This is a genomic window from Acidipila sp. EB88, from assembly GCF_003858395.1.
In the GTDB taxonomy this organism is placed as follows: domain Bacteria; phylum Acidobacteriota; class Terriglobia; order Terriglobales; family Acidobacteriaceae; genus EB88.
The window spans coordinates 634386-692056 of record NZ_QWEV01000005.1 but is presented as its reverse complement, the minus strand read 5'-3'; the positions used below and the strand labels follow the sequence as shown (position 1 = coordinate 692056).

The window sequence follows — 57671 nt, the reverse complement described above, 5'->3', positions numbered from 1 at the left end:
ATCAGCGACTGGTGATCGGTGGTGACGCCGGTGTCTGTCTCGAGCGTGGTGATGCCCTGGTCCATGCCGGATTCGAAGGAGGGCAGAGTGTTTTCAGGGCGCAGGCCTCGGCCGCCGCGGTGTGCCTGCGCGTCGAAGCGGTCGAGGTAGGCGAGCTCCGCGGCGTTGCCGGCGGCGCGTGCGCGTGCCGCACGCAGCTCGGTCATGAGCAGGTCAGGCCGGTCGCTGATGAGGCCGTCGACGTGTTTGTCGATCAGCTCGCGCATCCTGGCGGGATCGTTCACCGTCCAGGGCACGACCAGGACGCCGAGGGCGCGCATCTGCTGCATCTGCACCGGCGCGTTCTCGCCGAGCACGGTGGCCTGCTCGGGCGAGAGCGCGGGTGTGAAGCGGTCGTGGTGCTGTTTCGCGTGGTCCGCGGCTTTGGACATGAGGCTTACGAAGGCGGAGGCAGGATCGGTCATCGTGGCGGCAGCGGCTCCGGCGACGGCGAGGATGGCGGCGGCTCCAATGATGAGCTTGGGCGCGAGGGCGGATCGGGTGCGGGGACCGGAAGGCATGCCTGATGATCTAACGGGTTGTGCTACAGGGGTGTGAACGCCCCGGGGGCGAAGATGAACGTGGGAGGCGCCCACCAGGGTTGGCGGGTGTGTGTCTCGTCGATGTTTGGTGGGCATGGTTGCTTAAGGCTGCTTAACGCTGCTTAACGCTGCTCGCCCGAGAAGGGCCGGAAGCGCACCGACACCGCAATGCCGATGGGGTCGGTGCCGTAGATGGGGCGGAGCACGCCGGGCACGCCGTAGGTGGTGAACTGTGCGCCCAGTGCGGTGCGGAGATGCGGGAGCGCGAGGTGGGCGCGGTCGAGAAAACCGTCGAGATCGCGGTCGTAGCCGAAGGTGTAGGCCTGCACGTGGCCGATGGGCTGCTCGGTGAACCCGGGCGGTAAAGGGTGCGGGCCGTTGAGCAGTTCATTGGAGCGGCCGGCGTTTTCGATGCGGGTGTAGGCGTAGTTGGCGGTGTGGAAGCGCAGGGTGGATTCGAAAAGGTAGCTGTTTTCCTTGGAGTCGTCGGCGAGCGAACGGGTGCGGCCCCACAGCACCGTGCTCGCGAGATTGCCATTGTGGAAGGGCTGGTTGTACATGATGGAGGCGGTGGTGCGTCCCTGGTTCTCCGTGGGAAACAGGGCTTCCGGGCTCGCGATGCGCGCGTAAGACACCTGCCCGCTGAGGTTCTGCGTGGGCTGCAGGGTGAGGCGGGTGGACCATGAGTCGACGGCGCCAACCTGCAGGTTCCAGCGGTTTTCGTTGGGCTCGCGGCCATGGAAGCCGCTCGCCTCCACCCGGGCGATGCCGTGCGTGAGGCCGACGGTAACGACGTCGTTGGCGATGTGGGTGGAGTCTTCCTGGTGGTGGCCGAGGCTGCCGACCGGATCTTCAAGGGCCGACGCGCGGTGGGGGTAGGCGGTGGGACCAATGGCGGGGTCGCCCATGGGCGCGGCGTAGAAGGAAAGCAGGGTATGTGGGCCGAGCTCCCAGTCGTAGAGGGCGGCGAGCTCCATGAAGAAGTTGTGCGGGTGCTGGCCGTCGACGATGGGGTTGTTGAAGGCGGTCTCGCCCTGCTGGAAGAGCAGCGGGTACTGGCGGCCTGTGATGGTGGCGGGCTCGAGCGAGAACATGGCGCGCAGGGTGAGCTGGCCGGGGCCGAGGCGGCGCTCCGCCATGGGCATGAGCCAGTTAGTGGAGAAGAGCTTGTCGCCGCCGCGCGGACTGGACTGCTGCAGGTCGGTGATGAAGACGTTGCCGTGCACCATGCCCATCCATGGGCCATGCATCGCCATGAGCATGGGGACCGGGGTGGAGTTGGGCTCGGCGGAGGTGCCGGAGGTGGCGTGGTGTTCAATCTCCGCAAGAAAGGTGTGCGGGTCCATGTTCTGCATCATCTGCTGCATGCCGGGGGCCATGTTCGCAGTCATGCCGGCCGTGGGCGCGGCAGCCGGCTTTGCCACGGATGGCGGGCACATGGTCATGCCAGGCATGCTCTCAACGCATGGACGGGGCGTGCTTTGCGCGTGGGCCGGCGCGGCCAGGCAGAGCAGCAGGGCAAGGGGACGGGGATTGCACATGCACATGCCTCATACGTCGGCGGCCAAGGACCGCGCGGCAGAGTCCGGGAAACACAAATCGTCAGGAGTGCCTGCCTGCTGCGAGCAGCAGTCAGGCGCAGACAGCGGACGCGGACCTGCCTAGATGCGAAGGCTGAGCCTGGGGGCGAGGTGGGCAGACTCGCCGGGTGGCAGGCGGAGCACGGCGGCGTTGCCCCGGCCGGCGGGGTGGAGCATTGCAGTGTCGCCAGGCATGCGCCGGGGCGTGTCGGTGTGGAGCGGAAAAGGACGCACGGGGAGGGCTGCTGCTGTGAGCTTGCAGCCACGGTTGCAGGGCCCCATGCCCGGTTGATCGTGGGCCGGCATCGCGGCGGCCGCGTAGGCTGACGCTGCCGCGCAGCCGGTGCAGAGGCTGCAGGATCGGGATGGCGGGAGCGCTGAGGAAGCGGAGCGCGGCATCATGGCATGCATGGCGCAACAGGGCTTCGCGAGGGTGCACTCCTGCGACCAGCCGGGTCGCTGCCATAAGGAAAGCAGGGTAAGCAGCGTCAGCAGCCAGGTGCACAGGCGCGTTGCTCGGGTGGCTGGCATGCTTTGCTCCTCCTTCTCCCCAGAGATGCGTGGCCCGGCCTGGTGGAGCCTGAGCCGGCAGGCTGGTGTCAGGGTGGTCGCCGGGTGGTCGCCGGTGGTTCCAATGGTCCCAGTGGCGTGCTCGCTGCTCCTGGGATGCGAGGCGCAACGCAGGAGCTTTCCCTGATGAAAACACAAGGGACGCCCGGGCACCGTGAGGCGGGCAGCCGCCCAGGTTTTCGCAGTGCTGCCGCCTGGATTTATGCTGAGCCCGCTCGTCGGAAAGAACGCTGCGGTGTAGGCTTGGGCTGCGATATTTCGCTATCTCGCGCGGCACATTTCGGGCGAGCGGAGTTGAAAATCAAGGTGAATGAAGTCCAAACCGGACCCTGGTGCGTTCTATGCAAAGAGAGACGATAGAGCAGGACCGGAACGCCGACGATTGCGCGCTTCTCGGACGGATTCGAGAAGGGGACGAGCAGGCGATGGTCCTGCTGTTCGATCGGCACGCATCGGTCGTGTACGCGGTCGCCTTGCGGGTGCTGAGCGATCCTTCCGGAGCAGAGGATGTGATGCAGGAGGTATTCCTGCGCATCTGGCGAAAACCGCCAGCGGTGGAGACTGCGTCCCTTACGGGAACGCTGGCCGGATGGTTTGCGGTGCTGGCAAGAAACCGGGCGATCGACCTGCTGCGACGGAAGCGTCCGTCCGAGTCGACCGAAGACGTGGTGCTGCTGTCGCCGGTGAACGTGGAGTCAGAGTCGGAGCACAACCTGCTGCTGCAGCGGGCGAGGACGTTGATTGGCGCGTTGCCGGAGGAGCAGCAGACTGTTTTGCAGCTGGCGTACTTCGACGGGCTAAGTCATACAGAAATAGCGGAGCGGCTGCAAAGCCCTCTGGGCACGATTAAAACCAGGCTGAGGCGTGCCGTGCTGACGCTGAGAAAGGCGGCACAGGCATGAACAACGATCCACACATTCCGATTGAAGATCTTGCACTGTTCAGCATGTCGCTGCTCGGTAGCGAGGAAGTTGCCGTGGTGCAGGAGCACCTGGAGGGTTGCGCCCTGTGTCTGGGTGAGTTGAGCCAGCTGCGGGAGTCGCTCGCGCTGTACGCATTGTCGGTGCCCCCGGTGGCGCTGCCCGCAGGCGCGCGGGACCGGTTTGTGGCAGCCATGGAAGCAGGGCCGGCAGCGAGCCGGGTCCAGGCTGGGCATCCGGGTGTAGCGACGGCGCACCAGCGCGCACAGTCTGACGGGGTCGGTACCACTGCAGGCAGCGGCCAGCGCCTTGCGTTTGCCGAGGCCGGGTCGGCATCAAGCATGCCAACGGATCATGCAGCAGCAACTTCGCCGACCGAGGCCAGGATTGCTCCGGCTGTGCCCGTCGGCAAGGCAAGAGTCCTGCCCTGGGTGGCGTGGGCAGGCTGGGCTGCGGCCGCGGCGATGCTGGTGGTGGCCACGGGGCTGAAGCAGGACCGGGATGCCCTGCGCGGAGCGTTGACGGCGGAGAACGCGCAGTTTGCGCGGATTGAAGCGGATGCGGCCCGGGCAGAACACGTGCTGCATGCGTTGTCGGACCCTTCAGCCGTGCGGGTAAACCTCGCGCTGCCCAAGGCACCGGCGGCACCGGGGGCGCGTGCAACCTATGAGCCAAGAAGCGGGACGCTGCTGTTGCAGGCGAGCAACATGGCACCACTACCGGGCGCCAGGGTGTACGAGCTGTGGCTGATCCCCGCGGACGGGGGCAAGCCCCTGCCGGCCGGCACGTTTGCGCCGGATGCGCATGGCAACGCCAGCCTCCTGATGCCCCGGCTGGCAAGTGGCGCGGGTGTGAAAGCCTTCGGGATCACGATTGAGCCAGTGGGCGGTTCCGCCACACCCACTATGCCCATCGTGCTCGCGGGTGCACCGGCCTGAGCTACGACATTTCCAGGTAACACTCGTCAAGAGAAATTTCCGGATTATCAGATTACCGAAGTGAAGAAGGCGGCCCATCAAAGTCGCCCTTCTTCTACACAATCCGTGGCATCCGATGGCATGGTTTCTACGTTGCATAAATAACGGCGCGTAGCAATTGTGCTCGTTTGAGAGAAGGCCATGGACACAGCGAATCTGATATTGCGGAATAAAGTATCGCGACGGAAGTTTATTACCGGCGTGAGTGCGGGTATGGGAGCGACGGCTGCGGTCGCGTTCGCATCGGGCTGCGGCAGTGATGACAGCTCCAACGCGACGACCACCGCTGCTCCTACTACCACGGCAGCGCCTAACGCAGAAGCGACAGACATCGCGATTCTGAATTTCGCGCTGAACCTGGAGTACCTGGAAGCAGAGTTTTACCTGCGTGCCGTGACGGGCGCCGGTCTTGCCGCTGCCGACATTGGCACCGCGCCGGGCGCAGTGACCGGTGGGACCACGGCCGTGCCGTTCCAGACGCCTTCCATCCAGGAATACGCAGTGGAGATCGCCGGTCACGAGCAGCTGCACGTGCAGGAGTTGCGCGCTACGATCACCGCGCTTGGCGGCACCCCTGCGGACCGTCCCGCGATCGATCTGCAGGCTTCCTTCATCGCGGCTGCCACGGCTGCGGGCGTTGCTAATGCGTCGTCGTTCAATCCGTTTGCGGATGAGAACAGCTTCCTGCTGGGCGCTTTCATCTTCGAGGACGTGGGCGTCACGGCCTACAACGGCGCGGCCCCGCTGATCACCAACAAAACGGCCGTGTTGCCGGCAGCCGGCGGCATTGTCGCGGTCGAGGCGTATCACGCAGGCCTGGTGCGTTCGCTGATCGTGGCGTTAGGCGGAGCCACTCTCACGGCTGCTGACCAGATCTCGGCTTTGCGCGGCGCGGCGAGTTCAGTAGCCACGGGCGCATTGAGCGCCGAGGTCGCACCCTCTTCGAGCACGCTGGTGCCGGCAGACCCGAACACCTCGGTTGGCTACGCGCGTACCACGGACCAGGTCCTGCACATTGTGTACCTGGGAGCCACCGCGGGCGTTGTGACCAAGGGCGGCTTCTATCCCAACGGCATGACCGGCACGATTGTCGCGTCCGCTTCCTAAGAACTGTTGCATACGCTTACAGGAGTAGTTATGGAACACATTGAAGACATGCAGCAAGCAGAGGAATCAAGCATCAGCAGCCGACGCAAAGCCCTGGTGATGGGTGGTGCGGCGCTGGCCGGCCTTGCCCTTTCGCGTGGCGCCCGCGCGCAGGCAGCCGCCGCGACCTCGGACCCCGCCATTCTTAACTTCGCACTGAACCTCGAATTTCTCGAGGCGCAGTTCTACACTTACGCGACCACGGGCGCGAGCATCACCGCCTCTGGCGGCGTGATCACCAGCGGCGCTGGTGCCGCTGGTGGTTCGGTCAACATCAAGGCGAACCCCATGGTGCCCTTCACCGCGGGTGGCCCGATCCAGGCGTTCGCCATGGAGACGGCCAAGGAAGAGCGCAACCATGTGGCTTTCCTGCAGAGCGCGCTGAACGCCAGTGGTGCAAATGCCGCGGTGCAGATGCCCAACATCGACCTGATGACCAGCTTCGCTACGCTGGGCGGTCTGATCGGAGTTCCTAACTTCGACCCATTTGCCAGCGAAGCGGACTTCCTGTTCGGCGCGTACATCTTCGAGGACGTGGGTGTGTCTGCTTACCTCGGGGCGGCGCCGTCGATCGCGAGCTCGGCGTATCTTTCCGCAGCACTGGGGATCCACGCGGTCGAGGCGTACCACGCAGGCATCGTTCGCACGCTGATCTTCACGGGCGGTGCAACCGGGCAAGCACTTTCAGGGACGATCGCAGCCCTGCGCCAGTCACTGAGCAACCCGCAAACGCCGGGCAAGACCACGTCGAACTTCGACACGGGTGTGACGACTTACGCAGTCGCAGCCGTGGGCGGCCAGACGGGCTCGACTGTTGTGGACGTGGACCCATCGACGGCGATCGTCGTGGGCCGCACCACGACCGAGGTGCTCAACATCGTGTACGGCGGTTCAGCATCCACGCCGGGGCTGTTCTTCCCACAAGGCATGAACGGAACGATCAAGTAGCCGATCGTTCCGCCACAGGTTTCACCGAAAGGCGCTGGGTTCCTGTCCAGCGCCTTCTTTTTTTGCCGCGGAGGCCGAGAACGCCCCGGCACCTTGATGCAGGCGCCATCGGACGGCCTTAGAATAGGCCACGATGGAAGCCAACGAAGTACAGGAACTGCACGAGCAGCATGAACACGCGCTAGAGGCCGAGCACGAAGCGGCTTCTGAGGCGCACGGCAAAAGCCTGCGGCCAGTGAGCTTTTCAATGAGCGTGCTGGCGGTGCTGGTCGCCGTGGTGACGGTGCTGGGGCACCGCACCCACACCGAGGCAGTGCTGATGCAGGCACGGGCCAGCGACCAATGGGGACTTTACCAGGCGAAAAAGATCCGGCAGAACGAAACACAGCTTGCGGTGGACCTGCTGGGTAGCGTGGCGCTGCGGGACAAGGCGGATGCTTCGGCCACGCTTGCGATGTACAAGGCGCACATGTCGAAGTGGGGCAGCGACCTGGACCACGAGCAGGAAGTCGCGCGAGGTTTCGAGGAGAAGGTCGAGGGGGCGGAAAAGAAGGCCACGCACTTTGACCTGAGCGAGGCACTGCTCGAGATCGGCCTGGTGATCACCTCGATTACGCTGCTGACGCGTTTGCGCACGTACTGGGTGATGGGCATGGTTTTTGGAGCGGTCGGCGTAGTGGTTGCTGCGATGGGGCTGCTCGCCCGCTGAGCAGCGTGTTGCAGCGGTTCGTGCGGCAAAGGGTCGCAAGGGTTCAAGGAGTAGTGAAGCGTGCAGAGTTGGAAAAAGGCGCTGAAGGTGCGCGGAGCAGTTGTGGCGCGGGCCGGCGTTGTGGCGCTGCTGGCGTCGATGTTGGGCTGGAGCGTTGGCGGTGCGCAGACTGCGTTGCCAGGGGGCGTTGCGGCGAGCGCCGTGATTGCGGTGGACCATGGACCGAACGCGCTGGTGCAGCAGGGCAAGCACTACGTGATCCTGGTGTCGCTTGACGGCTTTCGGTGGGACTACGCGACGAAGTACAAGGCAACGCACCTGCTCGCGATGGCGAAGGATGGGGCCAGCGCGCCCGAGGGGATGATTCCTTCGTATCCGTCGGTGACGTTTCCTAACCACTACACACTGGTGACCGGGCTGTACCCGGAGCATCACGGCATCGTGGCCATGGACTTCCTGAGCGAGGACCACGCCCGGCATTACCGCTACAGCGATTCAAAGACGAACGGCGATGGCAGCTGGTACGGCGGCACGCCGCTGTGGGTGCTGGCGGAGCAGCAGGGAATGCGGGCCGCGTGCTTCTTCTGGCCCGGCTCCGAAGCGGCGATCGATGGTGTGCGGCCTTCGTTTTACCTGCATTACGACGACAAGCTGCCTAACCCGGACCGCGTGGACCAGGTGCTTGCGTGGCTGAAGCTGCCCGAGGCGCAGCGACCCCATTTTGTGACGCTTTACTTTGCCGATGTGGACCATGCCGGGCACTCGTTCGGGCCGGATGCGCCCGAGACTGCGGCCGCGGTGAAGTCGCTCGACAGCATGATCGCCCGGCTGAGAACGGGGATTGCCGCGCTGCACCTGCCGGTCGACCTGGTGGTGGTGAGCGACCACGGCATGATCAAGACCGAAGGAGACTGGATCAACCTCAGCACGTATGCGGATGTTTCCGATCCGTCGCAGGTGCATACAGCGGGGTCGCTGCTATACCCGGAGAACGAGGCCGAGGCGCAGAAGCTGTACAGCGCACTCAAGATCGCGAACCCCGACTTCAAGGTGTACCGTCGCGCGGATGTGCCCAAGGAACTGCACTACAACAGCAATCCGCGCGAGGGCGACCCGGTGATCGTGCCGACCGCGCCGGTTGCGATTCGCGCCGCTGCGCCCGAGTCAGGCAAACCGGACCACGCGCCCAACGCCGGCTCGCACGGGTATGACCCGGCGCAGTTCAAGGAGATGCGTGCGATCTTCTTCGCTGAAGGCCCGGACGTGCGCGCAGGCATTGCCTTGAAGCCATTCGAGAATGTGAATGTGTACCCGTTTATTGCCGAGATACTGGGACTGGAAGCGCCACCGGTGGATGGCAGTGCGAACGTGCTGGCGCCGGCGTTGAAGCATTAGACAAGCCAAACCGCCTACGCGGCTCGCGGTCCCTTCGGGACGTGTAAATGCTAAGAACAAAGGCCTGAAGGCTCTCCGGAGAGGTTCACCCGGAGAGTTTTCAGGCACTCGCGTCTAAGGTGTATACGCCACGGAGTGGCCGCCTCCCGCGTAGGGGTTTCGCTAGACCGCTATGCCGCCGAGGTATGTGGCTTCGAGGGCGCCTGAGGCGGACAGGACGTTGAAGTCCGCGAAGCGCCCGATGGTCAGTGCGCCGATGGAGTCGGCGAAGCCTGCCATGTGGGCGGGGTTGCTGCTGGCGGCGCGGGCAGCCTGGGGGAGCGGCACGTTGGCGAACTGGGCGTAGTTGCGCACGCCGTTCTCGAGGGTGAGTGTGGAGCCAGCGAGGGTGTCGTCGCCGGTAACGGCGCGGCCTGCGGTGACGCGCACGTCGAGCTCGCCCAGCTTGTAGTTGCCGTCGGGCATGCCGGCGGCGGACATGGCGTCGGTGATCAGGATGGCGCGGTCGGCGGGCTTGGCACGCGCGAAGAGCTGCACCACGGCGGGGTCGACGTGGATGCCGTCGCAAACGAGCTCTGCGTAGAGTGCGTCCGAGGAGAGCACGGCGCCGAGCAGACCGGGTTCGCGGTGGTCGAGGCGGCGCATGGCGTTGAATGTGTGGGTGGCGGAGACGGCACCGGCGGCTATGGCGGCATGGGCGTCCGCGGACGAGCCGTCACTGTGGCCTATGGAAACGCGCACGCCCCGGCTCGTGGCATGAGTGATGAGCTCGAGCGCGCCGGGCAGCTCAGGGGCGACAGTCATGAGGCGCACGTGGCCCTCCGCAGCCTGCCACATGGCGTCGAAGAAGGCGATGGAGGGCGCGAGCAGATCGCGCGTGGGGTGAGCGCCGCGCTTGCTGTGCGAGAGAAACGGGCCTTCGAAATGGAGGCCGAGCGGACGGGCCTGGCCCGGGGCAGTCGGTGCGGCGAGCACCCTGGCAAGACCGGCGAGGCCGCGCAGGATCACGTCTTTCGGCGCGGTCATGGTGGTGGGCAGGTAGGCGCCAACGCCGTGTTTGGGCAGGAAGCGGTTCACGGTCTCGACGGCTTCGGCGGTGCCTTCCATGACGTCGTGCCCGCAGCAGCCGTGGATGTGCACGTCGAAGTAGGTGGGTGCGAGGGTGGCGCCGGGATAGTCGCGATGGAGGTCGGCCTGCGGGAGTTCGGCGGCATCGCGGCTGTGGATTGCGAGGATATGGCCGTCTTCGACAAGCAGGATCGGCTCGGGCAGCGTGCCGGTAGGGGTGACGAGATGTGCGGCGGTGATAAGGGTCTTCATGCGGTCCCTGCCATGATAAGTCGGCAGCGCCCTTGCGTGCGAGATGCCCGGTGCGTGGCCGTACCCGGTGAAAGGGAAGCACGTTTTAGACTGGGAGGATGACCACGAAGCGGATCGGCATTCATCTTTCCACGGCAGGCGGGGCGCACACCGCGGTGGAGCGGGCCAGGGCGGCGGGCGCGAACACGTTCCAGATTTTTACGTCAAGCCCCCGGACCTGGCGTGCGGCGCCGATTGCCGCGGACGTGGCGGCAAAGATGCGGGCGCTGCGAGCCGAGCATGACATTGGCCCGGCGGTGATCCACGCGAACTACCTGATCAACCTGGCTTCGCAGACAGAGGACGTGCTGGTGAAATCGTCCATCGCGTTTCGCGGCGAGGTGGAACGGGCACTGGCACTGGGGGCGGAGTTCCTGGTGCTGCACCCCGGCTCGTGGAAGGGATTGACGCGCGACGAGGGATTGCGGCGGGCGGCGCTGGGGATTGAGAAAGCGGTGGAAGGGCTGGACTTCGCGGAATCGAACTTTCACCTGCTGATCGAGAACACGGCTGGCTCGGAGCACTCGCTGGGCGGCTCGTTCGACCAGGTGGCGGAGATGGCGGAGCTGCTGCGCAGCCACCTGCCAGTGGGCGTGTGCCTCGATACGTGCCACACGCACGTGGCCGGGTACGACATCGTGAGCGAGACCGGCTGGGAGGAAACCGTCGCGGAGATCGAGCGGACGATCGGAGCCAGCAACGTCAAAGTATGGCACTGCAACGATGCCAAGGCGGCGCGCGGATCGAAGCTGGACCGGCACGAGCATATCGGCGAGGGCATGATCGGTGCAGGACCGTTTCGGCGGCTGCTGAACGACCCGCGCTTTGCGCACTGCGCTTTTGTGGCGGAGACGCCGGTGGATGAGCCGGGCGATATCGAAAAGAACGTACGCGCGCTGCAGGGACTGGCCGCGCTGGGCGGCAAAAAGTAGCCGAGTTTTGGTGGAAGCCTTTGCTTCGAGACCAGGGAGATCGCAGATGGAAGACGCAGCAAAGAATACGCACACAGCCGTGAGCGCGCAGGCAGAGACAGACGCGCGGGACGATCGCTACCAGCCGGCCACTATCGAAGCGAAGTGGGCGGAGCGCTGGGCCGCGGATCCCGACATGTACGCAGCGGAGCCGGCATCGAGCGGCAAGCCGAAGTATTACGTGCTGGAGATGCTGCCGTATCCTTCAGGCCAGCTGCACATGGGGCACGTGCGCAACTACGCCATTGGCGATGCGCTGGCGCGCTACAAGTGGATGCAGGGCTGCAACGTGCTGCACCCGATGGGCTGGGACGCGTTCGGTTTGCCGGCGGAGAATGCGGCGATCAAGAACAACACGCCGCCGCGCGAGTGGACCATCGGCAACATCGCATCGATGAAGCAGCAGATGCAGCGGCTCGGGCTGAGCTATGACTGGCGCAACGAGGTCACGACCTGCCTGCCGGATTATTACCGCTGGAACCAGTGGTTCTTTATCCGCATGTTTGAGCGTGGGCTGGCGTATCGCAAGCAGAGCAAGGTGAACTGGTGCCCGCAGTGCGCGACCGTGCTGGCCAATGAGCAGGTGGTGAACGGCTGCTGCTGGCGGCATGACGACCAGATAGTGGAGCTGCGCAACCTGGAGCAGTGGTTCTTTCGCACGACCGAGTACGCGCAGGAGCTGCTGGACGGGCTGGACCAGCTGCCCAACTGGCCAGACAAGGTGCGCACGATGCAGCGCAACTGGATCGGCCGGTCGGATGGCGCGGAGCTTGCGTTTGAGGTGGTGGCCGGCGAGCCGATGCAGGGCGATGCGGGCAAGGAGATCCTGCCGGCGAGCGGCGTCACGCTGACGGGCGATCGCATCACCGTATTTACCACGCGAATCGACACGATCTACGGCGCGACCAGCGTGCAGCTTGCACCGGAGCACCCGCTGGTGACGGGCTGGGCAGCCGGGGACCCGACGCTGCGAGAGCACGTGGACGGCATGCTGGAGCAGCAGAAGGCCGCACGCGAAGGCGGCGACCTGGCGGGGCTCGAAAAGCACGGCGCGTTTACCGGCCACTATGCGCAGAACCCGTTTACGGGCGAGCTGCTGCCGGTGTGGATCGCGAACTACATCCTGGCGGACTACGGCACGGGCGCCATTATGAGCGTGCCCGCGCACGACGAGCGCGACTGGGAGTTTGCGGGGAAGTATGGCCTGCCGGTGCGGCAGGTGGTGGAGGTGCCGGGTGCGGAGAACGCACTGCCGGTGCTGGGCGAGGAGGGCGCTGTGCTGGTGCACTCGGGCAAGTGGTCCGGGCTGGCCTGTGCCGAGGCGCGCGCGCAGTTGAGCGCGGAAGCGGCCGCGGGCGGCTACGGCAGGGCGACGATCACGTTTCGTTTGAAGGACTGGGGCGTGAGCCGGCAACGGTACTGGGGCACGCCGATCCCGATGCTGTACTGCGGTGACTGCGGCATTGTGCCGGTGCCCGACGACCAGTTGCCGGTGCTGCTGCCGGAGAATGTGGCGATCACGCAGCAGGGCGGCTCGCCGCTGGCGCAGGTGCCGGAGTTTGTGAACGCGACCTGCCCGAAGTGCGGCGGCCCGGCGCGGCGCGAGACCGACACCATGGACACGTTTGTGGACTCGAGCTGGTACTTCTATCGCTACACGAGCGCGAAGGACTCGACGGCTCCGTTCGACAAGGAAGCCGCAAAGTACTGGTTCCCGATCGACCAGTACATCGGCGGGGTGGAGCACGCGATCCTGCACCTGATCTACTCGCGGTTCTGGACCAAAGTGATGCGCGACCTCGGGCTGATCACGAATGCGGAGCCGGCGGAGCGGCTGTTTACGCAGGGCATGGTGATCAAGAACGGCGCCAAGATGTCGAAGTCCAAGGGCAACGTGGTGTCGCCGGACGAGATGATCGGGCGTTACGGCGCGGACGCGACGCGAATGTATGCGTTGTTCGCCGCGCCGCCGGATCGTGATCTGGAATGGCAGGAGGACGGGGTCGCGGGCGTTTCGCGGTTCCTGGCCAAGGTGTACCGGTTTGTGCAGCGGCACAGTGCGGCGGCGCTGGAAGCGGGTGACGCGGCATTGCCCGAGCAGCCGAACGCGGACGAGCAGGTGGTGCTGCGCAAGCTGCACCAGTGCATCCGCAAGATCACCGAGGACTTCAACGACCGGTGGCACTTCAACACGTGCATTGCGGCGATTATGGAGCTGCAGAATGTGCTGACGGGGGCGGATGAGCGATTTGCTTCCGGTGCGATTCGGCCAGAGGTGACGGCGCACGTGTTGCGGCGTGTGGTACTGCTGCTGGCGCCGTTTGCGCCCTACATGACGGCGGAGTTGTGGGCAGAGCTGGGTGAATCAGGCGGATTGCTGCGGACGCCGTGGCCCGCGTTTGACGAGGCACTGGCGAAGGCGAGCGAACTGGAGGTGCCGGTGCAGATCAATGGCAAGCTGCGGACCGTGATCAAACTGGCGGCGGATGCGGGCGAGCCGGCGATGCGCGAGGCGGCGCTGGGCGATGAGCGGGTGCTGGCCGCGATTGAGGGCAAGCAGGTGGTGAAGATGATCGTGGTGCCGGGCAAGCTGGTGAACCTGGTGGTGCGGTAGCACTCAGCTGTTCTGCCTGATGCAGGTGGGGTTTGAAGTGCGCGTGTCTCATGGCAGGCTTGTTGGTTGAGCGCGTATTTGCGAAGGGGCTGAGGGTTGAGTGCGGAAAAGACGGCGGGTATGAGCGTGCTTTCGGACGATCCTCAAGTGCCTATACGAGCGGTGGGCTCGCCTGTGCCAAGGGTGGCGGTGCTGGCGCCGCTGCGGGAGCGGCCGGGATTGCTGTTCGGTGAGCTCGCCTGGCGGTGGAGCTGCGGCGGCCTGCTGCTGCTGCTGGCCGGGTACCAGGGGTGGCGCATCGTGGAGGCGTGGCTGCCTTGGATCCGCGCGACCGGGTTGCTGTCGTTGTCTGGCGACAGCCTGCTTGAAGATCCATCGAGACTGACGACGGCATTTGCCGCAGCATCGGCGATCGTGATGCCGCCGATCGAGCATGCCGCGTGGGGACTGGGGCCGTTGGCGGTGTTTTGCTGGGTAGCGGCTTTCGCGTGGGGTCGTAGCGGGGTGCTGCGCAGCTACGACGTGCGGCTGCCGCGGCGACCCTGGCTGCTGGCTGCAGCCGAGGGCTCGCGGCTCGCGGTGATGCTGGCTGCCTCGGCGGTGTGGGGTGAGCTGGTGCAGCTCTCGTCTGCCGTGGCACTGCGCGGGAGCGCACCAAATGGCCTGTTGTACGGGGTGCTGGTGCTGGCGGCTACGGTGCTGGTGCTGGCGGGGTGGGGGCGCATTGCGCGCACCATCGAAGCTGCCATGGCGCTCGGACTGGTGGACTCGTTGGGGTTCTTGACAGCATTTCGAGCGGCCTGGCAGCTCCGGGGAAGTGCCATCTCGGCCGAGGTTGGCGCAACCCGAAAGGCTGCCGGTCGCCTGCGGCTCTGGCTTGTGGGCGCGGCCGTGGTGTTTACATTGCTGCCTGCTCCGTTCTCGACGGGCTGGCAACTAGTGGCGTGGTGGCTGCTGCTGTCGCTGGTGCTGCTGGCCGGAGCGGACGCGGTGCGACTCGGTGTGCTGTTTGCGCTGTTGGGCGCGACGCGGGCGCGACGGGCGGCGATGGGTGGGTCGAAGAGCTGAAGACACTTGCCGGCGCATGGCTCCATGCGGAGGCGGTGCCTTGCGCGCCTATCCCTTCAGGAGCGGAGGCACGGGTTGGTCAGGCTGCGAACACGGCTTCGAGGTAGACCGTCATAAGGGTTTGGAATTCGAGCTGAATGGGGATGCGCTCGGACGCGGCAGCGTCGGCATACAGGTGCATCATGCCGCGCACGATCTGCAGGAGGACGCCAGCCCGCAAATGGGCCGACTCCGCAGTGAGCGAGGGAACGCGGCGGCGCAGCGCATCCACAAGCGTCGCGCGGAATGCCCGCTTGGCGGCAGCGCTGCGGCGCAGGGGAACGGGCGCGGCCTGCAGTTGCAGGTATGAGGGGTTGGCCTGGATAAAGTCGAGAAAGCGGGCGAGGAACTGTTCCGAGAAGGCGGCGGCCGAGATTTCGGTGACCTGGTCGAAGAGAGGCTTCCAGTGCTGCTCAATGCGGCTCGCGTGGATGTCGAGCAAGGCCACGGCGAGCGTCTTCTTGTCAGGGAAGTAGCTGTACAGCGCGCCAATGGAGGAGCCTGCGCGCTCGGCGATGGCGGTCATCGTGGTGGCCTGGAAACCGACTTCGGCAAACAGGGCCTCACTCGCATCAAGAAAGGCGCGAACGCGACGGGCCGAGCGATCCTGTTGCGGGGCGCGCCGTGTCGGAGTTGACGGACGCGAGGGCATCCTCATATTCTAAGCACAGAAACGTGAGGCAATCCTCATGTTCGCAAGCCAAACCCAAGGAGCCTGCACGCATGAGTGACGCAACGAGCCCGGACCTCACGATCGACCCGAAAACCACCGCACTGGTGTTGATTGATCTGCAGAATGCCATCGTGAGTCGCGACGTCAAGCCGTACCCTGCGAGCGAGATCATGCAACAGGGACGCAGCCTGGCCGAAGCATTTCGCGCCAAGGGTGCGCCGGTGATCTACGTCCACGTGCTGATCGACAACTTTCTGCAATTACAAATCGACGAGCCCCTGCAGCTCCCCAAGGATCTGCCGCCTTCCATGAACGACATCGCCGACGGAGCCGGCATGCAGCCGGGCGACCTGCTGATTGCCAAGCGTCACTGGGGAGCTTTCGCGCAGACCAACCTGGAGCAGGAGTTGCGTACGCGCGGCGTTAAGACGGTGGTTCTGGCCGGCATCGCGACCAACCTGGGGGTGGAAAGCACGCTTCGCCAGGGCACCGGACTGGGCTTCTCGTTCGTCACGGTCGAAGACGCATGCTCGACGTTTACGCAGGAGATGCAGGACTTTGCGTTCAAGGTCATCTTTCCCCGGATCTCCAAGGTGCGCACGACCGCGCAGGTGCTGGCGGCGATCGGTTAGAAGCCAAAACCGCCTGCGCGGCTGGCGGTCCCTTCGGGACGTGTGTACCTGCAAGCCAAGGCCTCAAGGCTCCCAAGATGTTCTTGGGAAGCTTGAGGCCTTCGTTCGTAACAAGTACACGCCACGAAGTGGCGCCTCCCGCGCAGGGGGTCTTGCCGTTAGACTGGCAGTGTGGAAACCACCGCAAGCATTGCTTCTTCGATCGTCATTCTTGATTTCGGCTCGCAGTACACGCAGCTGATTGCACGCCGTATTCGCGAGTTGAACGTGTTCTCTGCCGTGCTGCCCTGCACGGCTTCGCTCGCCGAGATACAGGCTTTGAAACCGCGCGGCATCATTCTTTCGGGCGGTCCTTCGTCGGTGTACGACGCGGACGCGCCCAAGGCTGACCCCGCAGTCCTGCAGATGGGGCTGCCGGTGCTGGGCATCTGCTATGGGCTGCAGTTTATCGTGCATCACCTGGGTGGGCGGGTCGAGCCAGCGGCGCGGCGCGAGTATGGCGACGCCGAGGTGCAGATTCTCGATCCGGAGTCTGCCGTGTTTGCGGGGCTGCCGGCAATGCTGCGGGTGTGGATGTCGCATGGGGACGAGGCGCTGGAGTTGCCCACGGGCTTCCACGTGACGGCGAAAACGCCGACCTCGCTGGCGGGCATTGCCAATGCCGAGAAGCGGATCTGGGCAGTTCAGTTTCATCCCGAAGTGGCGCATACCAGGCAGGGCATGGAGCTGCTGCGGAACTTCGTGGAGGGGATCTGCAAAGTTGTGCCGGACTGGACGCCCGAGCACTTTATCACCGAGACAATCGAGACGATTCGCCGGCGCGTGGGGACGGGTCACGCGATCTGTGCGATCTCGGGTGGGGTGGACTCGTCAGTGGCGGCGGTGCTGGTGCACCGGGCCATCGGCGACCAGCTGACGTGCGTGTTTGTGGACAACGGCGTGCTGCGCAAGGGCGAGTTCGAAAAAGTGCAGCAGAACCTGCGCGGCAAGCTGGGGCTGAACCTCGTGGCGGTCGACGCGAAGGATCGCTTCCTGTCGAAACTGGCCGGGGTGAGCGATCCGGAGACCAAGCGCAAGGTGATCGGGCGCGAGTTCATCGAGGTGTTCGACGATGAAGCGGCGCGGATCCTGGCGGAGTCGGGCGATGCGAAGCCGGATGGCGTGGCGTGGCTGGTGCAGGGAACGCTGTACCCGGATGTGATCGAGTCGTCGTCGGTGAAGGGTCCGTCGATGACGATCAAGAGCCACCACAACGTAGGCGGGCTGCCGGAGACGATGAAGCTCAAGCTGATCGAGCCGCTGCGCGACCTGTTCAAGGACGAGGTGCGGCGCATTGGCCGGGAGCTGGGCATGCCCGAGGACATCCTGGGGCGGCAGCCGTTCCCGGGGCCGGGGCTGGCGGTGCGCATCCTCGGCGAGGTCACGGCGGAGCGCGTGGCGATCCTGCAGGAAGCCGACGAGATCGTTGTGGATGAGATCAAGGCTGCGGGGTTGTATCGCGAGATCTGGCAGTCGTTCGCCGTGTTGCTGCCGGTTAAGAGTGTGGGCGTGATGGGCGACCAGCGCACCTACGCGAACACCTGCGCGATTCGCGCGGTGCACTCGGAGGATGGCATGACGGCGGACTGGGTGCCGCTGCCGTACGAGCTGCTGGCGCGCATGTCGAGCCGGATCGTAGGCGAGGTGCGCGGGATCAATCGCGTGGTGTACGACATCACCTCGAAGCCGCCGGGCACGATCGAGTGGGAGTAAGCGCGAGGTAAACCGCCTGCGCGGCTTGCGGCCACTTCGTGGCGGACACTCGTTCAGAGCAGAGCCTCGAGATACCCTGGGTGACCGATTCCGGGGTGTCTTGAGGCTTTTGCTTTCGGGTATACCTGCCACGAAGTGGCCGCTTCCCGCGCAGGGGGTCTTACCTTGCTTCTGTGGCTCAACGCTGTTTTTCCGCGTGCGTGGTTCGTGCGGGAATCCGCTGCATCCAATGGCGGGATACGCGCTGGGGAAGCATGGCGCCGGGGAGAAGGAATCGATGGGTTTTCTAGAGGGTCGTGTTGCCGTGGTGACCGGAGCGGGTTCGGGGATCGGGCAGGCGATCGCAGTGCGCCTGGCCAAGGAAGGCGCGAAGGTCGTGGTGGACTATATCGGCAGCGACGAAGGCGCGAAGGAAACGCTCAGCAGCATTCATGCAGCGGGCGGCGAGGGCGTGATTTTCCAGGCGGATGTAACCGATCTGCAACAGGTACAGGCATTGATGGATGTGGCGCACAGCACGTACGGCAAGTGTGACGTGCTGGTGAATAACGCCGGTCTCGAGATCAAGGCCGACTTCTGGGATGTGACGGAAGAGCAGTACGAGAAGGTGTTGGACGTCAACCTCAAGGGGCCATTTTTCCTGACGCAGGCATTTGTGCGCAGGCTGCGTGAAACGGATGCAAAAGGCCGCGTGATCAATATCAGTTCCGTGCACGAGGACATGGCGTTTCCAGGTTTTGCGTCGTACTGCATGAGCAAGGGCGGTATGCGGATGATGATGCGCGATCTCGCGGTGGAGCTGGGACCGCTCGGTATCACGATCAACAACGTGGCGCCCGGAGCGATCATTACCCCCATTAACGCGAAGCTGATGAGCGATGAAAGTAAGACGGCGCAGTTGCGGCGCAACATCCCGCTTGGGGTGATGGGCCATGTGGACGATGTGTCGGGCGTTGTGGCGTTTCTTGCCTCGGACGAAGCAGCGTACATTACCGGCTCGACGTTTACGGTCGATGGCGGCCTTTCCCGTTCGTATCACGAGCAATAACCATGGCCCTGCGGATTGAAGACTACGGAGTGATCGGCGACTGCGAAACCGCGGCGCTGGTGGGCAAGGATGGCTCGATCGACTGGCTGTGCTGGCCGCACTTCAGCGCGGATGCGTGTTTTGCGGCGTTGCTGGGTGACGAGGGGAACGGGCGCTGGCTGGTAGCGCCCGTTGTGGCGGAAGGCGAAGAGCCCTGGGTAGCGACATGGCGCTACCTGCCGAAGTCGCTGATCCTGGAAACGACCTGGACGCGTGGCGAGGATGAAGCACGCGTCACGGACTTTATGCCGTCGCGCGATGAGCACTCGCACCTTGTACGCAAGGTGGAGTGTGTGCGGGGCCGCGTGCCGATGCACATGGAACTGGTGCTGCGTTTCGACTACGGCCGGTCGATTCCATGGGTGACCAGCGCGGAGGACACGATCCGCGCCATTGCAGGACCGCACATGGTGCTGTTTCGCTCGCCGATGCCGACCTACGGCAAAGACCGTAAGACGATGGCCGAGTTTGCACTGATTGCAGGCGAAAGCGTGTGCATGACGCTGTCGTACGCGCACTCCGCGGGTGAAGATCCCCCGGTGGTGGATGCGGAGGGCGAGTTGATCGCAGCGGTGGGGTACTGGAACGAGTGGACCTCGCAGTGCAACCGGGCGGGCAAGTACACCGAAGCCGTGGAGCGCTCGCTGATCACGCTGAAGGCCTTGACGTACCGGCCGACGGGCGGCGTGGTGGCTGCGGTGACGACCTCTTTGCCGGAGCAGCTGGGTGGCCCGCGTAACTGGGATTACCGTTACTGCTGGCTGCGCGACTCGACGTTTACGCTGCTGGCGCTGATGAACGGCGGCTTTTACAAGGAAGCCGAAGGCTGGCAGGACTGGCTGCTGCGCGCGATCGCCGGCAGCCCGGAGCAGGTGCAGATCATGTACGGCATTGGCGGGGAGCGCCAGCTGCTGGAGTGGGAGGTGCCGTGGCTCGAAGGCTACGAGGGATCGAAGCCGGTGCGCGTGGGCAATGCCGCGGCGGAGCAGTTGCAGCTGGATATTTACGGCGAGGTGCTGGGTGCGTTTTCGCAGTCGCTGGCCGGCATTAAGGAGCCGCGCCCGGTGGACCTGCACCTGCAGGAGCTGCTGGTGGACCACCTGCTGACAATCTGGCAGGAGCCGGACCAGGGTATCTGGGAGGCGCGTTCGGGGCCGCAGCAGTACACCTACTCCAAGGTGATGGTGTGGGTGGCGTTTGACCGCGCGATCCGGATCGCTGAGCAGATGGGCGTGGAAGAGCAGAAGGCCGTGAAGCTCGACGCGTGGAGGCAGGCACGGGACCAGGTGCACCAGGACGTTTGCGAGAAGGGCTTCAACAAGAAGGTCGGCGCGTTCACGCAGTTCTATGGGAGCGACGAGCTGGACTCTTCGCTGCTGCTGCTGGCGCTCTCGGGCTTTCTGCCGCCGGAAGATCCCCGGATCAAAAGCACGGTCGAGGCAATCGAGCAAAAACTGATGCGCAACGGGCTGCTGCTGCGCTATGACACGGGTAAGTCGAGTGATGGACTGCCGGAGGGCGAAGGCTCGTTTTTGGCGTGCTCGTTCTGGCTGGTCGGCTGCCTGAACCTGATCGGCCGCAGGGAGGACGCGTATGCGCTGCTGGACCGCCTGCTGCTGCTGCGCAGTGACCTGGGACTAATGGCCGAGGAGTACGACACGGCGAAGAAGCGGCAGGTGGGGAATTTCCCGCAGGCGTTCTCGCACATCGCAATGATCAACGCTATTTTCGAGCTGGAAGACGGCGAGACCCTTCACAAGTTGCGCGATCCCGAGGTGCGCGTCGGCACCCGGGAGCCGGTAGGCGTGACGGAGCTTGATCCCGAGCCATCAAAGATCGATGCAAGCGATACGGGCGAAGAACCGCGGATGCGCGAAGAAAGTGCATCTACACCTCAGGACCCACTGGAACAAGGCAAAGAGCCGCAACAGTGAGGCGAGGAGCAGGGCAGAGGCATGCATACGTTTAAAGTTTGGGCTCCCAAAGCGGAGACTGCAGAAGTAAAGGTCGAAGGCAAGACGTACCCGCTGAACCAGCAGGATGGCGGCTGGTGGAGCGCCTCCGTAGACGATGCCGCGGATGGCACCAAGTACGTGTTCCTGCTGGATGGCAAGGACCAGGAGCTGCCGGATCCCCGGTCGGCGTTTCAGCCGGAAGGTGTGAATGGGCCTTCGCAGGTCGTGGACCATGCGAAGTTTCAGTGGGCGGATAACGGGTTCCGTGCTGTGCCATTTCAGGCGGCGATTATTTATGAGCTGCACGTAGGCACGTTCTCTCCCGAAGGCACCTGCGATGGCGTGATCGCGAAGCTGGATTACCTGCGCGAGCTGGGCGTGACGCACATCGAGCTGCTGCCGTTCGCGGAGTTCCCGGGCAAGCATGGCTGGGGCTACGACGGTGTAGATCTGTTTGCACCGCATGCTGCGTATGGTGGCCCGGATGGGTTGAAGCGGCTGGTGGATGCGGCGCACGGCAAGGGGCTTGCCGTGATGATGGACGTGGTCTACAACCACTTTGGGCCGGCCGGGAACTACGTGGGGCAGTTTGGCCCGTACTTCACCGATCAGCACAAGACCCCGTGGGGCGACGCGGTGAACCTGGAAGACGCGGGCTCGTACGAGGTACGGCGGTTCTTCTGCGACAACGCGCTGATGTGGCTGCGCGATTACCACATGGATGGTTTGCGGCTGGATGCGGTGCACGCGTACATCGATCGCTCGGCCATCAACTTCATGGAGCAGATCAACACCGAGGTGCACGCGCTGCAGGTGGAGACGGGCAAGCCGTACCTGATGATCGCGGAGAGCGACCTGAACGATCCGCGGCTGGTACAGCCCAAGGCCGCGCGCGGGTATGGCTTCGATGCACAGTGGAGCGACGACTTTCACCATGCCGTGGTTGCGCTGCTGACGGGCGACACGAGCGGCTACTATGCCGACTTTGGCGACTTTGCAGACCTGGGCAAGGCGCTGACGCAGGCGTTCGTCTATGACGGGCAGTTCTCGGAGTTTCGTGACCGCGTGCATGGACGGCCGGTACATGACCTGCCGGGGTGGCACTTCTGCGGCTACTCGCAGAATCATGACCAGGTAGGCAACCGGGCCAAGGGCGAGCGCCTGCAGCACCTGACCGATATGCCCCGGGCCAAGATCGCCGCGGCGTTGACACTGCTTGCACCGTTTCTGCCGATGCTGTGGCAGGGCGAAGAGTTCGCAGCCTCGACACCGTTCCTGTACTTCACGGACCACGAAGACAAGGAACTCGGCAAGCTGGTTTCGGAAGGGCGCAAGAAGGAGTTCGAAGCGTTCGGCTGGGACCCCGAGGACATTCCTGATCCGCAGGATGCATCGACGTTTGAAGCTTCCAAGCTCAAGTGGGACGAGGTGGCACAGCCGGAACATGCGGAGATGCTGCGCTTCTACAAGGAGCTGATCGCGCTGCGCAAGGGGCAACGTGAGCTGCTGGACGGCGTGCTGGACCACGTGGACGTGGACTTCGATGACGAGGACCAGTGGTTCACCATGCAGCGCGGCGGCATCGTGCTGGTGTTTACGCTGGCGGAAGAAGGCTACTCGGCTGGACTGGACGAGAGTGTGACGCTGCTGCTTGCGTCGGATCCTGGGATCCAGGTGGTGGAAGGCCATCTGACGATGCCTGGGGTGGGTGTCGCGGTGTTGCAGGTCGGGTAAACCGCCTGCTGGCGCACAGCGCTATTGCGGCTGGCGGTCCCTTCGGGACGTGTCTACGTTAGGACTAAACCCAGCATCTCTCCGGATAGTTATTCCGGAGAGATGCTGGGCTTTCCTGTTTCAGGTGAACCCGCCACGAAGTGGCCGCTTCCCGCGTAGGGGGTCTTGTTTTCTGCCTGCTCTGCGAAAACGGCGCCGCCCATGAGCAGCACGGGTGCGGGGCCGGGCGCGGTGTGATGGAGCAGGCCCAGGGTGGTTCGGGTGGACTGCTGGTCGGGTCGGCCGGCGTGCGAGACCAGGACGCAGGGGTAGTCGGCAGGCAGGCCCTCGGCGCTCCATTGCCGGGCGATTGCGGTAAGGTCGCGGCCGGGCATGTAGACGACGCGGGTGGGTTCGGGATTGCGTGGCTCGTCGGGCGCGGTGTGGCCGGTGGCGAGCAGGATGGACGAGGCGGCGCGGCGGTCGGTAAGTGAGCAGGGCAGGGCAGCGGCTGCGGCAGAGGCTGCGGTGACGCCGGGCACGACCGCGAACGGGATGTTGGCGGCGCGCAGTGCGTCCATCTCTTCGCCGGCGCGGCCGAAGAGCAGGGGATCGCCGCTTTTGAGGCGGATGACACGGCGGCCGGAGCGGGCGCCTGCGAGCATGAGCTCGTGGATCTGCGCCTGGGTGATGGAGGCGCGGCCGCAGCGCTTGCCGACGTTTACGATTTCGGCGGTTGCGGGGGCAAGGGCGAGCACGGCGTCGGGCACAAGGTCGTCGTGCAGGAGCAGGTCGGCGCCGGCGAGCAGGCGCGCAGCCTTGACGGTAAGAAGGTCAGGGTCGCCGGGGCCTGCGCCGACCAGCCAGACGCTGACTTGCTCGGTGGGTGCGGATGGCGCTGTTGTTGCTGCCGTGGGCCTGGTTGCTGTCGCGGGGGGCACGGGTGGCAACACGAGCTCGCGGGACGGGCATGTTTCGGAGTGGCAGGCGGAACGGTGGGCGAGCTGCTGCAACAGCAGCTTGCGGGGCTCGCCAGAGGGGTAGGCGGCAAGTACATCCTGCCGGATGCGGCCGATGGCATGGAGCCAGGGGCCGAGATCGCGCGGAAGCTGGGCGTCAATCTCGTGGCGCAGGCGCTGCGCGAGCGAAGGCGAGTCGCCGTTGGTGGAAATGGCTATCTGCAGGTCGCCGCGCGCGACCACGGAACCGTAATAGAAGTCGCAATGCGGAATGTCGTCGACGGCATTGCACAAAATGCCGCGCTCCGCGCACAGGCGGTAGACGTGCTGGTTGATGGGTTGGAAGTTGGTGCCGGCGATGACGATGAACTGCCCGTCGAGGTCGGTGTCCTGAAACTCGCGCCGATGCCAGGTGATGGCGCCGCGTTCGGCGAGTCGCTCGATCTCGGGCTTCGCCCAGGGTGCGACCACAGTGACCTGGGCATCGCTTGCGACGAGGCTTTCGATCTTGCCGGAGGCGACCTCGCCCGCGCCCACAACCAGGGCGGCGCGGCCATTGAGCTTGAGGAAGACGGGAAGCAGACTCATCGGCAAAACCTCCTGGAGCTGCCAGCCGAACGCGGGTTCTTCGCTGCGCTCAGGATGACAGATCGAACTACGTGCGTTCACCCGGTTGCGCAAGCGGCGTGGGAACTTATGTTCCCGCGCCGACGCTTCGTACCTTACATGTCCGAGCTGGCAGGACCGCTGATGGCGGCATCGCGGTCGACCGGGGCGACGGCTTCGCCGGCAAGCTGGGCGCGCAGCTCTTCGTTGGAGTGGCGGGCGAAGTAGGCGCGCAGGGTTTCGCCCTCGCCGAGACGCTTGCCCTGGTAGGTATTGAGCAGGCGCTCGATGGCTTCGGGCACGTCGGTGGCCGGGATGCGGTAGCCCACGGGGCGGGCGGTCGCGGCATGCTGGCCGACCGAGCCGCCGACGCAGAAGTAGTAGGCGTCGACGAGCTTGCCTTCGTGCTTGATTTTTTTGCCTTCGATGCCGATGTCGGCGATCCAGTGCTGGCCGCAGGAGTTGGGGCAGCCGGTGACGTGGAGGCGGAGCTGCTGGTCAAAGGCCGGGATGCGTTCTTCGAGCTCATCCACGAGCCAGCGAGTGAAGCCCTTGGTCTCGGTCAGCGCGAGCTTGCAGAACTCCGTGCCGGTGCAGGCCACGGCGCCCCGCCAGAACTGCGAGCCTTCAACGCGGATGCCGATCTGGCCCAGGGCAGCGGCAAGCTCGTTGGCGCGGGCGGTGTCGATATCGACAAAGATGAGGTTCTGGCCGACGGTGAGGCGGACATCGCCCTTGCCGTACCGGTCGGCGAGCTCGGCGCAGGCAGTAAGCTGGTCGCCTGTGAGGCGGCCGCGCAGCACGGAGGCGCCGACCGAGGAAAGGCCGGGCTGGCGCTGGGGGTGAATGCCGACGTGGTCGCGCAGGACGTCGTCCGGAACGATCTCGTCGACGGGCGCGGGCAACTTGCGGCCGAGGCGACGCTCAACGTCGGCGAGGAAGGTCTCGGCGGTCCAGCCTTCCTTGATAAAGAGGTACTTGAGCCGGGCGCGGTCGCGGTTCTCGCGCAAACCCTGCTGGTCGCGGAAAAGCTCGGTGATGGCGCGCGTCACAGCGAAGGCTTCGTCTTTCGGAACCCAGCAGGGGAGCTTGACGGCCAGATGCGGTTCCTTGGAGAGGCCGCCGCCTACGCGGATGGAGAAGCCCTCCTCGGTGCCGCGCATGGTGGCGGTGAGGCCGATATCGTTGATCTCCGGGTAGGAGCACCAGAGCGGGCAACCGGTCACCGAGATCTTGAACTTGCGGGGCAGATTGTAGAAGGCCGAGTTGCCGATCAGGTCGTTCGCGACCTGGACGGCGAGCGGCGCGGCGTCGAAGAGTTCGTGGCCGTCGATGCCGGCGAGCGGGCAGCTGGTCACATTGCGAACGACGTCGCCGCAGGCGCCCTTGGGGGAGAGGCCGACCTTGAGCAGAGCGTCGACGACTTCGGGGAGCGACTCGATGGTGAGCCAGTGAAGCTGGATGTTCTGGCGGACGGTGATGTCGGCGAGGTTGCGGGCGTGCACCCTGGTGATGTCGGCAATGACGCGAAGCTGTTCGGAGGAAAGCTGCCCGGCGGGTGAGGCGATGCGCATCATGAAGTACGGAGACGCGAGACCTTCGCCGTTTTTGCCGCCGGTGACACCGGCACCATCGCCCTGCGTGTACACGCCCCACCACTTGAAGTAGACCCCTGCCCACTCGGGCAGAACGCTGGAGCGGCCTTCGCGGGCGAACTGGCGCACCTCGTCAAAAACATCCCACGGGTTCTTTTCGACCTTGAGGCGTTCGACGCGTTGGGCCTTGGTTTCCTTGAGAGCGGGGGCAGCAGGGGCGTTCTGGTCTGGCATGGGTCCTCGGTGCTGGGTCAACGTACGGTAAAACGAAAGGCCCGCCTGGGTATGGTGCCGGGCGGGCCTTCGCGGGGTGTGTTCTAGGAGGAACGTCGCCTTTAGAGCGCCCGGGCCGCGTGCGCGGAGAGACAACAGCTTTGGGCGGGTGCGAGCGACATGTCTTTCACGATACGAGGGCGGGGAGCCAGCGTCAATTTTTGGTTTGACGGGGTGGAGGGTCGGGCGTTGGTTAGGGGCGCGGCGGGGAGGATGACTGGTTGCGGATGGGAAGGCTTGCCGGGTGGCAGCGCCTGGGCTGGTGGTGCCCCACGTCTCGGAGGCGAGACGTGGGGCACCCGGTTTGCTGGCGGTGCGCGGCGCGGCGCGAGCCTAGAAGGCGAAGGTGGCTTGGAGGAAGATACGACGTGCGGCGGCTCCGTCGGGCGAGGAGAAGATCTGCCCGGCGAGCTGGTTGGAGCGGCCGAACAGCGGCGAGTCAATGGTGCCCGTGGGCGGCGCGTAGTTGACGATGTTGAGCAGGTTGAGCGCCTGGGCATTGAGCGTGAAGTTGTAGCGGCGGCCCGAACTCCCGTTGTCGCCGAACATGCCGCCACCGCCGCCAGGACCCCCGCGGCCACCACCACCACCGCCGCCGCCACGACCACCCGGGGGCGGTCCGCCGCCGGGCTGGCCGCCGCCCTGGTTCGGGTTGGCGGCTTTTTGCAGCTTCTGGCCGAAGCCCCAGGTTTTGCTGAGGCGCAGGTTGAGGGTGAACAGTGTTGGACCATTGCCGTAGTTGATCGGGATCAGCGCGGTGCCGGTGGTGGGCGCGGTGTTGAAGGTGCCGTAGCTGTTGGTGACGATGTTGGCGCCGGTGGAACCGGCGGCGGCAAAGGCAGGGCGGTCCGTGAAGAGGGAATCGCCGTTCTGATCCTGCGAGACCGTGATGTTGAAGGGTGCGCCGGACTGCGCCACGATGAACGGCGAGACCCGCACCAGGTGCGGCGCGGAGTAGGAGCCCATGATGAACAGGCGGTTGCGCACGTCGTTGCTGGTGCGGCCATAGTCCTGTTTCAGATCGAGCGAGTTGGACGGGTTGCTGGTGATGCCGTTGACATCGCCCCGGGCATACGACAGGCCATAGAAGCCGAACATGGAAAGCGAGCGGTTGATCTGCACGCGGCCGTTGAGGAAGAGCTGGTTCTGGTTGTAGACGCCTTCAGAAAAGTACTGGTAGACGTTGCCGAGCGCGGCGTTGTAGCCCGGCGCGTATGGCGCGTTGGCGTTGATGGTGTCGAGGGCGTGCGCGCCATGCGAGTGGATGTAGGTCAGCGACAGGGTCGAGGTCCGGGTGAGCTGGTGATCGAGCCCGATCGACTCCTGGATGTTGGCCGGGGCGTGCAGGTTAGGCCCGACCTGGTAGATCGCATTGGAAACGGAGCTGTTGCCGGAGGTGGTGACGGCGCTGGAGGCCGCGCCGCAGGCTGCCGTGATGGCCGCCGCGGTGCCGGGCAGTCCATTGGGCAGATAGCAGGTGGGGTTCTGGATCACGGCTTCCTGCTGCACGATGCCGTTGACGCGCGCGGCCTGCAGCACCTGGGCGATGGCGAAGCGGTCGTAGAAGTAGCCGAAGCCGGCGCGGATCACGTCCTTGGTGGGCTTGCCGTGGCGCATGATGCCGTAGTTGGCAGCGAGGCGCGGCGCCCAGTCGCTGTGATCGCTGATGTGGTTCTGGGTCTCCCAGCGCAGGCCATACGAGAGAGTGAGGTTGGGGCGGTACTTCCAGTCGTCCTGGTAGAACAGGGCGCCGTCCTCGAGGTTGACGTCGGCCTTCGGGGAGCCCGTGACGTACACAAGCTGCGACGGACCGCCGCCGGCTGCCTGGATCTGGGCGAAGGTCTGCCCGGTGCCCTGGCCCTGCAGCGTCAGCGCGTAGGTCTGGGAAGCTGCAATCTCCTGGCAGCCTGCGCTGGTCGCCGTGCCGGACTGGCAGGGGTTGGTGGCGCCGCCGACCGGGCAGCCGGTGGTGGTGGAGCAGGAGCGTGCGGCAAAGGTGTACAGGCCGTTGAAGGAGCCATTGGAGTCATTGGCTTCGCGCGTGGCGCGGAACCGGCCGCCGAACGAGATGGAGTGTTTGCCCAGCGCCAGCTCGGTAAGGTTGTCGACTTCGTAGTGGTCGGTATGGTCGCTAATGGTCTGCGAGGAGAAGCCGCCGAAGGTTTCGTTGCCCTGCACCTGCACGGTAGGCAGTGTCGAGGACGGGCTCTGGGTGGAGCGGTCAAACAGCGACTGGAACTTCCACTCCATGATGACGCGTGGACCGAAGACCTCGGTGTCGCTGATCTGGATGGTGTTTTCGCTGGAGGTGGTGTTGTAGGCCTGCGAGGGGAGCGCGAACTGCCCTACGCCCTCGTTGGTTTGCGCGTTGCGCTCGTACTGGTAGCGGGCGGTAAGGGTGTTCTTGGAGCCGAGCTGCAGGTCAAGCCGGGGAGCGATGTTGGTGCGGCTCTGGGGATTGCCCAGGGAGTCGGAGTAGGGAGCCACATCGTAGTCGGCCGTGTTGGTGAAGTCGCCCGCGGCGAAGTCGCCGTTGATCTCGCCCTGCAGCCGGTAGGCGCTGATGATGTTGGCGTCGCCGATGTTGCGGTGCTGCGCTGTGACGTAGAACGAGGCATTCTTGGTGATGGGCCCGCTGATGGTGCCTTCGTACTGGAAGGTGTCGTAGTCGGGAATGGTCTTGGTAAAGGGTGTGCCGGTGTTGAGCTGGCGGGCGTTGCCCTGCGAGTAGAACTGGCCGTGCCACTTGTCGGTGCCCGGCTTGGTGAACACCTCGATGCGGCCGAAGCCGAGCTTGTCGAACTGTGCGCCGTAGGGATTCTGGTTGATGCGGATCTCGCGGATGGCGGACTTGGGCGGGAGCTGGCCGCCGGTGAAGCCGTCGATGTAGACCTGGCCGCCGGACGGTCCGGCCGCTGGACCGGCGAGCGCGGTGAGCTCGTTGGAGAGTTCGTCGGGATCGTCGGACAGGGCGTCTAGATCCTTGCCGGAGATGGTGATGCTGTTGGCGTTCGCATCGGGGTCAACCGAGACCGTCGGGGTGTCAGAGGTGACCTGGACCTGTTGCTGGGCAACTTCGATGACCAGGGCCGCGTTGAGCAGCTTGTTGCCACGCGACGCGACCGTGACCGAGCGGGTGGACAGCGGGCCAAAGCCCTGCGCGGTAAACAGCACGACATAGGTGCCGGGCGGGATGTTGGCAATGGCGTAGCTGCCGTCCTGCCCCGAAGTGCCGGTGGCCAGGGTGTGGCCCTGGGTATCGGTCACGGAGATGATCGCGCCGGGAATCACGGCGCCGGAGGGGTCGGCAACCAGGCCGTGCAGGCTACCCGAACTTGCGGGCGCAGCAGGCGCAACCGTGGATGGCTGCCCGGGCGTGACCTGGGGTGTGTTTTGTGCGTGGGCAGGAAGCGTGGCGGCAGCGGCGAGCAGAATCGGCAGGCTGCGGAAAGCGGTGCGGGATCGTGTCACAGGGCTCCAGGGGGTGCAGAGTGAAACAACAGCGTGTCAGGAACTGAGGTCGGGACAGCGTGTGCGGGAGCAGGTTGTTGAAAGCGGTACATCGCTTAGCCAGGTGCGCTTTCGCGCGGTGACCTGGGGCGATGCAGTGCTTAGAAAGACGCGGCGACCAGCCGGCCGTTTACTGGGGTCCGCCTCCGGCAGCGCCTTCCGCACCGCCTCCGCCAAGGTTCCAGGAGGCGGAGAAAAGGCCGGCACTGTCCTGGCTGGAGCCCTGCAGAAGCGGCTCCACCCCGCTGATGATGGTGATGGCGGTGGGTGTGGATGCGCCCGGGCCGCTGGCGACGATCATGACGGCGTCTCCCTTGTTGAGCTCGGGGAGCGTGATGGAGGGTGCATGCTGCAGCATGGCAGCGAGGTCGCCGTTGCCACGGGGGCGCTGCCCGGGAGGTGCATCAGGCGAGCCGGCCGTCTCTGCGCGGGCAGGGCTGGCCGGCTCGGAGGCCGGACCGGTGCTGGTACCGGTGGCAGCGGACTGCCGGTGCGCGATGCGGGTCGCCATTTCGGGCGGCAGCTTGCGGAGCTGGGTGGTGGGTTCCACATGGAGCGTGAGCGGGTGCTTGGTGGCGAGGTCGGTCAACGTGACGGTGTTGGCGGATGCATCGGTGGAGACCACGGTGCCGGCGATGTTGCGGAAGGAACCGGCTACCAGTTCCTCGGCGACAAGCGACGCGCCGGAAGGATCGTGGTCGCCGCGGGCACGCACCTGGTCGCCAGGGTGAATATCGGCAAAGGTCGACTTGCGGGCATCGGCAAAGGCCGTGGAGTCGGGTGCGTAGTGGCGGATCACAGTGGACGCGGTGGTGTGCAGTACCAGCGGCGTGGCCGCGGCTCCCTGGGGCTTGAGTGTGACGGTGCCCGAAGCCGGATCAGTAGTGGCGACGATGCCGGCTACCCCGCGGCGCTGCCAGTCCCCTGCCTGCTGCTGGTGGGCCTGGTTGATCTCCGCTGCCTTCATGGCGATGAGCACGCTCGCGGTGGGGTGATCCGGGGGGCTGCCAGCGGCGATGCGCAGGAGCACACGGTCGCCTACGGCGAGGTCAGCGCGGTCGAGCGGTGCGGCGTTCTTGAGGTTGGTTTCGCCGGGAGCGAGCCGCAGAAGGTGGGTTTCAGGAACCAGCGCCACGGTGCGTTCGCTGGTGTCGGCGCCTTCTTGCTTGACCGTCACCGTGCCATCGGCGATCGCGGTGACCGTGCCAAGCACGCGGGCGGCTGGAGCAGCTGCGGGGGCAGCCGGTGCATTCTGGGCATGAATCAGGGGAAGGGGAAGTGCAAGGGCTGCGGAAAGAAGCATCAGCCTTGGATGGAGCATGCGCGATTCTCCTGGTCTTTGCCCGCGTTCTAGGCCGCGAGGAGGATGCAACTACTGGCTATCGGACGGTAAGTCCCGGCAAAAGTTTCAGCTGGATGCACTGGTTCAGAGACTTTGGAGCAGTGACTCCCTAAAAGGTACTGTTTCGCAGCAGAAACTGAAAGCGACCTGTATGCCGGATCATGTAGCATCAGGACGATTCTTCTCAGGCAGCAAACGCCGTATATAGAGTGCGGGCACGCTTGCAGAGAAGAGAACTCCTGGCAGACGGCAGCTGAAACAGGCTGCGGCGGAAAGCGACTCTCTTCACGGATGGCCATCACAAGCGTAGGCAACACCCGCAACCTCGGCGACGCTCCTGGAACAACCAATTACAGCGCAATGGCCATGGTCACCACACTGTTCTTTGTGTGGGGCTTCTGCACAGTCCTGAATGATGCTGTGACGCCTCACCTGAAGAACATCTTCGCGCTGAGCTACCTGCAGGCGTCGCTGATCCAGCTGGCGTTCTTCAGCTCCTATTTCATCTTTGCGCAGCCCGCGGGCAAGCTGATTGAGTGGATCGGCTACAAGCGTTCCATGATCGTTGGCCTTTTGACCATGGCGGCTGGCGCGATCCTGTTTCTCCCGGCGGCAAGCTTCGGCAAATACGGCCTGTTTCTTTCAGCAGAGATTGTGCTGGCAGCCGGTGTGACGGTGCTGCAGGTCGCGGCCAACCCGTATGTCACGATTCTTGGACCGCCCGAGACTGCTTCCAGCCGTCTGAACCTGACCCAGGCGTTCAACACCCTGGGCGACTTTGTCGCTCCCTATATTGGTGGCATTTTTCTGCTGGGCGGCGTGGTTACCGCCGAGAAGGGCCCGGCCCCGACCGGCCAGGCGCTGATGGCGTTTCGCATTCACCAGGCGGCGAACTTCAAGCCGACCTACCTGGCCATTGCGATCATCATGGCCGTGCTGGCCATTGCGATCGGCATGTACAAGTTCCCGCGCCTTGAAGTGACGCGGGATTTCCGCCCGGCCAGCCTGGACATCAAGCAGGACAGCATGTGGAACCACCCCCACCTGTACCTGGGTGCGATTGCGATTTTTGTATACGTCGGGGCCGAGGTTTCTCTCGGCAACTTTGCCGCGAACTACTTCGCGGACCCGACTGTCGGCAACATGAGCCTGCAGCAGGGCACCAAGGTCATCTCCATTTACTGGGGCCTGATGATGGTGTTCCGGTTTGTGGGTTCGGCGCTGATGCAGCGCATTGCGCCGTCCAAGGTACTGGCGGTGTGCGGCGTTGGCGCGGCAGTGCTGGTGCTGTGCTCGCTGCTGGGCACGGGCTACTTTGCCGTCGCGACCTTCCTGGCCATCGGCATCTTCAACTCAATCATGTTCCCGACGATCTTCACGCTGGGCGTGGCGGAGTTGGGACCGTTGACGAGCCGCGGGTCCGGACTGCTGGTGCAGGCAATCGTGGGTGGCGCGCTGTTCCCGGTCATCATGGGCTTCCTGGCCGACCGGATCGGCATTCATCACGCGCTGGTTCTGCCCTTCCTCTGCTACCTCTTCGTGATCTTCTACGGCCTGCGTGGCTATCGCATCGCGCCGTCTGAGGCGCACTCGCAGCTCAAGACAGTAGCTTAAGTACCCCTCCTTGTTTTGCGTCCCGCGGGCGGCTGGGCGACACTAGTTCCATGCCGCCAGGGACTTCTTCGCTGCAATCCGATCTTGCTGTCTCCCTTGAGGATGTGCAGGCTGCCTATGCGCGGATCCGGCAGAGCATCTACTGCTCGCCGGCTCCGTACTCGGCCGCCTTGTCCGAGCTCACAGGCCAGAGCGTGTACCTGAAGCTCGACAACCTGCAGCGCACCGGCGCCTTCAAGGAACGTGGCGCGCTCAACAAGATCCTGACGCTTACCCAGGAAGAGAAGGCACGCGGGGTGATTGCGGCAAGCGCCGGCAATCACGCGCAGGCCGTGGCCTTCCACGCTTCGGCGCACGGCATGCGGGCGCGCATCGTGATGCCCGAGATGACACCGCTGGTGAAGGTTTCAGCCACGACCGGTTATGGCGCCGAGGTGATCCTCCATGGCGCGAACTATGACGAGGCGTATGCCGAGGCGCTGCGCATCAGCCAGGAAGCCGGCCTGACCTTTCTGCACCCGTTTGACGACCCGGCAGTGATTGCCGGGCAGGGCAGCATCGGGATCGAACTGCTGGACCAGATCGCCGGCCTTGAGGCCGTGGTGGTGCCGATCGGCGGCGGCGGGCTGATCAGCGGAGTGGCGTGCGCGCTGAAGGAGCTGCAGCCGGGCATTCGCGTGATCGGGGTGCAGACAGAGCGGCTGCCTTCGATGCTGCGGGCGCGGGAGAATGGCGGCCCGGTCACGCTGAAGCCGATGCCGACGATTGCCGACGGCATTGCCGTGCGACGAGCCGGAACCCTGACGTATCCGCTGGTGGAGCGTTACGTGGACGAGATCGTCACGGTGGATGAGGAAGAGATCGCGCAGGCGATCCTGGTGCTGCTGGAGAGCGAGAAGACGCTTGCGGAGGGTGCGGGCGCGGTGGCGCTGGCGGCGCTGCTGCAGCGCAAGACTTCGCTCTCGGCGATGGCTACGCCGCAGCGTACGGCGGTGCTGGTGTGCGGTGGCAATATTGATGTGAGCCTGCTCGCAATGATGATTGAGCGAGGGCTGGTCAAGGATGGCAGACGTACACGGCTGCGGATCCACCTGACGGACCGGCCCGGCGCGCTGCACGGCATGACAAAGATTTTGGCAGAGGCACGCGCCAACATCGTGCAGACCTCGCATGACCGTGCGTACTACGGAGTGAACCTGGGGAATACGGTGATCGATGTCACGCTGGAAACGCGCGGTGCCGCCCATATCGAGGAGATCCGGATGGCGCTGACCGAGGCGGGTTACCAGCATGAGCGGATTGTCTGAGATGGGCAGCAGGGAAGCGCACGAGGACGAGCCGGCCGGAGACAGTCGCCTGACGCACAACGGGCGGCGTGGTGCGTCGCAATCCGTGGCGCTTGATGCTTCCACAGAAGCAGGAGTGGACGGTCTCCGGTCACGCGGTTCTGCATCCTCCTCAAATGCAACTGCTTTAGATACAGAAACGCCTGGGTCCGCGAATCCGGAAGCGGAGCTCTCGTTGGATCCTCCGAGCGAGGCTGCCTGGGAAGACTTCTCAGCGGAAGCACACCGCATCCTCGACGACACGATTGCGCAGATGCAGCACGTGCGCGAGCAGGCCGTGTGGCAGCCGATGCCGGCGGCGATCCAGGCAGCGATTGCGGAGGCGCCCGCGCCCATAGCCGAGCGGTCGCTGGGTGCGGTGTACGCGGAACTGGCGAGCCGCGTACTGCCGTACACCAGCGCGAACCGACACCCGCGCGCGTGGGGATGGGTGCGCGGACAGGGCACGCCCGTGGCGATGCTGGCGGACATGATTGCATCCGCAGCCAACGCGCATGTGGGCGCAGGCTTTACGGCGCCGGTGCACATTGAGGAGACCGTGCTGCGCTGGCTTGCGGAGGCCCTTGGCATGCAAGGTGCCGGCGCGGCGGAACATGCGCAGCCGAGCGGCATCTTGACAAGCGGCGCTACCATGGCAAACCTGCTGGGGCTGGCAGTGGCGCGCGCGGCCAAGGCCGGGTACGACGTCCGGCAAGAAGGTTTGAGCGGGCGCCCTCGCATGCTGGTGTATGCCTCGACCGAGACGCATGGCTGGGCTGCGAAAGCGATGGAGTTGCTGGGGCTTGGGCGCCGCTCGTTGCGCAGCGTGGCAGTCGATGCTGCGGGACGGGTCCAAATAGAACCGCTGCTGCGACAGATAGCCGCTGACCGCGCGCAGGGGGAGCAGCCGTTCGCGTTGATTGCCAATGCGGGCACGGTGAACTTTGGAGCCGTGGACGACCTGCGCGCGTTGCGCGCACTTTGCGACGAGCAGGACCTCTGGATGCACGTGGATGGCGCTTTTGGCGCGCTGCTGAAGCTGGCGCCTCGCTACGCCTCGTTGATGGATGGCCTGGAGCGGGCCGATTCTGTAGCGTTCGACCTGCACAAGTGGATGTCGCTGCCCTTTGAAACGGGCTGCCTGCTGGTGCGCGACCGCGCGGCCCACCATGCGGCGTTTGCGGCTGAGGCCGCGTACATGGAGTGGAGCACACGTGGCGTGCTTTCCGGCGGGTTGTCGTTTGCAAACCGCGGAATCGAGTCGTCGCGCGGCTTCAAGGCGCTGCGCGTGTGGATGCAACTCTCCGTCCACGGGCTGCGCAAGCACGGTGCGCTGATCGCGCAGAACATGGAGCAGGCCGAGCACTTGGAGCAGCGAGTGCTGCAGCATCCGGAGCTTGCGATGCTGGCTCCTCGCGCCATGAATATCGTTTGCTTCCGGTATGTGCCGGCAGGCCACGCCCGCACTGCGGCTCAACTCGACGCATGCAATCGCGAGGTGGTGCTGCGGGTGCAGGAGAGCGGGCGTTTTCTGATTAGCGGCACGACCCTTGCTTCGGGTGACTATGCCATCCGGGTCTCGATTACCAACCACCGCTCGCGCCTGGAGGACTTTGACGCGCTGGTGGAATGGATCGTTGAGGAAGGCCGCGGGCAGTCTGCGCGCTTGTTGTAGGCGCAGGCATAGAGGGCAGCAGCCGGTGCTTTCGGAGCCTTGGTTGACGTAGGAGGGCACCATTGTTAATATCAAAAAGCGGGGTGGAGCAGTCCGGTAGCTCGTTGGGCTCATAACCCAAAGGTCGTAGGTTCAAATCCTACCCCCGCAACCAAATCTCTCAACAACTTACGAGATTCGGACTCTTCGAACAAACTCCCATAAACTCCCAATAATAAAAACCGCCGTTTTAGGCGCTCGCTTGCATTGGCTTGAGCACCATCTCGACGACCTTCCCATTCGCTTCCCGCTTCGAGCTCGACATAGCTTGTCCATAGACATTCATGGTCGTTTGAATCGACGCGTGACGCATCAGTTCCTGCTGTACTTTCATCGGTGCCCCGGTCTCGTCCAGCCACGAACGGTACGTGTGACGGAACGTATGCCAGCCGATTTCGCCGAGTCTCCCTGCTGCTAGCTTGCGCTCCTCATGAATTAGGACTCGCTTGCCGTTGGCGGTTGGACCATCCTGCCAGCACCAGACACCTGGACGGGAGCCACATGTCGGACATTGGACCGTGCAGCATCCAGAGGGGCGCAAATAACGCTTCTGGATCTCGGTCGGATGGTACGGGCGGTTCGTCATCGGATTGGCAAAGACCCAGCCTTCCTCTGTCGGTACAGCCTGCTTGCTCCATGCCAGAACGATCTTGGTGAGGCTGGGATGGAGCGGAACATAGTCCTGGGAGTATTCGGTTTTGATATCGTCCACCCGCCCGCTCACAATGCTCCGTTGCACGAGTAGCTGGTTCTTCTCAAAATCGAAGTCGTCCCACTGAAGCGCTGCGATTTCGCTGACGCGAAGGCCGAGGCATTGGGCGATTTGCACCATCGTTCGATACGGCTCTCGCAGTGTCGCGACGATGGATTCGAACTGATCCACAGTGAGGATGATGGGGCGCTGCTGGCGCTTGCTTCCGCCCTTGATACGGACGAGAGCAATTGGATTCCGCTGCTCGGTGAAGAGTTCCCAGCGCGTCGCACACTCAAACATGAGGTGCATCACGCTCCGGATGTGCGCCTTCGATTTCGGTGCCATCGAGAGGCTCTTCAACCAATCTTCGACCGCCATGGGCCGAATCTTGTCGAGCAGATAATCACTCCAGCGTGGCTTGAGGTAGTTCTTGATATTCGACTGGTAAGACTTCGCCGTCGAGTATCGTTCCGGCAACTCTTCCTCAAGGTATCGGTCGCAAATGGCACCGAATGTCACCACGGCCATCTGTTGCTGTGGGGTTTCAGCGTTCAGTTTTAGGAGAAGAGCTTCGACGGCCTTCTGCGCGAGAGCTTTGGTCTTGTACTTTTCGACGGTGCCCACGGTTGCCGTTCTCCGCTCCCGCGTCCCTGTTGCTGTCGACTCGTAGTACCGAAACTCCCAGGCGTCTGATCCCTTCGCCCGCTTCTTGCGTGTGAGACTTCCGAATTGATAACGTGCTCGTTCCATCAGGTCCTTTCCTGATTTCCCGGCACAAATGGCTGTTTCAAGCGTATCGGATTGCCCCGGAGGAAACCAGCGAAACTGTTCAGTGCCCTACAGGGGCGGTCAGCTTGCCAGATTGTGTTCGAGCACCCATTCCTGGATGGCGGACGGGACAAAGCGGTACAGCTTGCCGACGCGAACAGCGTGAATCTCGCCGCGCAAGACCATGCGTTGAAGCGTCCTGGGATGAACTCCAAGGAACGCTGCAGCTTTGTGGCAATCTAAGAGGGGGTCTGCTCCAGGACCAAAGATCGGCTTCTCTGAGACAGGCGGCTTCCGCAGTTCTGTCATGTCATCCTCCGCTGGCATCCAACCTCAAAATCGGTCGAATGGGGTTTACCGAACAGGTACATCTGTGCGGACTAGGATTGACGCGGACGTGCGGACGAGTCCAATAAGTTTTCGTATCGATAGAGTTCGATTACGCTGATCAGCACGGTATTCGGACCTACGTCTGCCGTAGGAGATGGGAGAGAAAGCAGAGTGGCGGAGTGATAGAGCACTTCGAGCTGTCGTCGGATGGCACTCCGGTTTCAGATGTGGACGCAGCTCATTGGCAGGATTTTGTGCAAGAGCTAATCCCAATCGGAGTCTCCGATCTTTTCTTCTTTGATGGCGAAAAGGTCCAATTGCTCGCTGAAGATGAGTCTGACAAGAGGACACTGTCTGAAGCCGTACGGAACCTTTTAGGAACTGACATTATCGAGAAGCTGAGTGCCGATCTCAACATCTATCGCTCCCGCGCAGTACAGAGAGCCGCCGCCGAGGATGAATCAGCTTCCGACCTGGAGGCGCTCAATAATGTAGCTGAGTCCCTACGCGTTCGACGCGAGCTTGCGGCAAAGGACTCGGATAATGCAGGCGCGCTAGTAGAATCCCTTATTTCCGAAGTGCAAGCTTTCGAGCAGCAGCTACAGGAGCAAGGTGGCAGCTACGCTCGAAACCGGGGAAAGCTTGAGGAGAGAAAACGTCAAATCGGCGTGCGCGTGGTGGCGCTTGAATGTTTGATTCGAGAGCAGTCTCATGCGCTACTTCCGGTTGCTCTTGCGCCAAAGCTTCTTAGGAAGTTGTTAGACCAACTGACGTTGGAGCAAGACATCAGGGTTGGCATCGTGGTCGATGAGACATTGACCAATGCGGCGAAAGCAGCGCTCACTCAACTCCGCAAGATCCAAATTAAGCGCGGAGGCAAGTCTATCCCCCTAAGCTCGCTCGATGAGTTTAGCGCGATAGCTGGTGCCATCAAGAAAACTCACCAGCCTTCCGTCCGGGAAGAAGACGCCATCGTTCACGATCTCTCGAACGATCAAGAACAGAACATTCGGGGATGGGCCCATATTGCACTGGAGTCATTGCCGCAATCGATGAAAGCGGCCTCCTTAGAACTAGAAACACTGTATCGCGAACAGCAGAAGGTAGAGCGAGATCTAGCCCGGGCGCCGCAGGATGATGTGCTACAGCCGCTTGTTGATAAACTCAGCGACTCAAGAAGAAGATTAGCGGAAGCCGGCGCGGAGGCAGCTCTCCGGCGTGCGGAGCTTGAACAAGCGAGCGAGGCGCGAGATCGGGCGGAGAGCAGCTATGCAAAGGCGGTCGATAATCTAGCAACAAGCAATGTACAACGCCATTCCCTTGAGAAAGCACTGAGGGTGCAGGGCGTCTTGACTGAATTTCGAAACGCGCTCATCACGAAAAAGATCAAAGAAGTCGAAGCAGAAGTTACGACATGCTTCAACTTACTTTCTCGAAAACGGATTGAACGCACTATCGTTATCAATCCAACAACGTTTCAGGTGACGATTCGAGACAACCATTCGAGGCAAATATCCAAGAGTGAGCTGTCCGCTGGCGAAAAACAAATCTATGCGATATCGATTTTGTGGGCGCTTGCACGGGTCTCGGGCAGACCACTGCCGATGATCATTGATACTCCACTTGCACGTCTGGATCGAGACCACAGAGAGCTACTGGGGCAGCGTTATTTCCCCCAAGCCAGCCATCAAGTGATCATTCTCTCTACCGATAGTGAAATAGACGCTGAGTTTCTGCCTTTACTCAAAGACTCTATTGCGAGATCTTACGAGTTGGCGTTCGACATGAACTCTCAGAGCACCCAGGTCCGCAACGGATATTTCAAAGAGAAGAAACAATATGCGATTCACTAAAATTCGACTTACGAAAGATGCGTCGAATCGCCTGCGATTCCTCGCCGGAAAGACTGGACTGACTCCAAACCTCTTATGTCGCATGGGATTTTGTCTCTCGCTGGAGGAACCTAAGGTTCCTAATCCCAATGAATTTGAAGAGGAGGAGCGTGAGTTTAACCGCTATACGCTACTGGGCGAGTACGATGCTCTGTATATCTCACTCCTTCAGCAGCGTCTACATCAAGATGGTCTTGGAACGGATGATCTTGAAGGCTACTTTCGAGCCCATCTCAACCGTGGAATATCGTTACTCCAGCAGCGTGTCCGAAGCGTTGCTGATTTAGCAAATCTTGTTCCCCAGCCCTCGTCAGGACGAACAGCGAAGCGCTAGGAAGATCGTTCGCAGCGGGTCAGGATTACGCAGCAATCTGATGAACGTAGTACGGAGACTCTTTATCCGAGAGGATGTGCTCGATCCGTTCTTTGCTTAGCGTGTTCGGTGCTAACCACTCAAACAAGTATCACTCTTGAATCGTGATGATCGTCCGTTGATGTCCCGTCGCAGCAACTTCGGGAAGCGGCTCATCCGTAATCGCGGCGAACGAGTAGAGGTCTGGTTCGTTCGGCCTCGTCCAACGATCCCAAATGCAGGCTACGAGCATATTGCTAGATGGTTCAGGATCAAATTCCAAGACGAGATTCTTAGCCTTCTCATCTGGCCCCAACTCGCGATGCTCATAAAGATGAAGCGGCGCGTTCTCGTAAAACCCTGTAATGACCATGACGGCATGATTTTGGCCGTAGACCTTGTTCCAGTAGTCATCAAGGCTGTCACGACGTGCGTTCTACGTCCCAGGAAACCGCTTGTCGTAATCAGCGGGTTTTCCCGACAACCGGCACCTTTCCCGACGACATACAGTTAGCGGAGTGCGAACCACATATCCGGGGACTGGTAGAAAAGGTGTGGGCTGCGTCACAGGGTAATTCTCGACGGGGCCGAACTGTGGTTCTGAAGTTGAAGACGAAGGAATCAGTTCTCTCACACGCAGCGTGACTCCCAAAGTGGTTCCTACGGATTTTGAGACTTTTACTGCTCTAGGGCTCCAACTTTGCGATCGTGTGGGATTTGACGAAGGACAGCTTTACCGACTCGTCGGCGTGGGATTGAGCAATTTTGAGATCTAAGGGGATCTCGAAGAAGAAGTTGCTCCGCTCATTGGACTGCTACATACCTAACTCTTGCGCGCGGACCGGCTGGCACAAAGATGAGATAACCCCGATTATTGCGGTTGTCGCCCTTCTAGCGGCCTAGCCCAAATCCTTCGCGCATGACCTCTACGTTCGTCGGCACATGCAATTCCTGCGCCGGAGCGATCCGCTCAAGCTTGGACCCGGGCGAAACATACATCTCCAGTTCGCGAACCTGAGACGACAGGTGATTGTACTGCTGCTGATTAATTTTCTCGCTTTCGCCTGTGATGAAAAGACGATCCAGAGGGCGTCCAGGAACCCGAGAATCCACGTACCCATGATCGATCGCTAAGGCATCATCGGTACGAACCGGCTGATGTGTGCCGTTGTCGTGTCGGACGAAAAGTGTCGAATCCGTCCCGATTGCTTGAACTGTGGCAAAGTCTCCGGCGCGTATATGACGTTCTCGGTCATTTGCAGTAAAACGGATGCGCTCTCCCTCAGCGATATCTCGTGCCTCTACCCGATAGACTCGGCTCTCGTCTGTAGCTTTCCGGAGAAGAGCCGGATTCAAGTTGGTCTCCGTGCCATCGGTCGTCGAGACCGTAAGTAGATTTGCTTGGCGGTCCACAGTCACCACCGTGACAGTGCTGCCGTGAGCGATGCCGTGTTCCTTGGGACTGCCTGATTTGTACTCAATCTGATCGCCCGGCAGATAGTTCGCCGCCAGCCGACGATTGCCGATATCGCGTTCAACGGCGACAGGGATTGACTGGCTATCGCGCCCCAACCAGCCACGCTCCACCAACTCGGAGCGAATGAGCGCCGTGAGTTCACGCCTCTCCTCTGGATTACTCGCCACAACAACGGCCCGGTCTCGTTGTTCAGCATAAGCCAAGGCTACTGACGCCAAGCGATGCTCGCTATCTGCGAATTCATGCACCTTGACCTCACGGTTGGTTGCAGAATCTGCACGTTGGCTCTTCGCGTCTGGACGATCCTTTGTTCGCTCTTGTCCAGCCGAATCATGCCTCGAGTTAGGTTCTACCGCCGCCGTTTTCGAAACATCTACTGCGAGCCGACGGCCAAGCGTGATGGCATCGTTGGTGTACACATGGGCGTCTTCTGAAGCGCGAGAGATTGCAACATAAGCCAAGCGAGAGTTGATAAGGAGACGGGGCCCATCCGTATCGAAGTGAGCGAGAACGCGCGTCGATGTGAGGCCTTGGGAGCTATGCGACGTGACCGCATATCCATGGTCAAACTGCCGGACCTTCAACAAATCCAATTCGACCGAGCGTGACTCCTTGCCGTCCATTCGTACGGTCATCCGTCCGACCTCAAGTCGTTGGATCGTGCCAAGATCGCGGTTGGCTATACCCTGTTCCTTCTGCGGCGCGGTAAATTGCAGCCGGTCTCCAAAGGCGAAGTCTCGCGCCTGTACCTGGAAGACGTTCACCCCTCGAAGCCGCTTCGGATCATATGCGATGATCTCTCCATTCGCGAGTTCGACGGTCAGCGTATTTGTCGGGGCGTCTACGGCCCGCACCGTTGCCTGACTTCCTCGTTCGATACCATTCGACTTGCTCCCGCTGCTGTATTCCAGCACATCGCCGACGTTGTAACGAGCGGCCCAAGTGCGGTCGGCGCCAGTCATGTCTGAACGATGACTGAGCACCTGTAGGGAATGATTTTCCCTTGCGATCACACCCTTGTCAGCCAGCGTGGCTCTGATGGCTTCATTGATTTCCTGACGGCTTCGATTGTCCGGGGAGACGACGATTGTGCCGTCCGGGCGTTCGGCATAGTCCCGCGCAATGGCCGCGATGCGATCCCGCCGATCTGTCAATTCGGTGATCCGTCCCTGCTGCTGTAACAGGGCAATACCTTCGAGAGTCTCATTCCTGGAAAGGTGTTCGACCGCCTTCAGAAGACCGGCATCCTTCTGACGCATGATGCGATCAAGCTCAGAGGTTCGCATTCCGGCTTCCTGCATCTGCTGGAAGGGCCGCCCGGCATCCACGCCCTGATGCTGACGGGTATCTCCTATCAGCAGAACCCGATCGTTGGAGGTGATTTTGTTGAGAAAGTCCCGCATCTGCCGGGTGCTGGAGAGACTTGATTCGTCCACCATATAGAGGCGGCGTACATCCGGGTCTTCGTTGCCGGGGGAGCTTCGAGCCAGAAAGCTCTGGAGCGTACTCGCCTGGATGCCCGCCTCGCGGAGTTGTGCGGCAGCGCGCGAGGTTGGGGCGAATCCTTCCACCACATAGCCGCTCTTTTCGGCACCCTCGCGCACTCTCAGAAGGACGGTGGTCTTGCCTGAGCCTGCCCGCCCCTGAAGACCGTGAATCTTATCGGGCGAGTTCAGAATCTCCTCGATAACCCGCCGCTGCGAGTCGTTTAGGAAGTCACGAAAGTTTGCCTGACGCTGCGCCAGTTCAGCGGACATCATCGGTTCTACGCTGTTTTTGCCATTCTGAACCTGTGCCAGATTCTCCCGCTCGGCCGCAATCGTTTCGGCGGTCGTAAAGCTACGTCCCGAGTCATGCTTGCGTGCTTCAACGGAAAGGAAAGCTCCAGCCGCGCGCCGGTTTTCAAACTCCGTGCGGACCTGCTGGTAAGTCGTTTCCCCCATACCCCGGCGAAGTGCATCACGCAAAAGGAGGCGCTCATCGAGCACGGCTTCGCGCTCGAACAGACTCGCGCGGGCATAAGAAACGGCCTCGCGGGCATGTCCCGCCTGGTCAGGGTTGTGGCCGTTCGCGCGGGATCGTTCTCGCGCTTCAGCGACCACCGTTTCAGGCTGGTTTCCAAACTCAGCGGCCACTTCACGATGGGCAGCGAGCACCTCGGCAGGCGTCAGCGTATGTTTCTTCTCCCGTGTGGACCGTGCCGCAATCTCCGCCGCTTCAGGACCACTCACGCCCCGACGTTCCATCTCTTCCTCTATCTTTCCCCGACGAAGACTCGACGCTTTCAGATACTCCTCGCTGTATCCCTTGATCTCGGGAGCACCGCTCTTTCCAGCCTCGATTTCGTATCCCAAGGAGCGTAGCCGGTACATCAACTCCGACTGGTAGACCGCTGTCACAAAGTTCTGGCTTTCAAAAAATGGCTGCTCCTGCAAAGCCCGCGTGGTGCCATCCGCGCGTTGTGTCACGTTGAAGATGACGGCGTGCGTGTGGAGTTGTGGAGCAGCGTAGCCATCGACCGGGCGAGCCGTGTCATGCTCAAACTTCGCAACTACGAAGCGACCGCTCGGATCTGCTGGATTGTTCCCGCCGATCCGAGCGTGCGTGTACTTTTCAAGTTCGTCGAGCGCGGTCACGACCGCCGCCCGATGCGCTTCACGAATACGATCATCACCGCCGACGAGAGCTGTCAGGGATACGGACTTCGCCGGAGCGAACATCGCATCCCAACCTGCGCGATGCGCGACGGCTTTAGTCACAGAGCCATCCGGGTTCGTGTACTCCGTGGCGATCCGATGCCGCACCATCTGCTCGTCTGTAAGCGGATGCCGCCCTTCGGTCAATCGCGAGAACTCTTGCGCGGAAACCTCACCCGACAGTCCCATGGACTCGGCGAGCTTGCCCTGCCACTCACCCTTCACCACATCACCCTGCGCGTAGTAGCTCTGCGTGGGAGAGGTGTAATCCATCTTGTGATAGGTCTGCGCCTGTCCGGCATTTAATGGCTTCGAGATAGCGAGCATGGGTTAGTGCTCCCGTATCCACTGGTGGCCTTGAGGCTGCTCTTGCTCCACCTCTTCGAGTTCCTCGTTCACCTCGGGCGGAGCCGGTTCGAGTGGCGAAATCGCACGCTCCTGGGACGGGGCCTGAGCGACGGAAGTAGGTGCTAGCTGACGGTCAAATGGGCCAGAACTCTCAGCAGGCGCAACGGGTTCTGGCGTCTCATCTGCCGGTGGCTTGGGGGCCGGTTTGCCAACGGGCTCCAACGTATCCGGGTTGAATTTCATGCCTCCGTCTGCGCTCGGACGCGGGACAAATCCTGCCGCCCGAACTGGAAGATCAAGGTAGTCAAAGGCGAACCGCGCGACATTGTTTCCGAGCTTCAAGTACGCGTGGCGATCATCAAGCCCCGTGATCTCTGAACCCATGACCAGAGGCTCAACTTGACGTTCCACGGTGAAGTTGTGTCCCGACCGGGTTCCGTCGAACTTCGTCTCCTTCAGGCGTTCGATTTCGACCTTGCCGAGCGCCTCCGATATCCACTCCGCAGCTTTCGGCTCGGCGGTCTTCATGAAGATTTTGGTGGCTGGCTGCGACAGCATCACCTCAGCCAAGTGGCCATAGATGACCTCGAGCTGTGCCTTGCCCTGGAAGCCGAGAATCAGAGGGTTCCGAGATTTGCGGTTCTCTGTGATTGCTGTGTGAAGCTGAGGGAGCTTCTGCAAACTAGCCAGCTCGTCGATCACAAACCACACCGGCTTCTGTCCCGGCTGGGGCGCAGTCAGCAGCCGCATGACGAGCAAGTCGATCCAGAGGGAGTGCAGTGGTCGGAGGGTATCCCGCTCAGGTGGACGGGACGTGATGAAGATCCATCCCTGACGGTTCTTAGACCATGTGCGCGCGTTCCAGACAGGACGCTTTTCGTCACGCTCCGGGAGAAGCCGAAAGCACCTAGCGACGAGTCCCAGAGAGGACAGAACACCTGCGCGTTGTGGGCCAGCATTTCGGTCGATATAGAACGCCATCTCCGTTCCCTCGACACGCTTGGCCAGCTCTTTGTCGCTCGCCATCCACTTGGCTAGCTGGTGTGGCGTCGGCCCCAACTTGAGCAGATGGGCGAAGATTTGGGCCGGGGTTTCGTGAAAGAACTCGTCCACCTTGTCGGTCTTCGGCTGATAGAGCGAGGCAGCAATCGCATCGGCTTCGGCGTTCGACTCCATCTCCTGCGCTGGCCCCCAATAAGGGCAACGCGCATCAAGCGGATTGAGGACGATATCGCCCCGGTCGGCCTCGTAGAAACGCTGGATGTACTCACAAGCGGGGTCATAGACGATGGCGGAATCTCCACGCCCTCGGATCTGACGGAGGCACTGCATGATGAGCTGCGTTTTGCCTACGCCTGTATCGCCCATGAGCTGAAGATGCTGTGCCTCTTTCTTGAGAGGGATACGCATCATCTTGTCCGCTTCGGTCGTTTTGAAGCCCAGACCATCCCCCTTCTCGACGCGGTTGAATTCATTTGGGTCGAGCATTCGAGGCCCGCGTAAGACTCGGCCATACTTCATCTGTCGGTAGCGCTGAATGTCCTTTGGAATGGCGAGGCCGAGGAAGAGAGCAAGGCAAACACCGCCCTCAATGAAGCTGATGAGAAAGGTTCTCCAGAGGCCGTGCCGCTCAAAGATCGCATCGCGCAGCCAGGAGTACATCGCAGCATCCGTCGCCTGATGCGGCATCCCTCGAAACGGGAACGAATAGCCTTGCGAGGTGGGAAGATCCGAAAGTCGATACGGCACTACAAGCCCACCGGGAAGCGTCATTGCTCCGGGTGCGAAGTCCACGGGAAGGGCTAGACGAGGCTTCGCTGTCAGGCCTCCGAGGAAGATCATCCGGTACTGGCCGTTTGCGTGGAAGGGGGCTCCCAGAGACGCTCTCAGGTATTCGGAGATGTAGGAATGCTGCAACGGTTCCAGACCGTAGTTGAGCCGTTGCCATACGAATAACACCGTGCAAACCAGAGCCGTCGCAAGCGCGGTGTAGCTCATGATCGGTGCATGTGGTGGCCAGATGATCGTCTCTTTGCGTCCCCATTGCGTTGCCATGTCTTACTCCTTTCCTGTCGGTTGGGTGTACTGTTGCATGACTTCCCGAGCCGCCTTGTACTTTTCTTTGCGGACCATCGTCATGGCTTCGGTAATCCATGCTGCCGTGACCTTCTCCCCAAGAACGAGAGGTTTGATAAGGTTCACGAGCAACATGCGGGTGGCGACCAGCTCGGTAAACGTCGCGTCTCCTGACGGTCGGCGAGCTTCACGCAAGAGGACATCGCGAGCCCACTCGCTGAGCGATTTGCCCTCTGCGTTCGCGGCTCGGTGAAGCTCCTTCTGCTCCTTCGCCGTGACACGGGCGTTAGCCATCCGATCTCGACCAGTGCGTCCGGAAGACCGGGCAAGCCTCACATCTATGCCCGGAATCTGTGACCGATTGCTGTCCATGGGTACCTCCATGACGCGTAAACAACTGTTTTCTTCATGAAAACTGTCGTCTTACGCATGCGGCTAAGCTGTTGCACTACAAGCGCGTAAACAGTCGTTTTCGCGCTTGCCAAAAACACGACCATCCGAGGGATGGAGTGTCAATCTTCTTCCCGTGCGCAGCACGGCTGTGGTTCTGCCACAGATGTTGAAGCGGGATCATGCTTTCGATCCCGCCACAGATGCGGCTGCTTGCGTCGGCAAAGATGCTGCGGAAACCGGCTTGCGAACTCCGGGTTCCGCAGCCTCGTTCGCGGCTGGTTTACGGATGCGCAGGGTTGGCGTGATCTTCTGTGCCTCGGGCGACTTCAGGAACTCCTGGAAGTCACGATCTTTTGTGAAGACATAAGACAGCGCCTGCTCGACGACATCGTCGGCAGAAGCGCGGATGAAAGCGGCGTACTGATCGACCTGCGTTGCGGTGGAATCAGTCAACCGAATTGAGGCACTGATCTGACGGGTTTGGATGACTTCGAGTAGTGGCATGTTCGTTCTCCTTGGATTGATGAATTCAGGCGATCTTCCTACGGGCAACCATCCGGCGCGCGGTGGTCGCAATCTCCCGCGCACGAGCGGAGCAAAGTGCAGTAGAAAGCTCAAAGCGGCGGCGCTCATGAAGCATGGTGATGACATCGTCGATGGGCGCGCCTTCGACGAGCCATTGACGGGCGGAAGCCACGTCAACGGTCCGCTGGGCGTAGTACAGAGGATTGGCTTTATCGGAGCGGCGCGCAGCCAGTTCGTGCGTCAGCTTGCCGGCATCTTTGCCGGATGCAAGCTGGGAACAGACCCAAGCCCAGTCATGTTCAGAATGCGTGTCCTTGTGAGAGGAAGAGGGCGCGGAACCGCGAAGCGGCAGCGCGGCGTCGTGAACACGAGAATCCAGATGAAAGGCAGCGGGAGACCACACAGCATCATTGCCGTATTCGACCGTGACGCAGTACGCGGGAGAATACTTCCGATTGAGGAAACCGGGAATGCGAAGCACCCGGTTGCAATCAGTACAAGCAGGATCGCCGCCGAAGGCAAGGGCAAGCCGCTTGAGAGTCAACTCCTGCTGCTCGAAGTCGAAGCCTTCGACGCGCCAGAAGACCTGGTACTTGCTCGGCGAAGTCGAGAGGATAGTGGTTGCCGAAGGCACCGCATCCGAAGCCCGCAGCGCAGCGAGCCGGGCGTCGCCGTCTTCGTCGATATCAAGGTAAAGATGGCGGACGGAGTCGATAGACTCCTTGGTCCGCTTACGGCTGCCGGAGCGAAGCGGATTGGCGGCAACATAGACGTTCGCGCCGTTGTGATTCTCATGCGCGAGCCAGCCGAGGTAACGAGGCGCAAGCGCCTGTTCCAACGTAACCACACGCTGCTGCGTCTTTGCCGGGCTCTCCGTGCGAAGCAGGAGAGCAATCGTCAAGCCCGGAGCGAAGCAACGGGCGAGAAAGTCTCTGGCTGTTTCGTTCATCGTTCCACCTCCGTTCAGGTTCTTTGCGAGCGCGATCACAAGGGGCTTTAGCAGCCGGAGAAGTCCGGCTCGATGCCGGACTCCCCGGATGAGAGGAAGTGGCCTATGCGGCCTCTTCCTCGGAAGCGTCTTCGGTGTCTTCCACGGCGGCCTTGGCCGCGCGATCCAGCTTGAGAATCGAGTCCACCCGGATTCCCCAGATGGTCTGCTCTGAGTTGGTCTTCGTGCTCTCGTACTTGCGGCTGCGCAGTTCGCCTTCGACGAGGATGTGTGCGCCCTTCTTGAGCGTGGCGGCAAACTCCCCGAGCTTGCCGAAGACGACGCAACGGTGCCATTCGGTGTGCTCGATGTACTTGCCGTCCTTCTTGTAGGAGCTCTTGGTTGCCAGCGAGAGGGTTGTGAGGCTGCGGTCGTTGTTGGTGCGAACTTCTGCGTCGTTGCCGAGGAATCCGATGAGGATGACTTTGTTTGAGTACATGGTGGTGATCTCCGTTTCGTGTTTATTCCCGTAAGCTGCTCGGGTCACCCTTCGCGAAGCGAGCGAGTGGGCCCGGCTCCCAAGCGCCAAGGAGTGCTTTCTTGGCGGGGCCCGAAAGAAGTTTGAGCAGCGTTCTTTGCTGCGGCTTTCAAACTTCTTTTGGGAGGAACCGAGACCCCGCAGGGGCGACTTAGTCGAAGCAGAACGACGCCGAGCCGCAGGGCGCCGGTTTGGCCCCGAAGCGTGAACCCGAGTAGAGGACGGGATACGGGACGGAAGGAACTCCAATGCACCGAAGTCACCCCACCGATTCCCGGCGTGCAGAACGCCCACATTGCCAGCCGACATCTCCATGGCACGGAGCGCCTCTGAAGACGGCACCGAGCACCCATAACGCTGCGTCCGGCAGGCCCGGAATGCCACGCTGGGCGCTTTTGGAGACGAGTTAGGCTGTGCAGCTGCATGAGCCGCTTGAAAGACCATTGGAGTGACCTCGGATTCGGGTTGGGTTCTCTAGCTGGAAGTCTTTGCGCTAGGCGTCGGAAGCACGATAGATATCCTCCGTCAGGAAGCGTTGTTCGGCGTGACTGTACCCGGAGACGGTAATGAGTTCCCGGACGCGTCGGCGGCCCTTGTGATCGCGCTCGCAATGCAACACAAAGTCCACGGCTTTTCCGGTCTGCGACCGGACAAATGCCTGATCCAAATTTGCTCTGGCACTGAGCGCCATGTCCGCAAGCCTGTCCAGTGCATCAACCGCCGAGTCGGCGTGCAGTGTGGAGAGTGTTCCGCCGTGACCAGTGTTCATCGCCTGCAACAGGTCATAGCCGCATTCATCCCGTATCTCGCCCATGATGATGCGATCCGGACGATGGCGAAGAGCAGCGGCTACGAGTTGGCTCGGAGAGATGGCTACTTGGCCTGGAATCGCCGCGACAGCCTCCCACCGAACTGCATTGGGATGGGCCACTTTCAACTCCGCTGGCTGCTCGATGACGACGAGACGTTCATACAGCGGAACATGGTCGAGCAGCGCCTTCATCAACGTCGACTTGCCGGAGCCTGTTCCACCGCTGATAATGCCGTTCTTCCGTTTCAGGATCAGGTTCACAACGTCGTCACGTACCAGCGAAGGAAAGCTGCCACCTTCCACCAACTCATCCGTCGTGTACCAGCGGTTGAATTTGCGCACGGTGAGGGTGGGGCCGTTGATCGACGAAGGAGACCCCACCACGGCCACGCGAGAGCCGTCAGGCAAGCGCGTATTGAGGATGGGATTCTGCGTAGTCAGGTCCTGACCGAGGATACGCGCGACACGCTCAATGGCCGCTTGGAGACGATCATTCGTGTATTCCGTGGCGAGCGGAATATGCTCAACCACTCCTGCGCGATCCGCGAAGACTCCAGTCGTCCCGTTAATCATCAAGTCCGAGATAGACGGGTCCAACAGAAGAGCGCGAAGCTCCTCGGGAAAGAACGGAAGTATGAGCTGAAAGCTCATCGCGCTCCTCCCGCTGTCGGCTGCACAATGGCGTTCGGATTCGTAGCAGTTGTACCGGGAGCCTGGATATCGACTGAGACACGGTTTTCGTGGAACTCAGTAATGGTCAATCCAAGCGGATTGACGAACTCATACTGCGGGAAAATCTTCGCCTGATCGCTGACCTGCTTGGGGTTCAGGTAATAGGTCGCGGACAGCAGCCAATGTTCCGTGCGCGGATCATGAGACGCATGCTCTGAGTAAATCTTGTCCAGCGTGATGAGCGCAGACCCACGAGCTACGCGCGCTCCCTGGACGGTCTCCTCAGACATGGATGTGATCGTGACATTCCGAACCTGCACATCACTCGACTCGATCTGCCCGCTGGTGACTTGAGAGACCAGATGGTTCTGATTGTCCGAGCCCATGAGCTGTGCCGCCAGGGGCTGCGACAGGAAGTAGTAGTTCAGCGGATACTTCTTCGCAATCAGGTCACGACTGATGGTAAAGCGGTAGTTGGCCCAATCGGTAAGATAGGTGCGGACTTCGCCCTCTCGCGGGCTGTAATTCAGGTCGCTGTACTGGATCGCCTGTGCCCGGCCCATCTCGTCGATACGCACATAGCGATTGGCGATGGGGCGATGCGCCAGAGAGAAGTTCAACCACATCGATCCGCAGAGAAGGACGGCTCCGCAGCCAATGATCAAGCGGTACGCTTTGCGCTCCGCGTAGTGAGAGGAATAGACCTCAATGCCGATGCGGTCCGTGAGCAACGCCTGCTCCGGCGTAAGCGACGATTCAATGTGGGCGGTGTGTGCTGACATGAGGGCTGTTGCTCCTTTCCGAGACGGCGTGAAAGACGACGAGGGCGTAAACGACACCCACAGCTAAGCAAGCGGCGAAGAATAGCAGGAATAGGTACCGAAGAGGTCGGGCCAAACCGAGCTTCTTCAATGCGAGAACATCCATGAGATACCAGAACATTTAGGCTCCTCCTGCCACTGCCGCTGTAGATGCCAACTTCCCGATCGCGTTCCCTATGCTTCCCGCCATGCCAGCCGCGCCGCCGAAGATGGCCTGCGTCATGCTCGGAATGAACAACATATTGATGATGAACGCGACGAAAACCATCAAGCAAGGGATAAGATTCGCGATCCACATGTCCATCGAATAGTTGCCGTTGAAGGTCTGCTGAAGGAAGCCGTTCATGAAGCCGGCCCAAACGTAGATGAACGCGGCGGCCACTGCTCTAATCATGGCGAAGCTGATGAGGACATCGAGGAAGTGAAAGAATTTCGCACGAAAGGTCTGCGTCATAAGCAGCGGGACGAAGACAGGGCCGAAGAGAGCGGTCACGCCATACAGGATGAAGGCGCTGCAATTAATGACGAACAGAATCGCGGAGGCGAGTCCAAGCATTATCTGGACGAGCACGTAGCAGAGGATCTGAACCGGCGCGGTGAAGGACGGCACCGCCGTTCCATCGCCAGCCGTTTTGAGGAGCTGGAGTAATTGATCCAGCGAGTTCTGATCGAAGGCGGCAACCATCGCCTGAGCGATGTATGAAAAGAAATGGTTGATCCCGAAACTGGCTCCGGGGAACGGCGTCACCCAGTAATTGATGAGGAGGCTGCAGATAATCAGCTTCATGAGGAAGTTCGTCATGTCGCCCGCGCGAACCTGGTGCGTATGAAAGCGCAGCGTCATCGCACTCGTATTCCAGTTCACCACCATGCTGACAAGCTGGAAGAACGCGATGGCACTCAGTTCGGTGATGCCTAATTGCGTCAACGCGCCGCCGTTCTGCGTGGTCAGATTGGTGAGGTTGTTCGTGAACTGGTAGAGCCAGTTCATACCCGAACTTGCGCTCGGTAGTGCTTGTGCGAGAACGGCGATGCTCATGGTGATCTCCCGGTTGGTTTAGGGGATATAGGTGGTCCAAGTCTTGCCTTCATTGCCGGCGGCGGCGTTGTGCTTCTTCTTGGCAGTTTCCACACGCTGACGAAACTCTATGTCTGCCTGCTTTCGCCTTTCCGCTTCATGGCGTTGGTAGATCGCAGCGCCAGCGATCACCGCCAGCGCCGCAAGGATTGCAAAGAGTAACTTCGTGTTCAAGAGTTTCAGCATGCGGCTCCATTACGGCAGGTAGGTCTGCCACGTGTTGCTTTCGTTGCTGGCGCTCAAATCATTGATGGAGCGCTGCTGCTGGACGAAGGCGGCGGTATTGAGGTCGGTAGCAGCCGCGTTCCGGCGCTCCATGTTCTGGACTGCCATCTGCGAAGCGAGGCAAGCCTGCAGCGCGCCCTGGTTCTGCATCTCGCTCATCTTCTGAGCTTCGGCTGCGTTCAGCAGGTTCAACTGCTGGACCTCGCTGTTCGTTGTACTGGTGCCATCAAGCTGGTTCGCCATCAGGCTGCTGTTCGCTGTCGTGTTCTGCGTGCGGGCGGCGCGGTATGCGCCAACCGCCGTGATGCAATCCGGCGAGATGGAATCAGACATCTCAACCATGGCAAGCTGCGACATCTGCGGACTTCCCACATTCTGGCCGGAGAAGTAGGTTGAGACGTTGGAGCTGACCGGCGTCGTAGCTGTCTTCCATGCCGTCGTCGATGCGGACGACGAATTAGTGTTGAACGCAACCGTCATGCCATTCGTCTCGCCAAACATATTGGCGACGTTCACGTTTTTGAGTGCAGTCAGCGTGGTTTGCCACTGCTGCTTCAGGCTGAAGTGCTCGATGTTGTTCTGGAGCATCTTGTACTGGGATTCGATCGTCGTCAGTTGGGAGACGAGGCTGGCGTAGCTGGTCGGATCGAAGACGATGTCACCGATACCGAAGAGCGCGAAGCTCGGAGTGGCTGTCAAAAGGAGTAAACCTCCTCCGATAAGCCATCTGCGCGGATGTTTGAGTTGGATCTTCATAGACGCTCCAATACTTGGTTGTCAGAAGCAGTGGGGATACGTCGGGTCGAGGCGTTCCGAGAGAGGCAAATCGTGAACGCTTTCGATGAGGTTGCCGACAAACTCAAGCGAGGCCTCGCCCGCTCGTGCCAATGAAGATGCACCACCCACGCCGACGAACAGCGTTCCTCCCAGGCACACTGCAACTCCGGCGGCGAGCAGTTGGTACGAACGGGCAAGCATCATGACTCCTCCTTTCGCTACAGCGTGGGATTGACGCGATGTTCCGCGTAAGACGGAATCAGGATGTCGCGACCGATGTAGACACGGGCGCGCGATCCTTCTTTCAGCGTGATGACCGGCAGACGGTTCAGGAAGTGGTTGAGTACCTGCTCGCCTTCGGCTGCCGACTGTTCGGATATACCCTCACGGATTTGGGCCGAAGGCGTGAGGATGCTGGCGTTGTTCCCAATCTGTGCCAAGCCACCTAGCCCACCGATAGCTGCCGCGGCGCCAAAAGCCATCAAGTAGCCGTGGTCGACCTTGGTCGCAAGACCTGTTGTACCGATTTGGTCGAGACCGACATACTTGTCGAAGTCGAGCGAAAATCCGTCCGGGCAGACAGCGCGATGAAAGGTCACAAACATCTTCCGTTGCTGGGCATTGCCGACAGCTTGCACGGAGCCGATCAGACGTGTGCCCTGGGGCATGAGCAACTGCTGATGATCGTGCGAGTAGTAGTCCGTCGTCAGCATCACGAGGATGGGGCCGGAGAGGCCACCGTCGATGTGGTTGGTGACGACGCCTTCGAGAACTGTGCCTTCGAAGATGCGATAGAGCTGCCCGTCGTACTGGTCGAAGCTGTATGACGACATGGGATCATTCTTCGCAGACGGGGTGGATGCGGCCTCTTTCGATTGCGGCTTGCCCGCGGTTTCCTCTCCGGCCTCCTTGTCCGTAGCCTGAATGCTGGCGGCCTTGACCGCTGTCAGCGGCGCCGTGCCCTCATGAGAGAAGTCGATAGCGACCGTGTCACTGTTCTGCGCGTCCTGTGCCTGTTTCTGGATGGCAAGTCGTCTCTGCTTAGCCTCAGCGTGCGCCTCGGACATATTCGAAGTCTGCTGAGGCGCGTTCGGACTGCTGCCGTAAATCTGCTCTCGCTGTGCCGCAGTCATCGGGGGCGTTCCTGCGGACTCCGGGCCGGGCACGGACTGCTCCTGCTCGAGTTCCTGCATTGCCTTAGCGAGCGCCTGCTGGCGCTGCAACTCCTCCGCGTCGTGCTTCGCCTGGTTCTGCTGCTGCGTCTCGAAGCTCGACACCTGCTGGGCGTTGGGAGTGGTGGGGCTCATAGTGAGCGCACTCTGGGGTGCGGCCTTCTTGTTGCCGCTCAGGAGACTGGAGACGTTCGCAATTCCTATGAGACCCACGATGACAACCAGAGCGACCACGACGGGCATACTCTTGCGAAGCGGTGTCTTGGCTTCTGGCTGTTCAGGGACGGTAGCAACGGTCTTCGTTTCGTTCGGTTCTGTCATGGCTAGTGACCCCCACCGTTCCGGTGGAACTCCACCTTCTGCTTGCCGATTTCGAAATACCCGTTCTCTAACTGCTTCGGAACGGTGTAGAGTCCGTTCGCAAAGTCGAAGTTGATGAGCGACGGTTTACCTTCCTTGACCTCGTACAGGGCCGGAGTCTCCTGAAACTGACCACGCAGGTAAGTGAACTTGTCGTCATGCCGAATCTGTTGCAGGCCAAGCTCCTTGCCTTTCTTTTCGTCCCAGGCAAAGTCGAAGTGGAGTGAGCTGGGATATTGGCTGCGGTACTGCTCGGCCTTCGTCTCCTGAGCCTTCAACTCCGCAACCTGGGCCGCCTTCGCGGTCGCCGCATCCTGCTTCGCCTTATCCAACTCCGCTGCGGGAACAAAGACCGGCATCTCGACGAGCTTGTCCTTGGCAGCCTTATCGGTCGGCTCAATCAGCACTTTGGAATCGAAGTGCGGGTCGTCGTCGCTCGATACCTCGCGCAACTGGAGGGTGTACTCGTTGCCGTGGTCACTGACGATGTGGACATCCGTCGTTCCGTTTGCGACCTTCGGCTTCACGCTGACGAAGCGGGAAGCAACGTGGCCGCCGTCGAACACCCAATCGACCGTGTCTCCGGCAAAGACGTTGGCGACCTTCTCCTCGGCAGGCAACACGATCAGCGTGGACTGGAGCAGACCAGCCCGTATGACGGGCGGAGTCTGCGACTCCGAAACCGTCACGGTCCTCGGAGCATTGGGAAGGAGCGGATGCGGGGTCGTAGCAGCCTGCAGCGGAACTGTGGCCAACAACAGACCGGTCGAGACGAGAAGAGGGATAGGAGGTTTCACGGCAATGTCCTTTCTGCAGTTACTCGACCTCGCCCTGGGCAAAGCGAGCGATGCCCTCGGCGAGACCGTATTTAGCGATGAGTTTGGACCGGCGTACCCGATCCTTCGGTTTGGTGGAGAACGTGGCGTAACTACGCTTGTCGAGATTCAGGCGGATGACCTTGGTAAGGCCATCACGGCGCATGTACAGACCTTCGCGATCTTGCAAGCTCTCGAAGAGAGCAAGCTGCTGTTCATTCATCTTGAACAGCTCGGCATAACGCTTCCGGTTGAACGTCGCATCTTTCAGGAAGAGGAACGAGGTGCAGGAATTGACGATGGAATCGGCATTCGCACCGAGGTCTTCGGCGGACTGCCCGATCATGGTCACGCCGCCGAGATTCTTGCGGACGGTCTTGATCGACGCGAGAGCAGCATCAAGAAGCTGCTTATTCTTCATGCTCGAGAACAGCTCTTCAATAAGGATGTGCTTCGGCACGCCAAGATTGGCGGGGTTGAAGAGCACATCGTTGATCCGGCGAAGCAGATAGACCATCAACGGCTCGATCAGATCGCCGTACTGCTGATTGATCCCTTGGAAGTCAAAACACTGGATGCGTGACAGCGAGAGGCCATCTTCGACGTTGTCGAAGATGTTGGCGTATACGCCACGACCGATCCACTTCGCCAAGTAGCGGCCAAGCTGCTTCGGAAGATAGAGATTCGAGAGGCGGCGATTGCAGGCATCGAGCAGGTACATATCCTGCACAGCCTTATGGATCACGTCGTCATCTTCCGGCTCAAGCTCCGCACCACCGTTCACTAACAGCAGCTTCACGAAGGTATACAAGAACTGGATGTTGCTCTCGGTGGGCTCCAGCGTGAACGGGTTCACGCGCGGCCCATCTTTCCCGACTTTGTCGACCCTGCCGCCGTACAACTCGACGACGCTCTCGTAGCTGCCACCGATGTCAAAGATGTAGGTGAAGCCGTTGTACTTCTGTTCATGAGCGATGGCCATATTGCCGTGAACCGACTTGCCACTTCCTGTAGGCCCGATGATCAGTTGCACTCGAACACCATCGACGTAGGCATCCTGGAAGAATGGCGTGCCCGTGCGGGTTTCAAAAACGTTGAGGTATTCGTTATCGAGGTCTTCGGAATGGGGATGGCCGAGGCTGGGCGCGAAGACCGATGCAAGCCGGGCGTTATGGTCTTCCGCTAACCACATTGGGAAGACATTGAACTTCCCATTGCCTGGGAACATCGCATAGAACGCTGAAAGGTTGCCGAGCGTCTCTTCCATGACCTGGGAACGGCACTCAACAAAGACGCGATGCACGGCTGGTGCGATGGCGAGCAGGTCATTCCGCGTGCGTGCAGCGATCAGTAAGCGGAGTGAATACTCTCCCTGCGCCTTCCTATCGAGAGAACGGATGACATCACCGAGATCATCGACCTGAGTGCTGGCGGCTTTCGCACCCGCACCGCGATCAAGCGAAGCAACGTCGCGACCGCTCATCACACGAGTCAACACGCCGACTTTGAAGAACTCAATGAACTTCTCTTGTCGGTCGATTTCGCCGCGCGCAGCGGTCGTAGATTTGGGTCGCCACGTCGTGCAAAGGATGCTGTCGCAGTCGAGCTTCGCGACATCGGAGAACAGGCATGGGCGCGATGCCTCTGGTGTCGTCTTCAGCGAGAACATCTGCACGAATCGCTTGCCGATGCGCAGGTGATCGCTTTCCCAGTGGACCGGGCTTTTGACCATCTGACGATCAAGCCCTTCGTCGGTGCGAAGAACATCCCGCTCCGCCCAGTCTTCAAGATTGAAGAGATAGCTGAAGAATTGAAATGTAGCTTGCTTGGTAACCAGCTTCAGGCCAAGCAGGCTGCTGAGATTCCCCGCGAGCAGTGTCGCGGTCTTCTCCAGTTCGACCAGCATCCGCGTGGTGGCGAACTCCTGTTGCTTAGGTTTGCGCTCGAACCCCTGGCTCTTCGACGGCTCGATCGTGAGGCACCAGTGCAGGTCCATCCTGCGAAAGCCTGCTTTCTCCTCAAGGAAGCGGATGCGCTCCTTGACCATAACGTGCGTCATCAGATGCGGATACTCTTCCTGCTTCGGGATTACGAAACCGGAAATCACCCGGCTGTACTGATAGAGGCAAGCGCCTTCGGGAAGGGAGCGGAGCGCACCTTCGATCATCCGAAGGTGCGAATCAAGCTCCTGATCCGTGAGACACTCCTCATCCATGCCCGTCAGCTCAAACAGGCAGCCATAGCCTCCGCTCTTGAGAGCGAAGATGTGATCGCTGACGAAGCGCGAGAGCGGCAC

General features: G+C 61.9%; 47 protein-coding genes, 1 tRNA gene and 1 pseudogene (2 of these 49 cut by a window edge). 22 read left to right on the top strand and 27 right to left on the bottom strand.

Annotated elements, in window-relative coordinates; translation table 11 throughout:
- From D1Y84_RS03720 to D1Y84_RS03710, 3 genes are all read right to left on the bottom strand, one after another.
- On the bottom strand, nucleotides 1-560 hold the beginning of the coding sequence (locus tag D1Y84_RS03720) for a glycerophosphodiester phosphodiesterase family protein (RefSeq protein ID WP_124847331.1). It extends 685 nt beyond the left edge of the window; the window shows 560 of its 1245 coding nt (coding positions 1-560); it begins with the start codon at nucleotides 558-560; its stop codon lies off the left edge, out of view.
- 143 nt (nucleotides 561-703) lie between these two features.
- Complete coding sequence (locus D1Y84_RS03715) at nucleotides 704-2122, bottom strand: hypothetical protein (RefSeq protein WP_199726351.1); 1419 nt, start codon at nucleotides 2120-2122, stop codon at nucleotides 704-706.
- 120 nt (nucleotides 2123-2242) lie between these two features.
- On the bottom strand, nucleotides 2243-2692 hold the full coding sequence (locus tag D1Y84_RS03710; RefSeq protein ID WP_124847330.1) for a hypothetical protein: 450 nt from the start codon (nucleotides 2690-2692) through the stop codon (nucleotides 2243-2245).
- Between the two features lie 380 nt (nucleotides 2693-3072).
- Here D1Y84_RS03710 and D1Y84_RS03705 point away from each other — a divergent pair, with 380 nt between their 5' ends.
- From D1Y84_RS03705 to D1Y84_RS03680, 6 genes are all read left to right on the top strand, one after another.
- Nucleotides 3073-3633, top strand: coding sequence for an RNA polymerase sigma factor (locus D1Y84_RS03705; protein ID WP_124847329.1), 561 nt, complete (start codon nucleotides 3073-3075; stop codon nucleotides 3631-3633).
- A complete protein-coding gene (locus tag D1Y84_RS03700) occupies nucleotides 3630-4589 on the top strand; it encodes an anti-sigma factor (RefSeq protein ID WP_124847328.1) in 960 nt (319 codons plus the stop codon). The genes D1Y84_RS03705 and D1Y84_RS03700 overlap by 4 nt, the downstream gene beginning before the upstream one ends.
- Nucleotides 4590-4769: 180 nt before the next feature.
- The gene (locus D1Y84_RS03695) at nucleotides 4770-5735 is read left to right on the top strand and encodes a ferritin-like domain-containing protein (RefSeq protein WP_124847327.1); all 966 of its coding nucleotides are present in this window, start codon (nucleotides 4770-4772) and stop codon (nucleotides 5733-5735) included.
- A gap of 30 nt (nucleotides 5736-5765) precedes the next feature.
- On the top strand, nucleotides 5766-6722 hold the full coding sequence (locus D1Y84_RS03690; RefSeq protein ID WP_124847326.1) for a ferritin-like domain-containing protein: 957 nt from the start codon (nucleotides 5766-5768) through the stop codon (nucleotides 6720-6722).
- Nucleotides 6723-6855: 133 nt separating this feature from the next.
- Complete coding sequence (locus D1Y84_RS03685) at nucleotides 6856-7431, top strand: DUF4337 domain-containing protein (RefSeq protein WP_124847325.1); 576 nt, start codon at nucleotides 6856-6858, stop codon at nucleotides 7429-7431.
- Nucleotides 7432-7491: 60 nt separating this feature from the next.
- A complete protein-coding gene (locus tag D1Y84_RS03680) occupies nucleotides 7492-8826 on the top strand; it encodes an ectonucleotide pyrophosphatase/phosphodiesterase (protein WP_233581079.1) in 1335 nt (444 codons plus the stop codon).
- A 162-nt stretch (nucleotides 8827-8988) separates the two neighbouring features.
- Here the strand turns inward: D1Y84_RS03680 and nagA are convergent, their stop codons facing one another.
- Entirely contained in the window at nucleotides 8989-10146 is a 1158-nt protein-coding gene (nagA, locus tag D1Y84_RS03675; RefSeq protein WP_124847324.1) for an N-acetylglucosamine-6-phosphate deacetylase, read from the bottom strand.
- A gap of 98 nt (nucleotides 10147-10244) precedes the next feature.
- On the opposite strand from nagA, the gene D1Y84_RS03670 reads away from it, so the two are divergent.
- The 3 genes from D1Y84_RS03670 (at nucleotide 10245) to D1Y84_RS03660 (ending at nucleotide 14838) form a co-directional block, all read left to right on the top strand.
- On the top strand, nucleotides 10245-11117 hold the full coding sequence (locus D1Y84_RS03670) for a deoxyribonuclease IV (RefSeq protein ID WP_124847323.1): 873 nt from the start codon (nucleotides 10245-10247) through the stop codon (nucleotides 11115-11117).
- 46 nt (nucleotides 11118-11163) lie between these two features.
- On the top strand, nucleotides 11164-13770 hold the full coding sequence (gene leuS, locus D1Y84_RS03665; protein ID WP_124847322.1) for a leucine--tRNA ligase: 2607 nt from the start codon (nucleotides 11164-11166) through the stop codon (nucleotides 13768-13770).
- Nucleotides 13771-13890: 120 nt separating this feature from the next.
- A complete protein-coding gene (locus tag D1Y84_RS03660; protein WP_124847321.1) occupies nucleotides 13891-14838 on the top strand; it encodes a hypothetical protein in 948 nt (315 codons plus the stop codon).
- A 79-nt stretch (nucleotides 14839-14917) separates the two neighbouring features.
- Here the strand turns inward: D1Y84_RS03660 and D1Y84_RS03655 are convergent, their stop codons facing one another.
- Complete coding sequence (locus tag D1Y84_RS03655; protein ID WP_158615300.1) at nucleotides 14918-15529, bottom strand: TetR/AcrR family transcriptional regulator; 612 nt, start codon at nucleotides 15527-15529, stop codon at nucleotides 14918-14920.
- Between the two features lie 71 nt (nucleotides 15530-15600).
- On the opposite strand from D1Y84_RS03655, the gene D1Y84_RS03650 reads away from it, so the two are divergent.
- The 5 genes from D1Y84_RS03650 to treZ all read left to right on the top strand — a co-directional run bounded on the left by D1Y84_RS03650 (nucleotide 15601) and on the right by treZ (nucleotide 22710).
- Complete coding sequence (locus D1Y84_RS03650; RefSeq protein WP_124847319.1) at nucleotides 15601-16182, top strand: isochorismatase family protein; 582 nt, start codon at nucleotides 15601-15603, stop codon at nucleotides 16180-16182.
- Nucleotides 16183-16371: 189 nt separating this feature from the next.
- The gene (gene guaA, locus D1Y84_RS03645; RefSeq protein ID WP_124849908.1) at nucleotides 16372-17934 is read left to right on the top strand and encodes a glutamine-hydrolyzing GMP synthase; all 1563 of its coding nucleotides are present in this window, start codon (nucleotides 16372-16374) and stop codon (nucleotides 17932-17934) included.
- 277 nt (nucleotides 17935-18211) lie between these two features.
- Nucleotides 18212-18982, top strand: a complete 771-nt coding sequence (locus tag D1Y84_RS03640) for an SDR family NAD(P)-dependent oxidoreductase (RefSeq protein WP_124847318.1) — start codon at nucleotides 18212-18214, stop codon at nucleotides 18980-18982.
- Nucleotides 18983-18984: 2 nt separating this feature from the next.
- Nucleotides 18985-20955, top strand: a complete 1971-nt coding sequence (locus D1Y84_RS03635) for a glycoside hydrolase family 15 protein (protein WP_124847317.1) — start codon at nucleotides 18985-18987, stop codon at nucleotides 20953-20955.
- A gap of 21 nt (nucleotides 20956-20976) precedes the next feature.
- Nucleotides 20977-22710, top strand: a complete 1734-nt coding sequence (gene treZ / locus D1Y84_RS03630) for a malto-oligosyltrehalose trehalohydrolase (protein ID WP_124847316.1) — start codon at nucleotides 20977-20979, stop codon at nucleotides 22708-22710.
- 89 nt (nucleotides 22711-22799) lie between these two features.
- On the opposite strand, the gene cysG is transcribed toward treZ, so the two are convergent.
- From cysG to D1Y84_RS03610, 4 genes are all read right to left on the bottom strand, one after another.
- Nucleotides 22800-24236 (bottom strand): siroheme synthase CysG, encoded by a 1437-nt coding sequence (gene cysG / locus D1Y84_RS18310; RefSeq protein ID WP_124847315.1) that lies wholly within the window; start codon nucleotides 24234-24236, stop codon nucleotides 22800-22802.
- 134 nt (nucleotides 24237-24370) lie between these two features.
- Entirely contained in the window at nucleotides 24371-26083 is a 1713-nt protein-coding gene (locus D1Y84_RS03620) for a nitrite/sulfite reductase (RefSeq protein WP_124847314.1), read from the bottom strand.
- Between the two features lie 372 nt (nucleotides 26084-26455).
- Nucleotides 26456-29593 (bottom strand): TonB-dependent receptor, encoded by a 3138-nt coding sequence (locus D1Y84_RS03615; protein WP_124847313.1) that lies wholly within the window; start codon nucleotides 29591-29593, stop codon nucleotides 26456-26458.
- Nucleotides 29594-29762: 169 nt separating this feature from the next.
- Nucleotides 29763-30953: a hypothetical protein gene (locus D1Y84_RS03610; RefSeq protein ID WP_124847312.1), complete on the bottom strand. Its 1191-nt coding sequence runs from the start codon at nucleotides 30951-30953 to the stop codon at nucleotides 29763-29765.
- A 312-nt stretch (nucleotides 30954-31265) separates the two neighbouring features.
- On the opposite strand from D1Y84_RS03610, the gene D1Y84_RS03605 reads away from it, so the two are divergent.
- The 4 genes from D1Y84_RS03605 (at nucleotide 31266) to D1Y84_RS03590 (ending at nucleotide 35742) form a co-directional block, all read left to right on the top strand.
- Nucleotides 31266-32588, top strand: coding sequence for a sugar MFS transporter (locus D1Y84_RS03605; RefSeq protein WP_124847311.1), 1323 nt, complete (start codon nucleotides 31266-31268; stop codon nucleotides 32586-32588).
- A gap of 50 nt (nucleotides 32589-32638) precedes the next feature.
- Nucleotides 32639-33895: a threonine ammonia-lyase gene (gene ilvA, locus D1Y84_RS03600; RefSeq protein WP_124847310.1), complete on the top strand. Its 1257-nt coding sequence runs from the start codon at nucleotides 32639-32641 to the stop codon at nucleotides 33893-33895.
- Between the two features lie 214 nt (nucleotides 33896-34109).
- Nucleotides 34110-35588 (top strand): pyridoxal-dependent decarboxylase, encoded by a 1479-nt coding sequence (locus D1Y84_RS03595; protein WP_233581077.1) that lies wholly within the window; start codon nucleotides 34110-34112, stop codon nucleotides 35586-35588.
- A 77-nt stretch (nucleotides 35589-35665) separates the two neighbouring features.
- Nucleotides 35666-35742, top strand: a tRNA-Met gene (locus tag D1Y84_RS03590).
- Between the two features lie 75 nt (nucleotides 35743-35817).
- Here the strand turns inward: D1Y84_RS03590 and D1Y84_RS03585 are convergent.
- On the bottom strand, nucleotides 35818-36945 hold the full coding sequence (locus D1Y84_RS03585) for a site-specific integrase (RefSeq protein ID WP_158615299.1): 1128 nt from the start codon (nucleotides 36943-36945) through the stop codon (nucleotides 35818-35820).
- Nucleotides 36946-37170: 225 nt separating this feature from the next.
- Nucleotides 37171-37398: a helix-turn-helix domain-containing protein gene (locus D1Y84_RS03580; RefSeq protein ID WP_158615298.1), complete on the bottom strand. Its 228-nt coding sequence runs from the start codon at nucleotides 37396-37398 to the stop codon at nucleotides 37171-37173.
- A gap of 119 nt (nucleotides 37399-37517) precedes the next feature.
- Here D1Y84_RS03580 and dndD point away from each other — a divergent pair, with 119 nt between their 5' ends.
- Together dndD and dndE are read left to right on the top strand one after the other, a co-directional pair.
- On the top strand, nucleotides 37518-39272 hold the full coding sequence (gene dndD / locus D1Y84_RS03575; RefSeq protein WP_124847307.1) for a DNA sulfur modification protein DndD: 1755 nt from the start codon (nucleotides 37518-37520) through the stop codon (nucleotides 39270-39272).
- The gene (gene dndE / locus D1Y84_RS18845) at nucleotides 39259-39645 is read left to right on the top strand and encodes a DNA sulfur modification protein DndE (protein ID WP_124847306.1); all 387 of its coding nucleotides are present in this window, start codon (nucleotides 39259-39261) and stop codon (nucleotides 39643-39645) included. The genes dndD and dndE overlap by 14 nt, the downstream gene beginning before the upstream one ends.
- 130 nt (nucleotides 39646-39775) lie before the next feature.
- Here the strand turns inward: dndE and D1Y84_RS03565 are convergent.
- Nucleotides 39776-40087, bottom strand: a pseudogene (locus D1Y84_RS03565) (SOS response-associated peptidase family protein); the annotation flags it as partial.
- Between the two features lie 5 nt (nucleotides 40088-40092).
- On the opposite strand from D1Y84_RS03565, the gene D1Y84_RS18840 reads away from it, so the two are divergent.
- The gene (locus D1Y84_RS18840; RefSeq protein WP_370245696.1) at nucleotides 40093-40308 is read left to right on the top strand and encodes a hypothetical protein; all 216 of its coding nucleotides are present in this window, start codon (nucleotides 40093-40095) and stop codon (nucleotides 40306-40308) included.
- Nucleotides 40284-40439 (top strand): hypothetical protein, encoded by a 156-nt coding sequence (locus tag D1Y84_RS18835; protein WP_370245800.1) that lies wholly within the window; start codon nucleotides 40284-40286, stop codon nucleotides 40437-40439. Before D1Y84_RS18840 ends, D1Y84_RS18835 begins: the two co-directional genes overlap by 25 nt.
- 115 nt (nucleotides 40440-40554) lie before the next feature.
- Here the strand turns inward: D1Y84_RS18835 and mobF are convergent, their stop codons facing one another.
- From mobF to D1Y84_RS03490, 15 genes are all read right to left on the bottom strand, one after another.
- Nucleotides 40555-44163, bottom strand: coding sequence for a MobF family relaxase (gene mobF / locus D1Y84_RS03560; protein WP_124847304.1), 3609 nt, complete (start codon nucleotides 44161-44163; stop codon nucleotides 40555-40557).
- A 3-nt stretch (nucleotides 44164-44166) separates the two neighbouring features.
- Nucleotides 44167-46239: a type IV secretion system DNA-binding domain-containing protein gene (locus tag D1Y84_RS03555; protein WP_124847303.1), complete on the bottom strand. Its 2073-nt coding sequence runs from the start codon at nucleotides 46237-46239 to the stop codon at nucleotides 44167-44169.
- Nucleotides 46240-46242: 3 nt separating this feature from the next.
- Nucleotides 46243-46632, bottom strand: coding sequence for a hypothetical protein (locus tag D1Y84_RS03550; protein ID WP_124847302.1), 390 nt, complete (start codon nucleotides 46630-46632; stop codon nucleotides 46243-46245).
- A gap of 198 nt (nucleotides 46633-46830) precedes the next feature.
- Nucleotides 46831-47157, bottom strand: a complete 327-nt coding sequence (locus D1Y84_RS03545) for a hypothetical protein (protein WP_124847301.1) — start codon at nucleotides 47155-47157, stop codon at nucleotides 46831-46833.
- Nucleotides 47158-47182: 25 nt separating this feature from the next.
- Entirely contained in the window at nucleotides 47183-48127 is a 945-nt protein-coding gene (locus D1Y84_RS03540; protein WP_124847300.1) for a RepB family DNA primase, read from the bottom strand.
- Between the two features lie 103 nt (nucleotides 48128-48230).
- Nucleotides 48231-48605 (bottom strand): single-stranded DNA-binding protein, encoded by a 375-nt coding sequence (locus D1Y84_RS03535; RefSeq protein WP_124847299.1) that lies wholly within the window; start codon nucleotides 48603-48605, stop codon nucleotides 48231-48233.
- A gap of 532 nt (nucleotides 48606-49137) precedes the next feature.
- A complete protein-coding gene (locus D1Y84_RS03530) occupies nucleotides 49138-50106 on the bottom strand; it encodes a CpaF family protein (RefSeq protein WP_124847298.1) in 969 nt (322 codons plus the stop codon).
- The gene (locus D1Y84_RS03525; RefSeq protein ID WP_124847297.1) at nucleotides 50103-50909 is read right to left on the bottom strand and encodes a VirB8/TrbF family protein; all 807 of its coding nucleotides are present in this window, start codon (nucleotides 50907-50909) and stop codon (nucleotides 50103-50105) included. Before D1Y84_RS03525 ends, D1Y84_RS03530 begins: the two co-directional genes overlap by 4 nt.
- 160 nt (nucleotides 50910-51069) lie before the next feature.
- Entirely contained in the window at nucleotides 51070-51987 is a 918-nt protein-coding gene (locus tag D1Y84_RS03520; RefSeq protein WP_124847296.1) for a type IV secretion system protein, read from the bottom strand.
- An 18-nt stretch (nucleotides 51988-52005) separates the two neighbouring features.
- On the bottom strand, nucleotides 52006-52212 hold the full coding sequence (locus D1Y84_RS03515; RefSeq protein ID WP_124847295.1) for a hypothetical protein: 207 nt from the start codon (nucleotides 52210-52212) through the stop codon (nucleotides 52006-52008).
- A 9-nt stretch (nucleotides 52213-52221) separates the two neighbouring features.
- Nucleotides 52222-53007, bottom strand: coding sequence for a hypothetical protein (locus tag D1Y84_RS03510; protein ID WP_124847294.1), 786 nt, complete (start codon nucleotides 53005-53007; stop codon nucleotides 52222-52224).
- Between the two features lie 21 nt (nucleotides 53008-53028).
- On the bottom strand, nucleotides 53029-53232 hold the full coding sequence (locus D1Y84_RS03505; protein ID WP_124847293.1) for a hypothetical protein: 204 nt from the start codon (nucleotides 53230-53232) through the stop codon (nucleotides 53029-53031).
- A 14-nt stretch (nucleotides 53233-53246) separates the two neighbouring features.
- Complete coding sequence (locus D1Y84_RS03500) at nucleotides 53247-54521, bottom strand: TrbI/VirB10 family protein (RefSeq protein WP_124847292.1); 1275 nt, start codon at nucleotides 54519-54521, stop codon at nucleotides 53247-53249.
- Between the two features lie 2 nt (nucleotides 54522-54523).
- On the bottom strand, nucleotides 54524-55357 hold the full coding sequence (locus tag D1Y84_RS03495) for a TrbG/VirB9 family P-type conjugative transfer protein (RefSeq protein ID WP_124847291.1): 834 nt from the start codon (nucleotides 55355-55357) through the stop codon (nucleotides 54524-54526).
- 19 nt (nucleotides 55358-55376) lie between these two features.
- Nucleotides 55377-57671: the 3' portion of a VirB4 family type IV secretion system protein gene (locus D1Y84_RS03490; protein ID WP_124847290.1), read on the bottom strand. 72 nt of this gene lie beyond the right edge of the window; 2295 of the gene's 2367 nt are visible here — the last part of the coding sequence; its start codon lies beyond the right edge, outside the window; it ends in the stop codon at nucleotides 55377-55379.

Coding starts and splice junctions, on each gene's coding strand:
- D1Y84_RS03715 (WP_199726351.1), bottom strand. CDS start 2,122: ATGTGCAATCCCCGTCCCCTTGCCCTGCTGCTCTGCCTGGCCGCGCCG.
- D1Y84_RS03710 (WP_124847330.1), bottom strand. CDS start 2,692: ATGCCAGCCACCCGAGCAACGCGCCTGTGCACCTGGCTGCTGACGCTG.
- D1Y84_RS03705 (WP_124847329.1), top strand. CDS start 3,073: ATGCAAAGAGAGACGATAGAGCAGGACCGGAACGCCGACGATTGCGCG.
- D1Y84_RS03700 (WP_124847328.1), top strand. CDS start 3,630: ATGAACAACGATCCACACATTCCGATTGAAGATCTTGCACTGTTCAGC.
- D1Y84_RS03695 (WP_124847327.1), top strand. CDS start 4,770: ATGGACACAGCGAATCTGATATTGCGGAATAAAGTATCGCGACGGAAG.
- D1Y84_RS03690 (WP_124847326.1), top strand. CDS start 5,766: ATGGAACACATTGAAGACATGCAGCAAGCAGAGGAATCAAGCATCAGC.
- D1Y84_RS03685 (WP_124847325.1), top strand. CDS start 6,856: ATGGAAGCCAACGAAGTACAGGAACTGCACGAGCAGCATGAACACGCG.
- nagA (WP_124847324.1), bottom strand. CDS start 10,146: ATGAAGACCCTTATCACCGCCGCACATCTCGTCACCCCTACCGGCACG.
- D1Y84_RS03670 (WP_124847323.1), top strand. CDS start 10,245: ATGACCACGAAGCGGATCGGCATTCATCTTTCCACGGCAGGCGGGGCG.
- leuS (WP_124847322.1), top strand. CDS start 11,164: ATGGAAGACGCAGCAAAGAATACGCACACAGCCGTGAGCGCGCAGGCA.
- D1Y84_RS03660 (WP_124847321.1), top strand. CDS start 13,891: ATGAGCGTGCTTTCGGACGATCCTCAAGTGCCTATACGAGCGGTGGGC.
- D1Y84_RS03655 (WP_158615300.1), bottom strand. CDS start 15,529: ATGCCCTCGCGTCCGTCAACTCCGACACGGCGCGCCCCGCAACAGGAT.
- D1Y84_RS03650 (WP_124847319.1), top strand. CDS start 15,601: ATGAGTGACGCAACGAGCCCGGACCTCACGATCGACCCGAAAACCACC.
- D1Y84_RS03640 (WP_124847318.1), top strand. CDS start 18,212: ATGGGTTTTCTAGAGGGTCGTGTTGCCGTGGTGACCGGAGCGGGTTCG.
- D1Y84_RS03635 (WP_124847317.1), top strand. CDS start 18,985: ATGGCCCTGCGGATTGAAGACTACGGAGTGATCGGCGACTGCGAAACC.
- treZ (WP_124847316.1), top strand. CDS start 20,977: ATGCATACGTTTAAAGTTTGGGCTCCCAAAGCGGAGACTGCAGAAGTA.
- cysG (WP_124847315.1), bottom strand. CDS start 24,236: ATGAGTCTGCTTCCCGTCTTCCTCAAGCTCAATGGCCGCGCCGCCCTG.
- D1Y84_RS03620 (WP_124847314.1), bottom strand. CDS start 26,083: ATGCCAGACCAGAACGCCCCTGCTGCCCCCGCTCTCAAGGAAACCAAG.
- D1Y84_RS03610 (WP_124847312.1), bottom strand. CDS start 30,953: ATGCTCCATCCAAGGCTGATGCTTCTTTCCGCAGCCCTTGCACTTCCC.
- D1Y84_RS03605 (WP_124847311.1), top strand. CDS start 31,266: ATGGCCATCACAAGCGTAGGCAACACCCGCAACCTCGGCGACGCTCCT.
- ilvA (WP_124847310.1), top strand. CDS start 32,639: ATGCCGCCAGGGACTTCTTCGCTGCAATCCGATCTTGCTGTCTCCCTT.
- D1Y84_RS03580 (WP_158615298.1), bottom strand. CDS start 37,398: ATGACAGAACTGCGGAAGCCGCCTGTCTCAGAGAAGCCGATCTTTGGT.
- dndE (WP_124847306.1), top strand. CDS start 39,259: ATGCGATTCACTAAAATTCGACTTACGAAAGATGCGTCGAATCGCCTG.
- mobF (WP_124847304.1), bottom strand. CDS start 44,163: ATGCTCGCTATCTCGAAGCCATTAAATGCCGGACAGGCGCAGACCTAT.
- D1Y84_RS03555 (WP_124847303.1), bottom strand. CDS start 46,239: ATGGCAACGCAATGGGGACGCAAAGAGACGATCATCTGGCCACCACAT.
- D1Y84_RS03550 (WP_124847302.1), bottom strand. CDS start 46,632: ATGGACAGCAATCGGTCACAGATTCCGGGCATAGATGTGAGGCTTGCC.
- D1Y84_RS03545 (WP_124847301.1), bottom strand. CDS start 47,157: ATGCCACTACTCGAAGTCATCCAAACCCGTCAGATCAGTGCCTCAATT.
- D1Y84_RS03540 (WP_124847300.1), bottom strand. CDS start 48,127: ATGAACGAAACAGCCAGAGACTTTCTCGCCCGTTGCTTCGCTCCGGGC.
- D1Y84_RS03535 (WP_124847299.1), bottom strand. CDS start 48,605: ATGTACTCAAACAAAGTCATCCTCATCGGATTCCTCGGCAACGACGCA.
- D1Y84_RS03530 (WP_124847298.1), bottom strand. CDS start 50,106: ATGAGCTTTCAGCTCATACTTCCGTTCTTTCCCGAGGAGCTTCGCGCT.
- D1Y84_RS03525 (WP_124847297.1), bottom strand. CDS start 50,909: ATGTCAGCACACACCGCCCACATTGAATCGTCGCTTACGCCGGAGCAG.
- D1Y84_RS03520 (WP_124847296.1), bottom strand. CDS start 51,987: ATGAGCATCGCCGTTCTCGCACAAGCACTACCGAGCGCAAGTTCGGGT.
- D1Y84_RS03515 (WP_124847295.1), bottom strand. CDS start 52,212: ATGCTGAAACTCTTGAACACGAAGTTACTCTTTGCAATCCTTGCGGCG.
- D1Y84_RS03510 (WP_124847294.1), bottom strand. CDS start 53,007: ATGAAGATCCAACTCAAACATCCGCGCAGATGGCTTATCGGAGGAGGT.
- D1Y84_RS03505 (WP_124847293.1), bottom strand. CDS start 53,232: ATGATGCTTGCCCGTTCGTACCAACTGCTCGCCGCCGGAGTTGCAGTG.
- D1Y84_RS03500 (WP_124847292.1), bottom strand. CDS start 54,521: ATGACAGAACCGAACGAAACGAAGACCGTTGCTACCGTCCCTGAACAG.